Here is a 57,671-nt window from a genome sequence, read left to right on the forward strand (position 1 = left end):
AAGCGTTTTCATATTCATCCTTGTTTTTACCGGGTAGGCTGCGACCGGGCCCGCAGAATGCGGGCGAACTGCCGTGTGATAAACACAACAGACAGCAAAGGCAAGCCGTTCCACTCCACGTCTTCCTGAAAGTCTTTCAGGCTTTTCAAGCAAGAGTGCACGAAAAACAGCGCATTAAAGCACCAAGGCCGCTACAAGTTAGAAGCCTGGTGCCTTAATGGAACGGCCTGGCTCTTTGAAAGAGAACAGACGAAACGTCCGTTCAGACCATGGCGAAGATACGGGCCGGACCACCCGTACCACCCCTGTGTTTCGGCGCTCCGATAACCAGTGTCGCCCCCTTCGCCGGAACCTTGTCGAGATTTGCAATATTCTCGATGGCAAAACGACCTGTTGGAAGCCATGCATAATGGGTGGCGAAATTCGACGAGATCCCGTGGTCAATAGACAGGGTGTCAGAGGCCAGCGACATGGCACCTGTCTCTTCCATCAGCATCTGGGCGGCTTCCACATGGAACCCCGGATAATGCTGCTTGCCTTCCGCATCCGCATTGCGGAAACCATCACTTCCGGTTTTGCTGCCCCAGCCTGAGTACATGGCCACACAGGCATTGGCCGGAATATCACCATTCTTGCTGATCCAGGCTTTCAGGTCATCCGGTGTCACCAGCGTATCCGCATCGTCCGCCGCACGCGCGGCAATATCCACCACGCATAGCGGTGCAATAAGGCTGGACACCGGGATTTCAGCCACCGACTGGCCATCCTCAGAGAAATGCAGCGGCGCATCAATATGGGTACCGGTATGTTCGTTCAGCTTCATCTCGAGAAGATTGAACTTGTGCTCAGCCCAGTTGAACTTCTGCTCAAGCGAAATACCGGGCTTGCCGAAATAAGTGGGGAAACCTTCATGAAGTTCATGAGTAAGGTCTTCCACCCGGTCAAATCCGGACGCAGAGGCCGGAGTAGCAGTCAAGGCCGCAGCTGTGGCAACAGCAGCAGCTCCTGACGCACCAACCTTGAACAGATCACGCCGGGACAACATCCGGTCCTTGACGGCATTCATCACGCAGGCATCGCACATATCTTCCTCCCAGGTAGAAAGGATCAGTTTCCACCCGGACATCAGGAAAGGCAACACGCCACAGCCCGGAAAACAAAAAACCGCGCTAACAAATATGTCAGCGCGGTTGATCGCAAAGATCTGAAATCAGAACCTCAGAATGGAATTTCATCATCCATATCGCTGGAGAAACCACCACCCTGCTGTGGACCACCATAACCGCCATCATTGCCGCCACCGCCATAATTGGCCGGGGCACCGCCGCCACCGCCAGCACCATCACGGCCATCCAGCATCTGGAGTGTCGAGTTGAAGCCCTGGAGGACGATCTCAGTGGAATAACGATCCTGGCCGGACTGGTCCTGCCATTTCCGCGTCTGAAGCTGACCTTCGATATAGACCTTGGATCCTTTACGCAGATACTGCTCAGCCACACGGCACAGGCCATCATTGAAGATGACCACACGATGCCATTCGGTCCGCTCGCGACGCTCACCGCTCATCTTGTCACGCCAGCTTTCAGAGGTGGCAATCCGCAAATTGGCAATGGCGCGCCCATCCTGCGTTCTGCGGATCTCGGGATCAGCTCCCAGATTTCCAACCAGAATGACCTTGTTGACACTACCCGCCATATTCCTGCTCCTGCTCGCAACGCTTTTGTCGCCAACCTATACCATCACCGCCACAATCCATAGATGATTTGCAGCGGCAAGCCCCTTGTCTCTATTCTTTCCACAAATAACCAGCATGCACAAGCCCATTGTTCATGTTATGTTCCATTGTAAAATTGATTCTGTCGAGGCTTTGCTTTTCAGCGATTGAGCTCTATCTATGCCTGATGATCCGCATCGCCGGGTCAAGAGTTATAAAAGACGTAATCTGGGGATCGGCACGTGTTGACCAAAATATCCGTGCGAGGTGCGCGCGAACATAATCTGAAGAATGTCGATCTGGACCTGCCACGGGACAAGCTGGTGGTGATGACCGGCCTTTCCGGCTCGGGTAAATCGTCTCTCGCCTTCGACACGATTTATGCAGAAGGTCAGCGCCGTTACGTGGAATCGCTCTCAGCCTATGCCCGGCAGTTCCTTGAGATGATGCAGAAACCGGACGTGGATCAGATTGATGGCCTTTCCCCTGCCATTTCGATTGAGCAGAAGACCACCTCACGGAACCCGCGATCAACAGTCGGCACAGTCACCGAGATCTATGACTATATGCGCCTTCTGTTTGCGCGCGTTGGCACGCCTTATTCTCCGGTGACCGGATTGCCGATCGAAAGCCAGACTGTCAGCCAGATGGTCGATCGCGTGCTTAGCCTGCCGGAGAAGACCCGCCTGTATCTCCTGGCTCCAATCGTTCGTGGCCGTAAGGGTGAATACCGCAAGGAATTGGCCGAGCTGATGAAGCGCGGGTTTCAGCGCGTGAAGATTGACAGCGAATTTTACGAGATCGCCGATGCCCCGGCTCTGGACAAGAAATTCAAGCACAACATCGATGTGGTCGTGGACCGGCTCGTCGTTCGCCCTGACATGGCAACGCGTCTGGCAGATTCCATCGAGACTGCACTTCAGCTGGCAGAAGGCATCGCCATTGCGGAATTCGCAGACGAGAAGGATGAAAAAGGCAACCCCAAACGGATGACCTTTTCCGAGAAGTTCGCCTGCCCTGTCTCTGGTTTCACCATTCCTGAAATTGAACCCCGTCTGTTTTCCTTCAACAACCCGTTTGGCGCCTGCCCGAGCTGCGACGGCCTCGGGACCGAGCGATCTGTTTCAGAAGACCTTGTGGTTCCTGATCATTCAGAAACGCTGCGTGGTGGCGCCATTGCGCCATGGTCGAAGTCCTCAAGCCCCTATTACGCCCAGACCCTTGAAGCGCTGGGACGGCATTTCGCGTTTGCCGTAAGCGACCGATGGTCAGACATTGGCGAGAAAGCCCGGCAGGCTATCCTCTATGGCACTGGCAAGGAAGAAGTCGCCTTCCACTATGATGATGGCGTCCGGTCATACCAGACCAAAAAAACCTTCGAAGGTGTTATCCCCAACCTGGAACGGCGCTGGCGGGAAACGGAATCCAACTGGTCTCGCGAAGAGATCGAAAAATACATGACCACCACACCATGCTCCACCTGTCTTGGTTATCGCCTGAAATCAGAAGCACTCGCGGTCAAGATTGGTGACAGGCATGTGGGAGAAATTTCCGACCTGTCCATCAAAGCTGCCGGTCAGTGGTTCGATACTATTTCAGATGACCTTTCAGACAAGAAACAGGAAATTGCCGGGCGCATTCTGAAGGAAATCCGGGAGCGGTTGAAATTTCTCAATGATGTGGGGCTGGATTATCTCACCTTGTCGCGTGGATCCGGCACCCTGTCAGGTGGAGAATCCCAGCGCATCCGGCTCGCGTCCCAGATCGGTTCTGGGCTGACCGGTGTTCTCTATGTTCTTGATGAGCCATCCATCGGCCTTCATCAGCGCGATAATGAACGTCTGCTTGAGACGTTGAAGCATCTGCGTGATCTCGGCAATACGGTTATCGTGGTTGAACATGATGAAGACGCCATTCTGGCCGCTGATTTCGTTGCTGATATTGGCCCCGGTGCTGGTGTGCATGGTGGCGAGGTGATTGCAGCCGGTACGCCTCAGGATATCATGGCCAATCCGAAATCTCTTACCGGGCAATATCTGTCAGGTGCCATTCGCATTCCCCAGCCGGATAAGCGCCGCAAGATCAAGAAAAGCCGCGCCCTCAAGCTGAAGGGTGCGCGCGGGAACAATCTGCGCAATGTGTCAACGTCCATTCCTCTGGGAACCTTTACCTGTGTGACCGGCGTTTCAGGAGGCGGCAAGTCCACCCTTCTGCTGGATACAATCTACAAGGCCGTGGCACGCAGGCTGAATGGTGCGCGGGATAATCCGTCTCCGCACGATTCCCTCAATGGTCTCGAACATCTGGACAAGGTGATCGATATCGACCAATCCCCTATTGGCAGAACACCACGCTCCAACCCGGCCACCTATACAGGTGCGTTTACACCAATCCGGGAATGGTTCTCCGGGCTGCCGGAATCCAAGGCACGCGGCTATCAGCCGGGACGGTTCTCTTTCAACGTCAAGGGTGGCCGCTGTGAAGCCTGTCAGGGTGACGGGGTCATCAAGATCGAAATGCACTTCCTGCCCGACGTCTATGTGACCTGCGATGTCTGCAAAGGCAAACGCTATAACCGGGAAACTCTGGAAGTTGCTTTCAAGGGCAAGTCCATTGCCGACATCCTTGAAATGACAGTGGATGAAGGTGTTGAGTTTTTCGCGGCGGTCCCCGCTGTCCGTGACAAATTGCTGACCCTTCAGCGGGTTGGTCTTGGGTATATCAAGGTCGGCCAGCAGGCCACCACTCTGTCAGGAGGCGAGGCTCAAAGGGTGAAGCTTGCCAAGGAATTGTCAAAACGGGCAACCGGCCGGACCCTCTACATTCTCGACGAACCAACAACCGGTCTCCATTTCCACGATGTGGCAAAACTGCTCGAAGTCCTGCATGAGCTGGTGGGCCAGGGCAACACGGTAGCGGTTATCGAACATAATCTTGAAGTCATCAAAACAGCTGACTGGATTGTCGATCTGGGCCCTGAAGGCGGAGACGGCGGAGGTACGATCGTGGCCGAAGGTACACCGGAAGATGTGGCCTTATGCGAGGGTTCCTATACCGGGCGGTTCCTGAAAGAGCTGTTCGAGCGACGGCCAGAGCCAACATCAGCAAGCGCGGCCGAATAAACACGCAGGCATCCATTGCATAACACGCAGAGCGTCAATGCCATGGATGCCGTTTCTCTGTATTTCCCAAAAGTGCTGACGAAACATATTCAAAATACTATTTTTATAAAATAAAATTTTAAAACAGACACTTAGTGCATTTTCTAGCCAAAATCATACATACTGGCGACAGTCTAAATCCGACTTTTACTTGACGCAAAACGCCTCTGCAAAAAATGCATGACAGATTTGCAAAACCGGCACTCCAAATTTCCAATAATCAGGACTATGTAACGCTCAACAACATAACATCGAGCAAGAGGGTTTTGCCATGTTCACGTCGCTTTACGGTTCTTACAAGCAGTGGCGTCAGTATCGGTCAACGGTATCTCAGCTGTCACAGCTGTCCGGTCGCCAGCTTGATGATCTGGGTATTATTCCGGGCGATATTTCCAAGATCGCACACCGGAAAATGAAGTAAGCATTTAGAAACAACTGGAAGTTATCATAACTTTCAAATGGACATGGAGCAGTCCAATGCTGAATACGCTTTTTGGTACTTTGAAGAGCTGGAACACTCAGCGTAAATCTGCACGCTCACTGGCAAAACTGCCAGCTCGTGCACTGGATGATCTTGGTCTTGTTCGCGGCGATTTCCGCTAAGACCAATGAAGAGATAGCCCGGGATAATCCTCCTCCCATATCCCAGGGCTTAGCCGGAACTTCCTCCCAATTTCCGGTTGACTAAAAGGCCTGCTGGTATCTCCTCCCACCAGCAGGTTTTTTTTATGTTCGGAGTAGAGTCAATCTATTATGACGCAGTGCAAAATTCAAAAATCTGCGGAAATCAGCCTCTTTTGATCCATTCCAATTTTGCATAGCAGCCACATCAATGTTGCACTGCACATTTTGACTCAATCACCCTATATAGAATGCAACAGACACGATGTTGTAACTCAGACCGAGGTGATGACCATGTTTACATCTCTCTACGGCTCATTCAAAAAATGGCGCAAGTACCGGGACACCTATTCCGAGCTTTCTCGCCTGACACGTCACGAGTTGGACGATCTGGGCATCAGCCGCAGCGACATTGATGTGATCGCACGTCGGACTGCCATGTAAGACACCGATTTTGCAGAGCGCTCTCCTCCTCCCAACGCTCTGCAGATAAGCCGGAAGTATCCTCCTCCCGCTTTCGGCACATAAAAGGCCCGCTGGTTCCTCCCACCAGCGGGCTTTTTCTATTCTGGGGCTGTTTCATAAAACAGTACAGAAACAACGTTAAATTGATGGACGGGTCGCGAACCATTTCTCGACGGTCATAATGTCCGGTCGTTCTGCATTCGCTCTGATCCAGCTATCCACCACAAAAGCCTGTCCAGTCTCGTTCTCGACAATGGTTGCCGAGGCATGCGGGTATCGCCCATCAAGCAGAAATCCACGAGCAATCGGATGAGCAGTTCGATGATATCTCAATAAACCATCCTGTTCCGCCAAAAGCAGGAGACTGGTGGTGTTTGTTGATTCATCGATACAATCCATCTGACCGGCCACACCAGCATTGGCCATATCGAGCCCGCCGACATCACCACTTGAGCCCACACGACGCCCGACGACCGTTTCATACCATTGAACGGCTTTCGACAACGCTTGACGCTCCGCCACAGGGCTTTCTTTTCCTCTTTCGAGAATACTAGCCAGTTCTGCACGGTCAGAACGAGAGAAATTGACAACACCGCGAAGATGACAGCCGAAACCATGACATATAATAACCCTGCCCTGCTTCGGCGCGCTCAAGCCATATTTGGAATACCAGTTCCCGTGAGCGCCATTAAGTTGCCCGGCACATCCCGCCAATACAAGTGCCATTGCTATCGCTGCTGCTGTTCTCATATGCCCCATCCAGATCCAAGCCATTTTTTAGATGGGATTGATCCGCGACACAAGACACTCAAAAGGGTTTCGCTTGTTCCTGCGTACTGGATCGGCTAGAACGCACTCCTCTCTCATTGCGGCATCATCGAGGTTCGGACTTGAAACCTGTTCATGTTATTGGCGGCGGTCTCGCCGGATCAGAAGCAGCCTGGCAACTCGCTGAACGCGGCCTGAATGTGGTTCTGCACGAGATGCGCCCAGTACGCGGAACTGATGCCCACCAGACGGACGGGCTCGCTGAACTGGTCTGTTCAAACTCCTTCCGATCTGATGATGCCGAATTCAATGCGGTGGGCCTCCTGCATGAAGAGCTGAGACGGATGGGATCGCTGATCCTCCGGTCTGCTGATGCCAATCAGGTTCCTGCAGGTGGCGCGCTTGCTGTCGACAGAGACGGCTTTTCTGCAGCAGTCACAGAAGCTTTGTCGAACCATCCGCTGATTACCGTGGAACGAGGCGAAGTCGCTGGCCTGCCACCAGAGGACTGGGGCAACTGCATCATCGCAACAGGCCCGCTCACGTCCCCCGCACTGGCGGAGGCTGTACTGGCCCTGAGCGGTGAAGACCAGCTCGCCTTTTTTGATGCGATTGCGCCAATCATCCATACAGACAGTGTGGACATGAGCAAGGCCTGGTTCCAGTCGCGATACGACAAACCCGGCCCTGGCGGCACCGGTAAGGACTACCTCAACTGCCCCATGGATGAGGAGCAGTATAACCGCTTTATCGATGCCCTGATTGATGGCGAGAAAACAGATTTCAAGGAATGGGAAAGCAACACCCCATACTTTGACGGCTGCCTGCCGATTGAAGTGATGGCTGAACGCGGGCGTGAAACCCTGCGCTATGGCCCGATGAAGCCGGTCGGCCTGACCAACCCGCACAATCCGGACATCAAACCCCACGCCATCATCCAGCTCAGGCAGGATAACGCTCTGGGAACGCTCTATAATATGGTGGGTTTTCAGACCAAACTGAAATATGGCGCACAAGCCGATATCTTCCGCATGATCCCGGGTCTTGAGAACGCGGAGTTTGCCCGCCTTGGCGGCCTGCATCGCAACACGTTCCTCAATTCGCCAAAGGTTCTGGACGCTTCACTCCGCCTCAAGGCCGCTCCGCGCCTTCGGTTTGCAGGCCAGATTACCGGTTGTGAGGGCTATGTGGAATCAACAGCGATCGGCCTGTTGGCAGGTCTGTTCACTGCGGCAGAACATCTTGGTCATACTCTGACCCCGCCACCGGAAACAACGGCCTTCGGTGCCCTGCTCGGGCATATCACCGGCGGCCATCTGTCAAGCGACGATGAGCCGAAAGGAAAACGCTCCTTCCAGCCCATGAACGTCAATTTCGGCCTTTTCCCTCCCGTTGAAATCAAAAAACCGGAAGGGGTCAAGCGACTGCGCGGGCCGGAAAAAGGCAAGCTGAAGAAGAGCACAATGACCCGGCGAGCGCTTATTGATCTGGAGCAATGGCAGACCGTTGCAACACAACAAACTCGCCCCGAATAATCTCCAGCGTATTGTCATATTCACGCACTTCCACACGCGTTGGCAGCAGAGCGAGACCTGCAGCCTGCGCGCCCTCAGGCTTGATTAGCCCAAGAGTGAAACCTTTCCCGGCCTCCTTCGTCAAAGCACCAACCGGGAAGCGGAAACCCGCAGCAGGTTGGTCTGATCCTTTCCGCTGAATGATCAGATCACCCTTCTCCTTTGAGGCTTTCCAACCGTCAGGCAATGCCGATTTGAGATCGTAGTCAATTGAGACCACACCGAGAACAGTCGAATAATCAGCCAGAGACTGCTCGCCGCCTTTGAGGAAAGCTGAGGTCCAGACCATTCCATTCGGCAACAGGCCGTCTTCGACCTCCTCTCCTGGCTTTACCTTGAAAAGGGCGAGGATCCGCTGCTGTATCGTTTCGTCATTCCCAGGAAACGGACTTCCATCCTCGCCAGATTCTGCAAACAACGGCTCCAGTCGGGACAGCTGCCCCTTATGCCTGAGATACTGCACAGCGCCTGACAGCCGACCATAATCCTGCCCGGACAGAACCAGTGGCTGTTCTGACGTCAACGAGTGTGCCCGACCTGCGTCGAGTTTTCCCTGTTGCTCAAGAATACCAGCAACTGCCCTGCTCTGCTCACGCACTGGAAGCGCCTCCAGCCCCCATGGCCCCACAGATGTGAGAAGAAACAGGCCAGCCAGGCCGCCGACAATCCATCGCAGATCCCGGTTCTGGCGCTTGATCGTAAAGACCACGCCGAGAACGGCCATCCAGATAAAGACAAGCGCAAGGGCATAGCGCGCATCCGTCAGGCCATAACTCGCATAGCGCTGCCACAGGGCAATGCCCAACAGGACCGTCGGGATCAGCGTGACCGCAAACCACCAGTCAGAGAACCAGCGGACAAACCGGACATCATCCCGATCAGGATAAAGAAGCAGAACAGCGGCCGCACCGGTTACCCCGAAAGCCGGAACGATTGTTCCCAGCACGCCCTTCGGCAGGCTCAGGTCGAGCCCTATCTTTCCCGCATAGGCCAACAGGAGAACAGCATAGAGCAGGAGCAACGGCAAAAGGACCATCCGTCCCAGGAGCAGAACAGCCTTATCGAGTCCTTCAGCAGCGGTAGATACCGCCACCTCCGTACGGGTCGGCAGGAACGCCAGCCAGTATGTCGCCATCAAGCCAATCAGGAAAATCGGCGCGAGGATTTCCGAAATCTGTTCAGAAAACGATACGCCAAACAGGGCATCAAGGCTCTCATTGATGACAAACAGGCCACCAATGGAAAAGCTGGCTCCTGCCAGGGACAGAGCTGCACCCAGCACATAGGAGCGGTTAAACCGCCAATAATCCATCAGGCTCTGTCCCGGAGACATATATCCGGCAACGCTGGACAAGAGCACGAGACCGACGAGTAGACCTGGCCAGCCGATGGACCAGTCACCCGTTCCAAAGAAGGTCAGCGCAGCAAGCGGGAGGAAGCCCGCCAGCGCCACAGCAGTCGCGCTTGCTCGGGACCAGGCTCTGTCTTCACGGATCAGATCAATGGTGAGAAACCAGAAAAACCCGGCAGTCAGCAGCAGGTGACCATCGGATTCCAGAATCCTTCGATCAAAATCCAAAAGCAGAATGGCAACAACATCAAATGTCAGCCCCCAGGCGCACAAAAACGAAAGGGGAAAACGGATAACGGCCCGTTCAAGGTCCGGCAAAATAAACCGGCGTAACCGGGAAACAAAACCAGGTTTGGTCATAAAGTGAGTCCTGACCCAAATATTCAAAGTTCTATATTGGAGTCAGAGCCGAGCTTTAAGGCGAAATGACGACAGGCAGCAGATCCCGTGCCAGAGTACATCCGTTCTAGCTGAATCGGCGCAAATTCCTGAGCAGGGTCCATTGCAACCCAAGCTGAGACCGATCAGCCACAGGTCGTCCCGGATCAGACAGGATTGCCTTCAACTGCTTCAAACGTGCCGGCAGCAGAGCAATCGGCAGAAAGCTCCGTCTGTGTCCATCCGGCAGGAGCATAATGTACTCTTCAGCCAATCGGAGATGTCTCCAGGCAGCATCGTGAAGCTCTGTCAGCGCATCCGTCAGCTTCGCCTGTTCATCGCCTGCGGCAATCGTCTCAAAGGTAAGCCCATGAGCATGACAGACCTGCTCCGGGATGAAACAACGCCCGCTTTTCCTGTCCATTGCAAAACTGGCCAGAACCGATGTCAGCCCATAAGCCACCCCGCTGTGACCACTCGCATCTGCCAGGCCGGGCGTTGTTGGCGCAAGACCGGATATCAAACCAGCAAGCTTGAAAAGCATGGAAACACGCTCGCCCAGATAGCCTTCAAGTGCGTTCATATCGGCCAGAAAGCCGCCATCAAGTTCCACACTGCAGCCATTCAGAACGGCGTCAAAATCGGTGAAAGACAAGCGGTGACGCTCAATCGTGTCCAGCAGGCTTGCGGCCACCGGGTTGGATCGCACATCTCCATGTCCCTCACCAGCCAGCGCATCCCGCCACCACTGGACCCTGATTTCTCCGGCCATGGGCTCATTCACCACAAGGGGAATACGGCTCAGTTCACAGTTAAAGGCATAGAGAGCCATCAGATCATCGCGACAGGCAGCAGGCGCAAGCAAGGTCGCAAGATAGCGCGGCCGGTCATCGCGACGGACCAATGCCACACAGGCGTCAATTTCCGAGGCAGCTGTACCCACTATGGACTCTCCACAGCCAGCAGTGCAGCAGCGACGGCCCGTTTTTCCGAAAGGAGCACATTGTAGGTGCGGATAGCGGCCCCGGTCGACATGGGGTCTGCCATGATGCCCAGATCACGAAATCTCTGCCTCAGCTCCGGGTCAAGCAGCGTCAGTTCCGACCCGCACCCGATCAACAGGACTTCAATCTGGTCAGCTTCTTCAAGGATCCGGGAAAAGGCCGTCTCATCGAATTGTTCTGCCGATATCAATGGCCAGCCATAAATGCCCGACGGTATGCAGAGCAGTGATCCCTTGTGGGACATATCGGCAAAGCGAAAGCCGCCATTACCGTAGGCGTCTATCGGTGCCCGGTCAGGGAAATGGGCATCCCGTATCTCAATCCCCTGACCGCGTTTCATCTGTGTTTCTCCGGCTAGACCGAGCCTGCCCCAACGGTGTCACCATCTTCTTCATCATGCAGCTGCTGTGGCCGCAGCTTCAGGAAGATCAACAGTGGCGCTGCCATAAACACGGAGGAATAAGTGCCAACAAACACACCCCAGATCATGGCAAAGGTGAACGAGCGAATAACCTCGCCACCAAAGAAGAACAGCGAGCCCAGAGCCAGCAAGGTCGTGACAGAGGTCAGGACCGTTCTGGACAGTGTCTGGTTGATGGCAACATCAAGCAGCTCCGCCAACGGACGCTTTTTGTACTTGCGCAACGTCTCTCTGATCCGGTCATAGACCACAACGGTATCGTTCAGCGAATACCCCACAATGGTCAGGATTGCGGCGATACTGGCAAGGTTAAAGTCCAGCTGCAGGACCGCAAACATACCAATGGTCAGAATGACATCGTGCATGGTGGCCAGGACGGCGCCCACGGCGAACTGCCACTCAAACCGGAACCAGATATAGACCAGAACCGCAAACAGCGCCGAAAGGACAGCAATAATACCGGTTCGGGTCAGCTCACCACTCACGCGGGGTCCGACCACCTCAACCCGGCGGTAATTGATGTTGTCTTCACCAAGAACCTGGCGGACCTTGGCAATTACATTCTGCTGCGCGGTCTCGCCACCATCCTGCTGCTCAACGCGGATCAGAACTTCAGTGGGGGAACCAAATTCCTGAACCTCAACATCACCGAAGTTGAGGCTGCCAACCGCCTGCCTGATATTGCCAATGTCGGCCGGTCCGTCAGTGGTCTGAATTTCAATCAATGTCCCGCCCCGGAAGTCAATTCCGAGATTCAGTCCATTGATACCAAACATGACCAGAGAGCCGACCAGCAGGAGAGCTGAAAGCGGGAAGCTCCAGCGCCGATGGTGCATAAACTTGTATGCGGTATCGTCCGGAATCAAACGTATCATAATCTTGGTCTCCAGACGGTCAGATCGGCACAGCAGTCGGGCGCTTCATCCGCACCCACTGGGCAATCAGAAAACGATTGAAGGTGAAAGCGCAGAACACCGTGGTGACGATACCAATGGCAAGTGTCACCGCAAATCCGCGAATGGGGCCTGACCCGAGCGAGAACAGAATGACCGCCGCAATCAATGTGGTGATATTGGCGTCAAGAATGGTTCCCAGTGCCCGGCTGAAGCCCGCATCGATTGAGGCAATGGCTGATCGGCCAATTCTCGCTTCTTCGCGGATACGCTCATAAATCAGCACGTTGGCATCCACCGCCATACCGATGGTCAGAACGATACCGGCAATACCAGGCAGTGTCAGCGTCGCTCCAAGAACGGACAATGTGCCAACAATCAGCAGGATATTGGCCGCCAGCGCCGTATTGGCGAGAACACCAAACAGGCCATAGGAGAGGATCATGAAGACCACAACAGCCACGGCACCAATGATACCGGCCACTTTACCGGCTTCAATGGAATCGGCACCAAGGCCTGGCCCAACGGTCCGCTCTTCAATGATGGTCAACTCTGCGGGCAGTGCACCGGCACGCAGCAGGATAGCCAGATTATTGGCGGTCTCAGCAGTGAAGCTACCAGAGATCTGACCGGAGCCACCCAGGATAGGTTCCCGGATCACTGGTGCCGAAATCACAGAACCATCAAGAACAATCGCAAAAGGACGTCCGACATTTTCCTGTGTGGCACGGCCGAATTTCCGCGCACCCGATGTATTGAAGCGGAAGGTGATGATCGGCTCATTGGTACGCTGGTCAAAAGCCGGCTGGGCATCTGACAGCTCTTCACCCGAAACCAGAACCCGACGCTCCACCAGATAAGGCTGAGGCGGATCTTCTGTATCATAAAGAAGGTCTGTCCCGATCGGCGGGCGACCACCATTCAGCACATCCTGAACAGATGACGTTGCATCGACCATCTGGAAGGTCAGCTTTGCCGTTGAACCGAGAATGGCTTTCAGGCTCTCCGGATCATCAAGACCAGGCACCTGCACCAGAATACGGTCGGCCCCTTCCCGCTGAATGGTCGGCTCAGTGGTACCAAGTTCGTTGACGCGCTTGGTAATCACCTCAATCGACTGAGTGACCGCTGACCGGATCCGCTGGAGGATGCCTTCTTCAGTCAGAGCCAGTCGAAGCTGGTTACCGTCAGAAACCGTGATCTCGACCTCGTTGACAGAGCTCTGCCCGGTCACAAAGCCGAGCGAAACCGGTGTCGCGAGAGATTGCAATTTCTCGCGGGCCTGCTCCACTTTGGTCGGGTCGGTAATGCGGACCTGAACCGCCTGCTTGGCAATCGCCAGATTGGTGTAGCGCAACCGATCTTCACGAAGAAGGTTCCGCACATCACCGCGCAGGGTTTCAAGGCGCTCCTTGACCAGTCCGTCACGCTCCACCTGCAGAAGCAGGTGAGAACCGCCCTGAAGGTCAAGACCGAGAACCATCTGTTTGGATGGAACCCAGTCCGGCCAGGACTTGACGCTGTCTTCATCAAAGAAATTGGGAATGGTCAGCACGACGCCACTGATCACCGTCAGCAGAATCAGAAAGCTTTTCCAACGAGCAAAGTGTAGCATAGCCACCCTGTCAGTCGTTCAGGCAGCCCGCAAGCGGGCCAGCTGAGATATCACTCTATTCAGTCGTCTTTTGCCGGCTCGCCCTTGGAGCGAACTTCTGCAATCATTGAACGGACACAGCGGACGCGAACGCCTTCGGCCAGTTCGACCTGCAGCTCGGCCTCATCAACCACCTTGGTCACCTTGCCGATCAATCCACCATTCATGACAACGGTATCGCCACGACGGACATTCTCGATCATTTCCTTGTGGCGTTTCATCTGCTGGCGCTGTGGCCGGATGATGAGGAACCACATGATCACAAAGATCAGGATAAACGGCAGCAGCGATACAAGGAAATCTCCACCCCCGGCGCCACCGGCGGCCTGGGCATATGCTGGACTGATGAACATTCAAAACTCCCCGAAACTGGTAAAGCCCCGGAGCAGTTCCCCCCAAGGCGCGCGGACTATAGCCTTATAGCAGCCGCATGAAAACCACAACGCAGCCGACCCGCTTTCTTGTCTGTTTTTTTGACATTCCGCCGGGTTTTAGCTAACCGCAAGATCAAGCCAACAAATAGGAACGGTTTCGCAGATGGAAAAGACCGAGCTTGCGTTAATTCTCGAAAAACTTGACAGATTGTCATCCGCCGTTGAGCGCCTTGGTCCTGAAGTGGCCCCGGAACCGGACTTTGATGCAGCAGACGCATTCACCTGGGCCACACGACCATTCCGATTCATCCCCGTAGAGCGGGTCAATCGGGTTGATATGATTCTTCTTCATGGTATCGACCGGGCCAGAAACACCCTGCTCGACAACACAAGACGGTTCGCGCAAGGGCTGCCTGCCAACAATGCGCTGTTGTGGGGCGCACGCGGCATGGGCAAAAGCTCTCTGGTGAAAGCCGCTCACGCGAGCGTCAATGCAGACAGGCAGAGCGGAAGTCAGGCACTCAAGCTCGTTGAAATCCACCGGGAGGATATCGATAGCCTGCCAGACCTTCTCGACAGGCTGCGCAATGCTGCTCATCGGTTCATCCTGTTCTGTGATGATCTGTCGTTTGACAATGATGACACGTCCTACAAATCACTGAAGGCTGCCCTGGATGGCGGCATTGAAGGCCGCCCGGACAATGTTATTTTCTACGCCACATCGAACCGTCGTCACCTGATGCCTCGGGACATGATGGAAAATGAGCGGTCAACAGCAATCAATCCATCAGAAGCCGTTGAAGAGAAAGTCTCCCTTTCGGACCGCTTCGGTCTCTGGCTTGGCTTCCACAAATGTACCCAGGACGATTATCTGGCGATGATTCGTGCCTATATCGCCCATTTCAATCTTTCTGTGGAAGAAGAAACCTGGCGGCCTGATGCACTCGAGTGGTCCACAACACGCGGATCCCGTTCCGGACGTGTGGCCTGGCAGTATATTCAGGACCTTGCCGGTAGACTGGGCAGTAGATTGGCATAGACAACGAAAAACGCCCTCCGGCATGGAGGGCGTTTCTCAAATATCGGGGTGGTTGATGGAAGGTCACGCGCCGCTCAGGTGAGGCAGCGGATCAACAGGCTTGGAGCCTTTGCGCAGTTCGAAATGCAATTGCGGTGATGAAACCGAGCCACTCTGACCTGACTTGGCAATAATCTGGCCACGCCGCACATCCTGACCACGGCTGACCGTCAGTTCAGAATTGTGGGCATAGGCTGAAACCCAGCCATCTGCATGACGGACCAGAACCAGATTGCCATAACCTTTCAGCTCACTGCCTGCATAAATCACCTTGCCAGCCTCAGCGGCCTTCACAGGCGTATTCATCGGTACAGACAGGTTGATGCCGTCATTGCGCTGGCCGCCGGTCTTCGCACCATAATTCGAAATGATACGACCATTGACCGGCCAGCGGAAACCACGTGTTGCGGCCTGCCTCGGGGTCTGAACGGATGTCGCATCAGACGCGATACGCTGCTGTACGGAAGTCGGAGCCGTTGTCGGCGACAACGAAGCCGTCCGGGTCAACTCAGCCGGTTTGGATTTCGGTTGCTCAAGGCTCGGAAGAGTTGCCTGCTTCTGAACGGTGCCGTTCTGTACAGCCTTACGCACCTGCGCAACATAGGCAGGACGACGGGTTGGCGCCGGGACCAGTGCAGCTGTCCTGTTATACGGGTCTTTCGCAACCGATCCGGTGATCAGCTTGGTGCCAGAGACAGACGCAACCTGACTTGCCCGACGCGGCGCACGTTTCGGCGCGAGTACGGTCCGCGGAAATGCGCGCACCTGTGGCTGAGGCTGTGTCTGCGTTTGTGGCTCTGATACAGAGGCTACCCGTACCGGGTTCTGAACCACTGGCCTTGGGGCTTGCGGCCGCTCTGCAACCACTTGCGGATAGGATGGCTCGACAACCGGCAGACGGACACCGCCCTGATGGCGTTGCGGATTGGCCGCCGGAGCCGGCACATTCTGCCAGTCACGGTGATTGCCAGTGTTACGACTGGTATTCCGCGCAATCGTTGCCAGTTCACTGTCCGGCGAAGAAACCGGAGCAGAAGCCGAATGCACATAAGTCGGAATCAGGATCTGTTGACCAGCCTGAGCCTGAGACGCATCGACCATACCGTTGGCCTTCAGGATTGCAGAGACCGGGACCCCATAACGACGAGAAACGTTGTAGATGGTCTCACCGCGCTGCAGCGGAACGTAAGTCCCGCCGGCACGGGTCCAGCCACCCTGACCGGCGGCCTGATGGGCCGGATCAACAGCAGGACGTGTAACCTGTACAGGCTCCACCGGAGGCAGAGGCGTATTGCGAGGGCGTGGCGGATCATAGCTTGCAGTCGTCGTCTGAGGAGCCAGAGGACGATTGACATTACCCGTGATCAGCGCTGGTCGCGACGGCGCTGGCAGCGGAGCACTGACGATCTGCGTCTGATCCGGACGCCGAATACCTGCGGTCGTCACACGATCCACGCGATCCGGATTGGTCCAGTTCTGACGGGGAGCAGACGCTCTCACCTGTCGCTGTGGCTGAGGTTCATAGGTGACCGGCACGGAGGCTGACCGCGGCGGCAGCTTGGCAGGAGCAGATGTCCGCTCACCTACAATAGCCCGCTGATTTGCGGTAGATCCGGTCAGAATTGGATCACTAAATCGATCTATATCGGCACTACAGCCAGCACTAACACCAGCAAGCAATCCGATCGAAAGAAGGCGCAACAGGCTGTTTCTTCCGGCAACATCAACGCGCTTGCACATAATGAAACCCACGCAATACTCGAAACTGATATAGCGTGATTAAAAAGCAGTAACCTTTCTAAAGCATTAAAGGCTGTGCGCTTCACCATCTTCTGCAAGCCGAAAACGGATGGAACGCAATGGTTCCTCCTGAATTGAGCCATCACGTTTCCGATAGCGTATAAGCTGCTGCTCCTCTCCCGGACGGCCGATAGCTGCAATCAGCGTGCCGCCATCCTTGAGCTGAGCAAGAAGCCCGTCAGGTTTCTCAGAAAACGCCACACTGCAGAGAATGGCATCAAAAGGCCCTTTCTGCTGCAGGCCTCTTTGACCATCCCTCACCCGCAATTCCACGTTCTCGATCCGAAGCGTCGCCATGCGCCGTTCGGCCTCATCCACCAGGGTTCGATAGCGGTCAAGACTGAAGACCTGCCGCGCGATCTGGGCGAGAATGGCCGTGTGATAACCGGACCCGGTACCAATCTCCAGCACCTTTGCATTGGCCGGGATCATCAGCTTTTCTGTGAGATAGGCCACAAGGGACGGCGCGAATGTTGTCTGACCGCATTCAATCGGCAAAGGAACATCCTGCTCCGCATGTGATTGATTCTGGGCAGACAGAAACAGACGTCTTGGCACACGCTCAAGCGCAGCCAGCACCCGACGGTCGTTCACCCCGGCACTCCTCAATGACAGGATAAACCGGGCCTGTTTGATCCGATCATCGGAGATGTCATTCATGGCTTAACCGCCTAATCCGGCATTGTGGCCTTCCAACCAGACGCGATGCACTCACTCGGCCAACGCACCTGCAACTGAAGCCAGCATATCATGATCCGTCAGATCAAGCTTGACCGGGGTAACCGCGATATAATTGTTGTAGATGGCATAGAGGTCCGTACCCTCTGCCGGGTTGGACAGATGACGCCTGAAAGCCAGCCAGTAATAAGGCCGCCCTCGCCCGTCTTCACGTGCGTCCACCATCAGAAGGTTCTGGTCGCGCTTGCCCTGTCGCGTAACCTGCAGCCCCTTAATGTCATCCGGCGCACAATCCGGGAAATTGATGTTGAACAGGGTATCTCCTGGCGTTTCAACAGCCAGAAGCTTGCGGATCACCCGCGCTCCATGCGTTCGAGCGCAGTCCCAGTTCACCTGAGACGCGGCATCCCAGCCGTATGCCTGACTGAGCGCGAATGACTTTACGCCCAGCGCAACACCTTCCATGGCTCCGGCAATGGTGCCTGAATAGGTGGTGTCATCAGCAATGTTCTGGCCACGATTAACCCCGGACAGAACCAGGTCGGGCGGAGTATCCAGGAGATGCCGAAGACCCATAATCACACAGTCAGTCGGCGTCCCCGAAACGGCAAACCGCTTTGGGCCAATCTCCCGACTGCGCAACGGGTCGCTCAGCGTCAGGGAATGAGAGGCACCACTCTGATCTGTCTCCGGAGCAACGACCCAGACATCATCTGACAGGTCCCGGGCAATCGATTCGAGCACCTCCAGACCGGGCGCGTGAATGCCATCATCATTCGTCAGTAGAATACGCATTCACCGCTCCTCCCCAGAAACTATCTGGCCCAGAAACTATCTGGCCCTAAAAACTATCTGACCCTGAAAGCGATCCGGTCAGCCGATCCGCTCCAACCCATCCATATAGGGACGCAGAACTTCCGGCACCGTGATAGAACCATCTTCATTCTGGTAATTTTCAAGAACCGCAATGAGTGTACGCCCGACAGCCAGGCCGGAACCATTGAGTGTGTGCGTAAAGCGCAGGGCTTTCTCACCCTCAACCCGATAGCGGGAGTTCATCCGGCGCGCCTGAAAATCACCACAGACAGAACAGCTTGAGATCTCGCGATACATATCCTGCCCAGGCAGCCACACTTCGATGTCATAGGTCTTGCGGGCACCGAAGCCCATATCACCAGAGCAGAGCGTTACCGTACGATAATGGAGATCGAGCTTCTGCAACACCGTCTCGGCACATCCGCGCATCCGCTCCAGCTCATCCAGAGAATCCTCTTCCCGGGTAATGGACACCATCTCGACCTTGTTGAACTGATGCTGACGCAACATGCCACGGGTATCACGACCCGCTGACCCCGCCTCCGAACGGAAACAATAGGTCAGAGCTGTAAATCTGAGCGGAAGTTCCTGCTCGCTCAGGATCTGTTCCCGGGCCAGATTGGTAAGGGTAACCTCAGCGGTCGGGATCAGATAGCGCCCCTCTTCCGTACGAAACAGATCTTCGGCGAACTTTGGAAGCTGACCGGTGCCGAAAAGCACGTCATCACGCACGAGAACCGGTGTCGAAACCTCAAGATAGCCATGCTCTTTGGTATGCAGGTCAATCATGAACTGCCCAAGAGCCCGCTCAAGACGCGCCAACTGACTGCGGAGAATAACAAAGCGCGCGCCAGACAATTTCGCAGCAAGCTCGAAATCCATCATGCCCAGCGGCTCACCAAGGTCAAAGTGCTCTTTCGGCTGGAAACCCAGATCCGGCTTCTGACCCCATTTGTGCAGCTCGACATTATCGTCTTCATCCGCACCGACCGGCACATCATCGAGAGGAATATTGGGCAGGCTGGCCAGCGCTTCTTCCAGGTCTGCTGTCAGTGCGCGCTCGGTCTCTTCAGCCGTATGCAGGAAACTCTTGATCTGCGCCACTTCATCAATCAGCGCCTTGGCTTTTTCCTCATCGCCACTGCCTTTGGCCTTGCCAATTTCCTTTGATGCAGCATTCCGGCGCTCCTGGGCATCCTGAAGCGCCTGAACATGGGCACGGCGCCGTTCATCAAGCTCAAGCAGGTGAGCAGACGCGGGCGCAGCACTCCGTTTGGCGAGAGCAGCATCGAGAAGGTCGGGATTATCGCGAATCCATTTGATATCAAGCATAGCCGATTTCGATCAAAGACAGTGAGGAACCGAGCTGCTTGCAAAGCCGATGTCAGGCTGCTTCAGCTTCCGCCTCGGCCCGCTTCTTTTCAACCATGCGTACAGCGATGATGGATATTTCGTAGAGCAGCAATGTGGGAATCGCAAGGCCCAACTGGCTGATTGGATCAGGCGGTGTCAGGACAGCTGCAACGATAAAGGTAACCACCACTGCATATTTGCGTTTCTCTTTCAGACCTTGCGATCCGAGAAGACCGGCACGCGCACCGAGCGTCAGAACCACCGGCAACTGAAACACCAGACCAAACGCAAAGATCAGCGTCATGATCAGACCGAGATAATCACTGACCCGAGGCAGATGTTCGATGGTAGCCTGCTCGGCTCCATGCTGCTCAAGAGACAGGAAGAACTGCATGGCAAGTGGCATGACCACAAAGAAGACCAGAGCCGCACCGATGGTAAAGAGGATCGGTGTCGCAATCAGATAGGGCAGAAATGCGCCCCGCTCATTGCGATATAGCCCTGGGGCAACGAACATGTAGATCTGGCTGGCGATCACCGGAAAAGCCAGGAACAGAGCCCCGAAGAATGCCAGCTTCATCTGTGTGAAGAAGTATTCCTGCGGCGCGGTATAAATGAAGCGGATTTCACGCTCCACCCCGGCAGCCTTCTCATAAGGCAGGATCAGGATATTGAAGATCTGGTCCGCGAAATAGAAGCAGACGACAAACATCACCACAAGCGCAATCACGGAATAGAACAGCCGTTGCCGCAGCTCTATCAAATGCGTGATCAGCGGCGCACGGCTGTCATCAATATCCTCTTGGCTCATTCTTTGCCGTCCTTGCCAGCCACGTTTTGTGGCTCGTCCGGTTCATTCTTGACAGAAGCAGGCTCTGGAGCAGCTGCCGCAGACGGGCTTGAGACAGCTTCATCCAGACGCTTTGACCAGTCATCAGAAGCCTGCTGGTCACCGGCAGGTCCCGGGTTGGACACAGCAGGCGCCGCGGTCTCTGCAGCAGTTTCTGTCTTGTTGTCCGCAGATACATCTGAATTGAGATTCTTGTTGATGTCCGATTTGGTCTCTTCAATCGGGTCCATCAGGTCCTTTTTCAGATGTGCCAGAGGATCAATCGACTGAGCTTCCTTAAGCTCCTTCTGAAGCTGATCCAGTTCCGCCTCTTCAAGCGCACTGTTGAACTGCCTCTGAAAGTCACTTGCCATACGCTTGAAATTGCCGAATGTCCGACCGAAAGTGCGCAACATGCCAGGCAGATCCTTGGGTCCAACCACAAGGATCGCAACAGCCGCTACAACGAGAAGCTCAGTCCATCCGATATCAAACATTGCAACAAATCCAGCACAGGCTGAAAGCTGCGATCAGGTGATCTGATCAGCCAGCTTTCGTGTTATCTTCGGATTTGCTCGTAGACGCATTCTCAGCGGCATCATGATCGATGGTTTTCGGATCTTTGCCGGTATCATCCTCAGCCAGCCCCTTTTTGAAGCTGTTGATACCCTTGGCAACATCTCCCATCAGCTCGGAGATTTTACCGCGACCAAACAACAATACGACGATCACGGCAATGATCACAATTTGCCAGAATCCGAGCGACATACACCTAACTCCTTTGCCTTGTTCTATTCGAGGCGCGCCGCACTATTGCAAAAACAGCAACGCACCGCAACATATCACATTTGACGATCCCGTTTATTTTTCCATCGCCGGGAAGACCACGACGTCACGGCTGTCAAATTCCAGTCTTACATCCGTTCCGGGCTCCACCGAATGCCCGGCCCTCATATGAGCCACCAGTGATTTGTCCAAACCACTGACGGCAATATTCACATGATCAATTTCACCGGCAAACCGACGGCTGATGACCCGTCCGTAAGGGCCATTGGCAGCCGCCGAAATTTTCACGGCCTGTGGCCGGATTCCAACCGTCACCACAGCCCCTTCATCGAGATCATTTGCCGGAAAATATCCAACTGCCGTTCTCACGACACCATTCGAAACCCAGCCCTCAATCTCGTTCATCGGGCTGAAGAACCGCGCGGCAAACAGGCTCTTCGGATTTTTATACATATCCTCGGGCGTTGAGGACTGAACGATCTGACCGGATCGCATCAAAACAATCCTGTCACTGGCCAGGAGCGCCTCTTCCGGATCATGGGTCACCAGAATACAGGTCGCGCGCATCTCCCGCAGGACAGCCAGAGTCTCATCCCGCACAGAATCCCTTAATCTCTGATCAAGGCCAGAGAATGGCTCATCCATGAGCAGAATACTGGGTCTCGGAGCCACGGCGCGTGCCAGAGCAACCCGCTGCTGCTCACCACCCGAGAGCGCATGCGGATAGTCATCCTTGTGAACGGTGAGACCAACCCGCTCCAGTGCCAGCTCGCCGCGCATCTGCGCGTCATGCCTCGACAGGCCTTTCAGTCCGAAGGTCACATTCTGCAGGACGGTCAAATGGGGAAACAGCGCAAAATCCTGAAACATCAGGCCAATGCCCCGGTTTTCAGGCGGAACAAAGGTCTTGCCTCCTGCGATCTCAACACCATCCACAAGGACCCGGCCAGAGGAAGGCCGTTCAATCCCGGCGGCAATGCGCAGCAGAGTAGTCTTGCCGCAACCGGAATGACCAAGCAGGGAAACAATCTCTCCAGGCGCAATATCCAGATCAATGCCCTTCAAGGATGGTTCACCCTCGTAGGCATGCTCGACACCCTCAAATGTCAGTCCGGAGGCAAAGCTGACACCAGCCGTCCCCTTCTCGCCCCAGCTATGCTCGTGTATCGCCATGATCCATTTATGCTGTTGTTCAGATCATGACTGCGGCGAGTCTGACCCATCCTTGGCCGACATGTCGTCCTTTTCATCGGAAAGGTCAAGGAGATCGATCAAATCTTCCTCATCAAGAGGGTCTTCATCTTCTGTCAGTTCGGAATCATCAGACGGGTTGGGGATGGAAAAACTCGACGGTATTCCGGTCTCCAGCAGCCCGGCTCCCTTCAATTCATCAAGCCCTGGAAGGTCACGGATTGATTCAAGAACAAAGTGATCAAGAAACGCTTCTGTGGTCCCGTACGTGATCGGACGGCCCGGCGTCCGCCTGCGCCCCCGCATGCGAATCCATCCCGTCTCAAGCAACACGTCCAGTGTGCCCTTGGAAATGGAAACGCCGCGAATATCCTCCAGCTCGGCTCTTGTGACCGGTTGGTGATAAGCGATAATAGCCAGGGTTTCCAACGCAGCTCGTGAGAGTTTGCGCGGCTCAACCGCCTCGATCTTCATCATATAGGAGAGGTCAGACGCCGTTCGGAACGCCCACTTGTCCGCCACACGAATGAGGTTTACCCCACGCCCTGAATACGCCGTCTGCAGTTCCTGCAATAACTTCGGCACATTTGCCCCTTCCGGCAGACGGTTGATCAGAAGAATTTCACCCAGCGGCTCTTTCGAGGCAAACAGCAGCGCTTCCAGCATCCTCAAATGCTGGCGCTCTTCCTCAGGTGCAAAATGGGTTACGTTGCTCATATCCTTCGGGCCTTACTGTTTATCTTCACTATCCGTTCGCTTCTTCACATAGAGCGAAGCAAAAGGCTCCGACTGTCGTAATTCCAACTGCCCTTCCCTGACCAGTTCCAGTGAGGCGGAAAAAGAGCTGGCGAGAACAGTAGCCCGCTGTTCCGGCGTTACCAGATAATCCACAAGGAAGCGGTCAATGGGGGTCCAGTCCTTCAACCCGCCCATCAGGCGGGTCAGAATATCCCGCGCATCCTGAAGCGACCAGACTTTCCTCTGCCTCACATGCACCGTGGAAACGGACTGACGCTGACGCTGGGATGCGTACGCAATCAGAAGGTCATAGAGAGTAGCGGAAAAAACGCTGCGACTTTCAACAATAACCTGCTCCGGCATCCCTCGTCCGTGCACGTCACGCCCCAGGCGATCCCGGTTGACCAATCGCCGCGCCGCATCCCGCATAGCTTCCAGCCGTTGCAGTTTGAAGGCCAGAATAGCGGCAAGCTCCTCACCGCTCGGCTCGTCATCTTCTTCAGGTTCGGGCAGAAGCAGGCGGGATTTCAGATAAGCAAGCCATGCAGCCATAACCAGATAGTCAGCCGCCAGCTCAATTCTCATCTGTCGCAGTTCAGCAATAAATCCGAGATATTGCTCTGCGAGTTCCAGAATGGAAATTTTGCTGAGATCCACTTTCTGGGATCGTGCCAGGCTGAGCAGCAGGTCGAGCGGGCCTTCAAATCCGTCAACATCGACAACAAGAGAGGGTTCTGACGCAGCCTTGTCGGCTGTCGGCTGGTAACCGAACTCAGATTGCTCTGGCAACCCCGGTTCCTTGCTGTCTTCCGTCAAACGCCCGCTCACTTCTCATCAGACTACACGACCGAGCAGTTCATCAAATTCCGCTTCAGCCGCAGCCCGATCCAGAGGTTCAGGCCTGACAAGGCGCGCGGTAGCCGAACTGCACCGCTCAAGCGCCACCCCATCCAGATGGGGGGAAGCTTTCGCAACATCCTTCATATCACGAAAATCGCCGTTGCAGTGAAGAGCAAGATCACATCCGGCCTGAAAAACAGCTTCAGTCCGCTCAACCATGGTCCCGCTAAGGGCTTTCATGGAGAGGTCATCGCTCATAATCGCGCCGGAAAACCCGATATCCTGGCGCATCACGTCCTGAACCAGCCGGGACGATGTGGTGGCCGGAGCATCAGGGTCAATGGCTTCAAACACCACATGCGCGGTCATGGCAAGCGCTTCATCAGCAAAAGCCCTGAAGGGTGCGAAATCCCTCTCATCCAGCGTCGCGCGATCTGTGGAAACGCGCGGCAGAGCAAGATGGCTGTCCACATTCGCCCGCCCATGCCCCGGAATATGCTTGATGACCGGGCTGACACCACCGGCCCGCAATCCATCTATAGCAGCACCAGCCAGCCGGATAATCTGCTCTGGCTCAAGACCATAAGCCCGATCCCCGATAATCGGATCAGCACCTGAAACCGGAACATCCAGGACAGGCAGGCAGTCAACATTGATCCCGAGTTCATACAGATCATCCGCAATCAGCCGTGTCCCGAGCCAGGCACAGCGAAGACCCGCCTCAAAATCACGCTCATAAAGCGATGCATAGACTGAACCGGAGGGATACAATCGCCAGACAGGCGGTTTCAGACGCTGAACGCGCCCGCCTTCCTGATCGATCAGAACCGGCGCATCCGACCTGCCAACAGCAGACCGGAACGCCTGCACCAAATCAGAGATCTGCGCCTTGCTCTCACAATTTCGCTGAAAGAGAATCAGTCCCCAGGGGCATTCATCCGCAAAGAACTGCAGTTCATCGGGCGTCAGAGAATACCCCTGACACCCGGAAATAAAAGCCTTCATGCCGATCCGCCCTGCTTGTTATTGCACGCGGCGAACAAGGCAGTCAGCGCCTGCAGCTTTCAGATTTTCGCAGAACTTGATTGCTTCTGCTCTTGTCGACATAGGACCGACACCTGCACGATAGTACACACCGCGGTCACCAAGATCAGCCGGCTGGATATGAACAGGCTGCACGGCCAGCAGGCCAGGATAACGGCGTTGCAGACTGCTGTAGGCATTCCGAGCCTGATCTTCGCTACGCTGGGAAGAGACCTGAACCACATAACCGGACCTGAGGCCTGTTCCCGTGGCTGGTCGTGTCAGTTCCGGTGTTGTCGTCTCAGCCACTGGAGCCGTTGGAGCCGCGGGCGTCGTCACAGTAGACTGCGTTTCTGCCACCGGCTGCGTCTGCACAACAGGCGTGGTATCAGCAACACTTGCCGTTACAACTGGCTGCGGCGGTGTCGGACGTGCGAGCGGGATCGGCACATTGGCCGGAGTACCTTCAGCCTGTTCGACGACACCATCATCGTTCAAACGACCAAGCAACTCGTTGGCAGCAGCTGTCGTGCCATCCACCTGGGACGTCTGGCTGACAGGCGACGGCAATGTTGTTTCCGGAGTTGTCGGAGTAACGGCAGCCACAGTCGTCGTTGAGATCGGTTTTGGCGCGGAAGGCTCATTGCCGACAATCGTGCCATCCGGCTTGACGATAACTGTACGAACCTTTTTGGGGCCGATACGTTCAGAGGACGAGCCTGTTCGAATACCGGCATCACTCGTTGAAGCGACACCCGGCAGGGCTTCGCCAGTGCCAGTGTTCTGATCACCACCAAGGCTGATGACACGCGTCACTGACCGCTCACCACCAGATGTATTCAGATCAATGGGCTTTTCCTCGCTGGAGACAAGACGTTCCGCATTCGGATTATCTCCGCCAACGCGATCATAGATAGCTTTGTTCTGATGCGGGATTTCCTTGCCACCCGGATCGTCCGGAACAGCTTTGACAGGGCTCGTATCAGCTTTGATTATTGGCGGAGGTGTCGTCGCATCAACACTGGAGCTGCGATACGCAAAGACGCCACCAACACCGATAACCAGAACGGCCAGAACAGCACCAGCAGCAAAGAGCGCCTTACGACCACCATTTTCCGACACCGGGGCAGACCTCAGAACATCATCTGAATGCGGTGGCAGCACACCGGAGCGCTCTTCGTAAGCGTCGTAATCCTGATCGTCCGAATAAGCGCCTGAGGCAGAATCAAGATCAACCGGAGCATAAGAACCAAAGTTGCCGTCATCCTGGGGCGTTGAGCCACCAGCCTGCTGATCAAAATATCCGTATGTGCTGGCTTGCGGCATAATTGGTGCTTCATACGCGCCAGGCTGATCAGAGTAATACCCCTGCTCCTGCCCTGAATAAGCGTCGGCCGCATTATCTGCCTGGTAATAGGATGACTGCGCAGCATCGCCATGACCAGACTGCTGGTAGCCGCCATCATCGACAGCGTAACCCTGGTCATATCCCGCCTGGTCATACCCGCCCGGTCCGGCATCCTCGTGGGAATAATCCGCATAACTCTGGGGGGTCTGAGCGGCTGCCTGAGGGGCCGCCTGCCCGGTCGCCCGTGAATCATATGCAGCCCGAACCTCTTCAAACAGCTCAGCCTCAAGGTCAGACGTGATCTGGTCCGTCACCGAGGTAGTGGATACTGGGGCATTGGATACGGAGGCCTGCTGCAGCGGCTCGGCTGCCTGCTGAGCATACGGATCGCTCTCGCTTACAATTCTTGCCAGCTCAGCAAGAGGGTCTTCAGCGGGTTCAACCGCCTGAGCGGAGCTATCTTGATATTTACGATCTATCATTCGTCAGTGCCTGTCTGCTCCAAGCGGCCTATTGAACGTTCAACAGGCCGCGGGATGTTTAGGCGCTCAACGCATCTCGTCCGGAGCGCTGACCCCTATTATAGCGAGGCCAGATGAAATAACCAAAGCCACAGCCCGAACGAGAACGAGGCGTGCTTGTGTTAACTCTCTGTCTTTAGGGTTAATGAACCGTAATTGCGGCAACTCTTTGCCACGATTCCATTGCCCATGAAGCGCACTAGCCAGCTCATAAAGGTAAAATGACACCCTATAGGGCTCCTGTGCAAGGGCTGCCGACTCAATTAGCCGCGGATATTCTGCAAGCTTGCGGATCAAGCCCAGCTCTCCCTCATCAGTCAAACCAGACAGATCAGCTCCGGAAAGAGCTTCCTGGGAGACATCCAGATCCGGAATCTCATCGAGGGCCTGACGGAAGATCGAGGCTGTCCGCGCATGGGCATACTGTACATAGAAGACCGGATTATCGCGGGTCTGTTCCGTTACTTTCTTGAAATCGAAATCAAGCGGCGCATCCGGCTTGCGGTACATCATCATGAACCGTACGGCATCGACACCAACTTCCTCGACCACATCCCGCAGGGTTACAAAGGTTCCGGCCCGCTTCGACATTTTCAGCGGCTCGCCATCCCGAAAAAGCTTCACCAGCTGGCAGAGCTTCACATCCAGTGATGCCTTCTCTTCACTCATAGCGGCAACAGCAGCTTTCATCCGCTTGACATAACCGCCATGATCCGCGCCCCAGATATCAATCTGATAGTCAAAGCCACGTTCGAACTTGTCAAAGTGATACGCCACATCGCTGCCGAAATAGGTGTAGCTGCCGTCAGACTTGACCAGAGGCCGGTCAATGTCATCACCAAACTCTGTTGACCGGAACAGGGTCTGTTCCCGATCTTCCCAATCATCCGGCAACTGGCCTTTTGGCGGTGGCAGGGTTCCCTCATAAACCAGATCCCGGCCCTTCAGGTAAGCCATGGCATCCGCTACACGGTCGCGACTGCCAGTCACCAGAGACCGTTCGGAAAAGAACACATCATGCTTGACGTTCAGGGCGGCCAGGTCATCCTTGATCATCGCCATCATTGCATCAATGGCCCGTGGACGCACAAGCGGCAGCCATTCCACTTCCGTATGGTTCATCAGCTTGTCGCCAAACTCGGTTTTCAGCGCTTCACCAACGGAAACAAGATAATCGCCCGGATAGAGCCCTTCAGGAATACCGCCGATATCCTCGCCATTGGCCTCCCGGTAACGCAGATAGGCAGACCGCGCCAGAACATCCACCTGTGCGCCCGCATCATTGGTGTAATATTCTCTGGTGACCTTATATCCGGCAAAATCCAGAAGGTTGGCAATCGTGTCGCCGACCACGGCACCACGCGTATGCCCCACATGCATGGGACCGGTCGGATTAGCGGAAACATATTCCACATTGACCTTCCGCCCCTGCCCCAGCTCGGCCCGACCATAATCAACGCCTGACTGCAGAATGGCCTGCAGATGCACCCGCCAGAAACCTTCGTCAAGCGTCAGGTTGATAAAGCCCGGTCCCGCTACAGAAGCCGAAGCAATGTCGGCGTCTTTTTCAAGCTCAGCAACAAGCTGTTCTGCCAGGTCACGCGGCTTCGCGCCACAAAGCTTGGCAAGCACCATGGCCGCATTGGTCGCCATGTCACCATGGGCGGCATCTCGCGGCGGCTCAACAACCAGTCTGTCGAACGGCAAAGCCGATCCATCCTGTGCCTTGAGACCGGCAGCGCCAACCGCTGCGCAGACTTTTTCCTGAAAAAGCGCAAATACGTTCATGGAACCCAACATTTCGTCGAAAGAAGCAGACTGTTTGTCATCTGCCGATAGAAAGCTTGCGTTGGCCTAACCCAAATCAGGCGAAGCGTCAAACCATTGGCGATGAAGTTGAAGAGCGTAACGGTCCGTCATACCCGCAATGAAATCGCAAACCCGTCGTGCCAGCAGAGTCTCATCCATCCCTGACGCACCGCTGAACCATTCTTCAGGCATACGGTCCGGATGTTTCATATAGAGGTCAAACAGGTCTCGAACCACCTGGTCCACCTGCCTGCGCACCACCATCACATCCTCATGCCGATACATGCGGGGGAACAGGAACCCCTTGATAGCCTTGTCATGAGCCGCCATGGCGTCCGAAAACCCGACAAGCATAAAACCGCACTGACGGATATCATTGGAGGTCGCTGGCTGCAGGCTCCCAATCCGCCTGATCGCAGTGCCGATCACATCTTCCACAAGCGCAGTGATAATCCGCCGAACCAGTTCATGAATGAAGCGATGAGAATCGAGCCCTGGATAGGCACGGTCAATATCTCCAATCATATCCCTGAGAAGATCGACCTCCTTCAGATCGTTCAGGGTAAACAGCCCGGCTCTCAGACCATCATCGATATCATGGGCATTATAAGCGATATCATCTGCAATGGCGGCAGCCTGGGCCTCGGCGCTGGCAAAAGTCGTAAGCTCCAGCGCATCCAGATCCGGATAGTCCCGAAACCCGAAGGCCAGTTGCGGTCCGGCGCGCTTGCCAAGCGGTTTGCCTGAAGCATCAACCAGTGGCCCGTTGTGCTTCACCAGACCTTCCAGCGTCTCCCAGCTCAGATTAAGACCGTCAAATTCGGCATAGCGTCGCTCCAGCCTGGTCACCACCCGCAGGCTCTGGGCGTTGTGATCAAAGCCCTCATAGGGTTCCATGCATTCATCAAGCGCATCTTCACCGGTATGACCGAATGGTGTGTGACCAAGATCATGGGCAAGCGCCAGGGCCTCTGCCAGATCCTCATCAAGTCGCAGGGCGCGCGCCACAGAGCGTGCAATCTGCGCCACCTCAATAGTGTGGGTCAGTCGGGTGCGGAAGTGATCGCCCTCATGATAGACAAAAACCTGCGTCTTGTGCTTGAGGCGCCGGAAAGCCGTTGAGTGAATAATCCGGTCCCGATCTCTCTGAAACGGTGTGCGCGTCCTGCTCTCTGACTCAGGGAAAAGCCGCCCCCGGCTTTCATCCGGGAGAGAGGCATAATCTGCGCGCGGCTGCGCACCATATCCGAGCGGTTTCACGATGAGATGCGCCCCAGGTTGATTGACTTCCATAATTCTGATCTTAATTAAGAGACATAGATTTTTTATGCCAGCCTTATTAGGCGTCAAAGAATGCCAAAAGGCTGCATTGGGGAAGATGATCCGATGTCAGAGCACAATGTTCAGCTCAGCGACCGTGCCGCGCGCAGAATTGCAGCGATTCTGTCTGGAGAGAAAGATGCAACCGTTCTGCGGATCAGCGTATCTGGCGGTGGATGTTCCGGTTTCCAGTACAACTACGACCTGGTAACGGAGCGAAATGATGACGATACGGTGCTGGAGCGTGACGGCGCCGTGGTTCTTATCGACCCGGTATCTGCTGTCTACATGGATGGCTCTGAGATAGATTTTGTGGACGATCTCATCGGGCAGTCTTTCCAGATCAAGAACCCGAATGCTGTTGCATCCTGCGGCTGCGGAACCAGCTTCTCAATTTAGGGTCAAGACACGCCTTATTTGACCAGTTTCGAGAGTTCCTTCAGCCGGTCGTTGACCAGCCAGCCATAATAATTCTCTTCCGGATAAGCCCGACCACGATCCCGGAATGAGCGCGCCCGCGCCCAGGGGTCTCCGAGATTATAGAGTGTGGCCACCACACCCGGATTTCCCGAGATGTCAACTTTGCCCACCGTCCTGTAGGCGGTAATTGCATCCTTGATGATCGCGGCCATGTAATGCAGGGATCGATCCGGGTCCATGGCGGCCCGGTAAACCTCCCGCTCATTTGTTTCTTTCAGCTTCTTGAACTTGCTGATACGGCTGACCTGGTCGGACATTTTCAGAACCGTCAGCGGATGCAACTGCCCCAGACCGAAACTCTGTCCGGCAAACAGGGGCTGGAAAAATGCCTCACCAAACTTCTGACTGCTATATTTCACCCCATCAACGCGCCTACCCCGATAGACTTTGTCCCAGACCCGTTCCCGACAGGCCCAGACTGATGAACTGCGTTTCAGCTTGTTGCACCGGTGGAAAGGCGGCTGCTGAACAAAATCCTCCACATTGTGGCCAGCGTGTTTGAATTCGATGGGCAGTTTCAAATAGGACGCAGCCTTGATGTAATACCCCTGCAGCGTATCAAGATTGTCGTAATTATAGGTGTGTTCTCCGACAATCGCACCGACCATGTGGATCGGCTCAATGCCATAGGTCTTGGAAACCGACTTGATCTTCCGGACGAGCCGATGCTCGCGGGTCAATGTTCTGACAATACGGTCAAACTTCTGCTCAAAGGTCTTGTTATGAGACCGTGTCCGGTTGGACGAGATAAACGGGATCCTGGGCTGAATCTTGTTTCTGTTGCCCGGCGGCACCTTGGACAGACGCCGCCCAGTCTTGCGGGTCTCAGATGTCTTGCTCTTCTTCTGCTCTGCAGCGCTGACTGACAGTGCACCAGGCTCCCAGACGGTAAAAGCAACTGCACAAGCCAGACTCAAGCCGATGCGAACACCATAGCGGCAAATTCGCTCAGCACCCAATTTGAAACCCATCCTAAACAACTCTGAAACCCCAGCAGGCTGTCTGTTCATTATCCATATAAACCGTTTCACCCCTCGTTCACACTTCAAGTTCTCGGGATAAAACGTTACGTTGAAAAGGCATTCACCGCCGGTAGGCCAGCATCCAGTTCAGCGTCAATCTCCAGTCGGTCATGCGTATCGGTGTCCCGTGCGATCCCGTTTCAAAAAGCGTAAACCGGATCGGATACCCCGGATAAGACGACCGCACTTTCAGGAAGAACTTTTCCCGTTCTTTCCAGTCAAATACACTATCATTCGTTCCGTGGCCGATATAAATCGGCAGCCAGTTTCTCCGGCTTGCAAAGACGCTGGAGCGTAGAATGCTCGCGTCATGTCTACTGCCCATCAGCAGGATGCCGCTCATAAACGAGCGCGCAATATCATCCTTGGCAAGCTCCCAGCACAAAGCGCCACCGGCCGAACCACACGCAATGAAGATCGGAGCGCCAGAACTGCGTGCACCATAGTGGCGCAGCAGGCCACGAATATCCTGAACGCCCCCTGAGGAGAAATCACGCACATCCGGCGAAATATACAGCCCGCCATTACGGACCATGAGATTCTTGATCCGATTGAAGTTACCGCCGAATGTCCAGTCATTGACACCCTGATGGCGATTGCCGCCCTGACCATGAATGTAAAAGACAATCATCCGGGCACGATCGGTCTCACCAACCGTGTAATGTTTCACCGGGCGCCCGTTGACCTTGACAGTCTGAACACTCTGGGACCAGTTCGGCTTTTTCGAAACATAATAGGATTGTACCCGGCGCTCGGGGACCTCATCCCGCTTGTGAATGTCCCGGCGCTTGTCATATCCGACACGGACGTAATCGCCATTGTAGTAGCTTTCAACCACATGCGGATAAGCGAACAAATCGTCCTTATAGGGCTTCAGGCTTGCAGCCGATGCAACGCTCGCCCATCCGGCGACCAGTGCGAGGGCAACAGCACCCACAAAAGCAGTGAACATCTTGCTATGTCTGATCATGCGTTCTGCCTGATTTCCCCAAAACACGCGAATCCATCCCTCAAAACAGCCGGCAGAGTGCCACTAAACCGCAACCCGTTTGTGGTAGCTTGATAAACAATACAAGAAAGAGCAGACCAGCCAAGTCGAATCAGTAAATTCACCGTACTGATGAATTGCAAAGCGCGATAGCGCGGTCTCATCACATCCGGTTTATTGCCTTAAAGTAAGTCCCTCTCTTGAGGCTGACCGTCGACACCGATACAAATCTGTGGTGACGACTCATCATGCCTCTTACCTGCTCAGGATCCCGATCGATGAAAATAGCCACCTGGAATATCAACGGCATCAAGGCTCGGATCCAGAACCTGAAAAGCTGGCTGGAAGAGGCACAGCCGGACATCGCCTGCCTTCAGGAGATCAAGTCTGTGAGCGAAGGGTTCCCCTCCTCTACATTCGAAGACATGGGATACAACGTCGTTGTTCATGGCCAGAAGAGCTTCAACGGTGTTGCCATCCTCTCCAAGCTTCCGATTGAAGAGCAGCAGATCGGCCTCCCCGGCGATCCATCCGACGAACAGGCCCGCTTTATCGAGGTCCTCGTCTCAACACCATCGACGCCACTCCGGATTGGCGGGCTGTATCTGCCAAACGGCAATCCGGTCGATACGGAGAAGTATCCCTATAAGCTGGCCTGGATGGAACGTCTGTACCAGTTTGCCAAGGGGCGTCTTGAGTTGGAGGAGCCATTCCTGCTGGCCGGTGACTACAACATTATTCCCGCTGACGCGGATGTTCATGCCCCCGATGCCTGGAGAGGCGATGCCCTGTTCCGCCCGGAAAGCCATGCAGCCTATCGAAAGCTGTTGTCACTTGGCCTCACGGATGCTCTCTACGCGGTCAATGACAAGCCGGGTCAGTATACCTTCTGGGATTATCAGGCTGGCGCATGGCCGAAAAACAACGGCATTCGCATCGACCATCTCCTGCTGTCACCGGAAGCTGCAGATCGCCTGCAGACATGCCAGATCGACAAACACACCCGCGGATGGGAAAAACCATCCGATCATGTACCAGTCTGGATTAAGCTGGACGTCTGAACAGATTTACTCAGATACGCTGAATGTAATTGAGAACGGCCCATCGGATTCATCCGGCCGGTGAGCAATCAACCAGTCATCAGCAAGCTCCACAGCACGTCTGCGGATCACTTCTTCAGACAGGGAAAAGGCTTCTTCATGACGTTCCCTGATCCAGTCCTGATGACGGGATCCTTTGGCACTCTTGCGGGCGATCGTCAGCCATTTGAGGCCACGGATCGGATTGCGACGCCCGTCCACACCATGAAACAGCAGATCACCTAGCTCAGCCTGGGCCCGCAGATGCCCTTTCTTGGCTGCAAGCTTCAACCAGCGGGCGGCCATACGAAGGTCTTTCGGACGGCCATTGTCAGAATCAGACAGATAGATTCGCGCCAGGCGATATTGCGCATCCGCATCGCCGAAATAGGACGCCGCATAGGAATAGAACTTCTGAGCACGGCGTACATTGGGCTCGATAGCACTGTCCTGAATGCCCGTCATATAGTAGGAGCCAAGCTGCACAAAGGCATTGGCCACAAAGCGGGATCTGGGAGATGCTGGCGGGTCTTCCGCATAAGCATTGGCAATCCTTGAGAAGTACTCAAAGGCCTTGCCATCATCCTCATCAACACCATCGCCTTCGGCATACATTTTGCCGATTTTCCACTGAGCGATGGCATGCCCCTGCTCTGCTGCATATTGCAGGGCCTTGAAAGCTTCGTCCTTGCGGCCTGAATAATAGGCACGCGTTCCTGACATGAAAGCGTCCCGCGTTGATTCGGTTCCATCGCTCTGGTCAACGGAGCCATCAAACGCAGACGCAGGCGCGCAGAACATCAGCCCGGCCAGACCGGCTGCAAGCATCAATCGGGATCTACGCAGTGCCATTCAAATCAAGTCCTTCGGCATCAGGCAGCTGGAGCTGCCCACTCCGAACCATTCTAGAGGCTGTCGGTTAAACAAAGCCAAATCGTACGAAACATCTCACTCATGTACCGATCAGGCTTCGATCTGTCGTTGACCTACACTTACCCCACTTTGTGTCCGAATGTCGGCGCTTATGGAGAGGGAATGAGGCATCGTGCGCATTAAATTCGAAGCGTTGCAAAAATGTAACAAACACCGGTTCAAACGGGAACTTTCGATGGGGTTGATTCAAGTCATGGTCCACACATTCAAGGAAACGCAACTATCCTGACATAGACTGTTGTGATCAGGAGGGATTCACTATGGACGACAGGATCGAAGACACCCGTCAGCCTCAGACAGAAGAAACGTCTGTTGTAGAGACTGAAACAGAGGCCCCAACCGAAGCCGCCATGCCTGCGCTGGAAGAAGCCAAAGAGGTCGTGGCAGAGATCTCTGATGAGAATTCAGAGACAGTGCCACAGGATCTGTCAGTGCCCGCATCGGCTCAGGTTTTTGAGCAGGGTGTCTATCCCTACAAGACCAAGATGAAGCGGTCGCTTTACGAGCGCCGCAAGGCCGCGCTTCAGGTTGAGCTGCTCAAGGTCCAGCGCTGGGTGGAAGAAACAGGCGAACGGGTGGTTATCCTGTTCGAAGGCCGGGATGCCGCCGGTAAGGGTGGCACAATCAAACGCTTTATGGAGCATATGAACCCGCGTGCTGCCCGCGTTGTCGCTCTGACCAAACCAACGGAGCGGGAAAAGACACAATGGTATTATCAGCGCTATATCGAGCACCTTCCCTCTGCCGGTGAGATTGTGCTGTTTGACCGGTCCTGGTATAATCGCGCTGGCGTGGAGCGGGTGATGGGTTTCTGCTCTCCGAATGAGTATCTGGAATTCATGCGCCAGACGCCGGATCTGGAGCGCATGCTGGTCCGCTCAGGAATTCGCCTGTTCAAATACTGGTTCTCGGTCACCCAGGACGAACAGCTTAACCGTTTCGAATCCCGCGAGACCGACCCGCTCAAACAGTGGAAACTGTCTCCGATCGACAAGGCATCGCTGAACAAGTGGGATGACTACACCGAGGCCAAGGAAGCCATGTTCTTCTATACGGATACAGCGGATGCGCCTTGGACTATCATCAAGTCGAACGACAAGAAACGCGCGCGTCTCAACTGCATGCAGCACTTCCTGTCAAACCTGCCCTACCCGAACAAGAACAATAAAATCGTACACGATCCTGACCCACTGATCGTTGGGCACAGTGCCCATGTAATCGGTCAGAACGAGCATATTCTGGGCAAATCACTACACCCGGGCACAGCGGATTAGAGCGTGTTGCGCAAAAGTGCTACGTATCCTTCCAGTCAAGAAAAAAGGCGACGCTCACACAAGCGTCGCCCTTTTTGTTTCTGTATCCGGATCGTGATATCAGGCAGCACTGCCGAGACGCCCGAGCGCCTCTTTGACCTTAGCAAGAAGCTGAGCAGACTCATCCCGTCTGTCCCGCTGGTCCTGAATAACCTCAGCCGGTGCTTTGGACAGGAACTTCTCATTGGCCAGTTTGCCGTCAAGCTTGACGATCTCTTTCTCGATCTTGCCAATCTCTTTCTCAAGCCGGGCCTTCTCTGCGTCCAGATCGATGACCCCGGCAAGGCTCAGACAGACCGTTGTGGTTCCGACAACAATCTGCGCGGACCCCTCAGGTGCTTCCGAAGACAGGGACACGCTCTCGGTACGCGCCAGCCGGGCCAGTGCATTCTCATGCAGCCCGAGGCGGGTTTTGGTCAGCTCGTCTGCGCCAACAAAAACCAGCGGCACCTTGGCAGAAGCCGGGACGTTCATTTCCGACCGCACAGAACGAACCGACGTGATCACATCAATCAGCCAGTTGATTTCTTCGGCTGAGCCGTCATCTGTGGCCTCGACGTCTGGCCATGACTGGAAGCAGACCAGATCGCTATTGCCTGTCCGTGCCCACAATTCTTCCGTCATGAAGGGCATGAACGGGTGAAGTGCGACAAGAATCTGGTCGAGAACCCAAGCCGATGTTGCTCGCGTTTCCGCCTTTGCAACTTCGTCATCGCCATTCAGAATCGGCTTGATCAGTTCCACATACCAGTCGCAATAGATATTCCAGATAAACCGGTAGAGACCATTGGCTGCATCATTGAAGCGATAGGTCTCGATGCCCTCAGAAACAGACGCGATCATCTGCGCGGCTTCCGTGACAACCCAGCGGTTCACCGTCAGCTGAACTGAAGACGGGTCAAAATCCGCCTGACGAACACACTGGTTCATCTCGGCAAAACGGGCCGCATTCCAGAGCTTCGTACCAAAATTCCGATATCCGGCCACACGTCCTGTTGCCAGCTTGATGTCGCGGCCCTGGGCCGCCATGGCGGCAAGAGTGAACCGCACGGCATCGGCACCATATTCATCAACAAGTTCCAGAGGGTCGATCACATTCCCCTTCGACTTGGACATCTTGGCACCCTTCTCGTCACGGACAAGAGCATGCACATAGACCGTATGGAACGGTTCTTCCTTCATAAAATGAAGGCTCATCATCATCATCCGGGCAACCCAGAAGAAGATGATGTCAAAGCCCGTTACCAGAACATCGGTCTGATAGTAGCGGTCAAGCTCCGGGGTCTTTTCCGGCCAGCCAAGTGTTGAGAATGGCCACAGCGCGGACGAGAACCACGTATCCAGAACATCCTCATCCCGAACAAGTTCCACTGTCTCACCGTAATGGGCATCAGCAGCGGCCTGCGCCTCAGCCTCATTCAGCTCGACAAACACCTTGCCATCCGGGCCATACCAGGCCGGGATCTGATGCCCCCACCAGAGCTGACGGGAAATACACCAGGGCTGGATATTCTCCATCCAGTCGTAGTAGGTCTTTTCCCAGTTTTTCGGAACGAACTCTGTCCGCCCTTCTCTGACCGACGCAATGGCAGGCTTGGCAAGCTCACCGGCATTGACATACCACTGGTCTGTCAGCATCGGCTCAATCACAACGCCGGACCGGTCACCGAACGGCTGAGCAATGACCTTGTCTTCAACACCGCGGAAGAAACCCAGCTCCTCGATTTCCTGCAGCACCATCTTCCGGGCTTCGAAGCGATCAACCCCGTCATAACGCTCAGGAACATGGTTTTCCGGCGTCGAGATCATCCGCGCTTCCTTGTCCATCAGAACAATCAGCGGAATGTCATGACGTCGGGCCACCTCGAAGTCGTTGAAATCATGCGCACCAGTAATCTTCACCGCACCGGAGCCGAATTCAGGGTCCGGATACTCATCGGCAATGATCGGGATGTGGCGCTCGGCAATCGGCAGGCGGACCATCTTGCCAATCAGATTCTTGTAGCGCTCGTCCGAAGGATGAACAGCAACCGCGCCATCACCCAGCATGGTTTCAGGGCGCGTGGTCGCAATAACAATTTCCTCAATGCCATCAACCGGCCCATCGACCAGAGGATAGGCAAAGTGCCACATATGGCCGTCGACTTCCTTCTGCTCCACTTCAAGATCTGAAATAGCAGTCTGGAAGACAGGATCCCAGTTGACGAGACGCTTGTCCCGGTAGATCAGGTCATCCTTGTACAGCTCGACAAAGACCTTCAGAACGGCCTGCGACAGCCCCTCATCCATGGTGAACCGTTCACGTGACCAATCGCATGACGCTCCGAGACGACGCAGCTGGTTGATGATGGTTCCGCCCGATTCAGCCTTCCATTGCCAGACACGATCAATGAATGCATCCCGACCCATATCACGTCGACCAGGCAGGTTCTGCTGGGCCAGCTGGCGCTCAACAACCATCTGCGTTGCAATGCCGGCATGGTCCGTACCAGGCTGCCACAAGACATCCTTGCCACGCATACGCTCAAAGCGGCACATAACATCCTGAAGCGTATTGTTCAGTGCATGACCCATATGCAGAGATCCGGTCACGTTGGGCGGCGGAATCACGATGCAGAAACTGTCCTGCCCGTCTTTCTTGCCAGCACCAGCCTTGAAGGCTCCAGCCTGTTCCCACGCGTCATAAATGCGCGGCTCAACGGAGGCCGCATCAAAAGTCTTATCCAACATCATCATGTACCAGATCTGTAAGGTCCAAGTGCTGTTGTAAATAACAGCGATCGAACGCTGTCAACACGCATCCATAGGGATAACGCACAGAAGACCGTCTTTTTGAGAAAAGTCTCCGGGGAACGGATAAAGCAAAGGCCTTATCAAAGCACGATCAGCGCCGCGCCCCTCTGGAAACACGTTCGATCTCAGCCCGCACAAGCCGCTCTACGATACCAGGCAGATTATCATCCAGCCAGCCTTTCAGCATCGGACGAAGCATCTCCTGAATGAGGTCTTCAATCGTCCGTGCATTGCTGGAAATGATTGTATGCGCCAGATTGTCAAAAGCGGTAGACACAGCCGCATTGGCCTGCGGTGACAGAAGTGCTTCGGTCGCAGCGGCCTCGAGCTTCTCGTCAGACAGGCTCGCTGCAGCAGCAAGTGCAATATCCGTCATATCCGGCGCTTCGTCGACGACTTCCGGCTCGGGCTCCGGCTCTGCTTCATCAAAAGAGAAAACAACATCGTCTTCTTCAGGCGACATTTCCTCTACAAGCTCGAGAGGTTCCTCATCGATTTCAGCTTCAAGGGAGAGGTCAAGCGGCTCGTCTTCCGGCTCCTCCTCAACGGCAGGTGCAGGCTCCGGTTCAGGCGCATCGAACCCGCCATCAGCGGCAAACAGTTTCTCCAGATCATCTTCGGAGATATCTTCATCAGCCGCAGACGTCAGACCTTCAGATTCAGGTGTATCACCACCATCAGAAGCAAACAGCTTTTCGAGGTCGTCTTCGGAAATATCTTCATCAGCTGCAGATTCCAGACCTTCAGCCATATCAGCCTCCGGTTCAGTCTCTACTGCCGCAGTTTCGCCAGCTCCAGTTTCCTCATCGGATATAATACGCCGAATGGAAGCCAGAATCTCTTCCATCGACGGTTCCTGGACCGCATCCGCTTTACTCATGATCCCCCCGAAGAGGCTTGGCCGCTCTATCAGTTACGCGAATCTGCGTTGATTCGCCCCCCTCAACTATACGGGCTGGTTAAGAAAGATGAAACGGTCAGCAGAAAGAACCCGTGGATATCTTTCTGCGATCGCTGCTAGAAGTCGCACCAACCCGCATAAAGAACCACTAGATCTTGTAACTGCTAATGCGTCGCCCAGAGAGTGTTCCAGACGCGGACCATGCCTATTCCGGCACCCTCAGACCAAACCACTTGTCACGAACCTTGCCGTAATGCACTTCAGGCTCATAAACAGCAACCCGCAGATTGAGGGACCCGGCATCAAGCGTTCCCACAGATGAAAGCAGGGAAAACGCGGCGACCACACGGTCCCGCTGGGCCTGGCTCAACGCAATTTTCGCATCAATGAGCTCGCTCTGTGCATCCAGCACGTCAAGCGTGGTGCGCTGTCCGACTTTCCGCTCTTCAATCACACCTTCAAGAGCAAGCTGAGCTGCACGAACCTGAGAACGCGCCGCAATGACACTGGCACGGGCCGCATCGAAAGCTCCCCAGGAAGACAGAACCGCAGCCCTGATCTGATCACGAGCCACATCCACTTCAAGCTCGCTCTGGCCGAGTTGCTGCTTGGCCTGACGAACCCGGGAGTAAACAGAACCACCCTGATAAATCGGGACATTCAGACGCCCTACAATGCTAGCAGAGCGGATGTCATCCGGATTGGTATCGGAATCGAGGCCATATCTCTGGGAAACAGAGCCTTCCAGCGTGACTGTGGGATAAAGCTCGCCCTGGATTGTATCCACGTTGAAAGCCGCAACGTCACGATTGTGCAGAGCGGACAGAATAGCAGGATGACCACCCAAGGCCTGATCCATCGCCTGATTAAGAGACCGAGGCAGGAAACGGCTGATCGACAAACCAGGTCGCAGAGACCGCGGCTGGTGACCAACGAACTGTCTGTAGCTGGCGCGGGCTGTAATCAGATCTGACTTTGCCAGGTTATATTGTGATTCAGCAGCGCTCAGACGGGCCTGGGCCTGGGCAACATCAGTCCGGGTGCCTTCACCGACATTCAGACGCTCGCGCGCAGCTCGCAGCTGTTCTTTCAGAAAGGCAATGTTCTGATCACGCAATCCAACGACTGTTGTCGCCTGCACCACATCCATAAAGGCGGTTGCAACATTCAGGAACACGGTCTGTTCCGTATTGCGCAGGCCTTCACGTGCAGCAAGAACGGAAGATTCAGCAGCCTTTGTTGCGTTTACAGTCCGAAATCCACGGAAAATAGGCTGGATAATATTCAGAGAAACGCCAGCATCCTGACTGCGCCCGACACCACCCGGAGCATTCGTATCCGTCGCGGTCACATCACCATTGAGCGTCACAGTAGGACGATAACCTGACAATGCCTGTGGCACACCCTCATCGGTTGCCCGGACACCGGCACGCGCCGCATTCAATGTCGGGTTCTTGCTGTAAGCAGCAGCCAGAGCAGATGGCAGGGTTTCCGCAGATACTGTCCCAGGCCATGCAAGGCTGGACAGAAGAGCCGCTGTCACGATCCGAATATACACTTTGAGCCTCAAATCCTAAGGACCGCGAACGATATCAGGTCCACAGTCACCCTTACTGAACATGGTTAACCAATTCTAAATTGACCATTGAAACCTGCCCCTTCTCAACGGATAAATTGGCACCTACTCCCTTATTTCCGATAACACGTCAGTTTCTTCAAAATTCGAACCGATCTTCCGGCTCAAATCCAGTCAATGGCGGAATAGCCGTATTGAAAGCGATTCGGCCGCTTATCTGGTCACCAGAGCGAATATAAAGCATCGCCTGGGATGCCCGGCCATATCCCACAACGGCGACCAGTCGACCACCATCCTTGAGCTGCGCCTTCAAATCTTCCGGCACCTCAGAGACGGCGCCATTGATGAAGATAACATCATACGGGCCTTCAGAAGGATAGCCAGCCTTAAGATCCCCCTGCACCACAGCAACATTATCAACATCAGCTTCCGAAAGATGCTGCTCCACAGAAGACACCAGATCCTCGGTTTCTTCCAGAGCAACAACAGAATCCGCCAGACTGGCAAGCACAGCAGATGAATAACCGGAACCACAACCGATATCGAGCACCACATCTTCATTGCCAATATCAGCCAGCTGAACCAGTTTGGCAAAAGGAGACGGCTCCATAAGATATCGGTCACCGACTGGATCATCTCCAGCAGATAAACGGATATCCTCATCAATATAGGCCAGAGGATGAAGATTGGACGGAACGAAGACTTCGCGCGGGACCTGCCCCATAACTGACAGAACACGTGCATCCGTGACATCTGTGGTGCGGAGCTGGTTATCAACCATCTTGGTCCGCGCCGCTGCAAAATCAGTCATCATTGCCATTCCTGCCGAGTATGAGCAATCTACCCGCCTTGGTTTACCCTCGCTTCACGCCTGAGGCAAGGGCTCACAGTGGTGAATGTGGTATAATAAGGCGCATAACCTGGAAGTCGCATTTTCTGATCATGTCTGTGGATTAAGGGCTTGCATCCTCTGAAAGTCATGCTAATCATCTGCCCCGTGAAATGGCCTCGTGGCGGAGTGGTGACGCAGCGGATTGCAAATCCGTCAACCCCGGTTCGATTCCGGGCGAGGCCTCCATTTCCCCTTACAAGTAAAGATGTTGATGAAACGCATGTGACATGACCACGTGCGCAGGACTGTATGAAAAAGCCGCGGGATCGAACCCACGGCTTTATACTCATAAAGACTGCATCAACCCGGGAGCTATCGACCGACAGCTTCCTTTGGCAGCACAATATTGAATTGATCCCTGAGAGCATCATCAATATCGTTGGATATATGGCTCGGGAAACGTGTCGACAGAATCTCGTTCTTCATCTTTACCGCTTCCTCAATCAGATCCGGCCTGCCTTTTTCCACCCACTCCTTCGGACTGCTCCGGTCACCCAGAACCGGGTAGACATACTCCGTCTGCATCAGTGAAATAGTCTGGTCATGTCCCAGATAATGCCCGGGCCCTTCCGTGGTCACCTGCCTGATTGCTTCGATAGAGAGACTGTCCTCTGTCACCTCAATCCCGCGCACGCAGCGCAAAGCCTGCCCGAGCAGGTCGTTGTCGATGATGAGGCTTTCGAGACTGAAGCCCAGCAATGACGCATACATACCGACCGATTCATAGTTGAAGTTCAACCCGGCCAGACCGGTCATCACATTGCTGATCCCTCGCTCATAGCCAGCCTGCATGTCAGGAAGCTTGGCATCGCACATGCCGGTTGCCGCACCGCCAATCAGATCGTAATAGCGCGCCATCTGGGCACAGGCAGAAGACAGAAGTGCCTGCTCACCGGACCCGCCAGACATGGCACCCGTCCGCAGATCAGATACGAACGGCCAGGTGCCAAAGATCGCAGGCGCACCCTTCTTGATGGCATTTACATAGATAAGGCCAGCCAGCACCTCAGCCACGGCCTGCACCACCGCTCCGGCAATAGACGCAGGCGCTGTCGCTCCGGCCTGCCCCGCAGACAGCAGCAGAACGGGCATGTCCCCACGCACACAGACCTCCAGCACCGCACTGGCATCTTCGGCAAATTTCATCGGAGGCACGACAAAACAGTTGGAGTTACTGACGAATGGACGCGCACGCCATTTGTCTTCACCACCGGCGATGACATGGAGCATCTTGAGAACCTGCTCGGCGTTCTCAGGCGTCGTAATACTGGTTCCAACATGCTTTGTTGTGCCACGCAACGAGGCGTAAAGCGTGTTGATATCCATATCCAGCGGGTCAACTGTGTCGCGCGTCGTCAGCGGTCGCTGGAAGAAATGGACATTATCCAGCCCCTCCACAATCCGCGCGGCATCATAGAGGTCCTGAACGGTACTGTCGCGATAGGTGCGGTTCTCCACATCAACAGTATGAACAGCGGCCCCAGCCGTCCCGTAATAGACCTGATGGCCTTTCGGAGACATGTCATGCTTGGGATCAAAACCATGAAGGGTGAAATCACGGTTGGCACTGGCGATGATCTCCTCGACCAGACTCCGGGGGAATCTCAGCCTGCCATCATCACCATAAATGGCACCAATTGCCGTGCAGGCCTCAACGCAGCTCGGAATAGCATCGGCCATTCCGATTGTTTCCAGCACATCCATCACCGCTTCGTTGATACGGACCACATCCATTTCAGACAAGGGTTTGAATGTCCCACCTTCAAGCCCGGCCCTGACCGGACGAAGCTCCTCAGGTAGAGGAGCAGCCCGCTCGGCCCGCCGCGCATTGCGGCCTCCACGACGTGATTTCTTTTCTTCTGCCACTTCCGACATGGGCTCCCTACCTCCTCGAACCCATTGACATTGAAGCCGGTGCACACGCCCCGGCCACTATCCAGTCTAGATCAGCTTTTCATCGCACTGCCAGCGGGGTCATAAATCGGTTTTATCGATACATCCGCCGGATAACGGGTGCCAGCCACATCGATTTCATAGCGGGATGCCAGCATGTCAGTGGCGTTTTCTCCGTCACGGACAGGCACGTAACCAAGCCCGACTGCGCCTCCCAGCCAGTGTCCGTAATTGCCGGAAGCAATATAGCCAACAGCTTCACCATCCCGATAGATGATCTCATGGTGGAACAAAAGCGGTTCCGGATCCTGGAGCTTGAACTGCAGAAGGCGAAGCGAAAGCCCCTCCTCCTTCTTCTTCAGAACACCACCCCGACCGATAAACGGGCCGAAGCGTGTCTCAGCCTTATCCGTCTTCACCGCAAATCCGAGCCCGGCCTCAAGCACGTGATCTTCATCAGTAATATCGTGACCGAAGTGGCGGAAAGCCTTTTCGATACGACAGGAATCGAGAACGTGCAGACCGCATAACCTGAGGCCGAACTCATCGCCACGCTCCATAAGCGTGTCGAACACATGGCAGGCCTGGTCAGCAGAAACATAAAGCTCCCAGCCAAGCTCGCCCACATAAGAGACACGATGGGCGCGAACAACGCCCATGCCGATTTCAATCTCCTGAACCGATCCGAACGGGAAATCATCATTCGCCAATGATTGCGGCGTCAGTGGCTGGAGGAAGTCACGCGCCTTCGGTCCCATAATACAGAAGACGGATTCAAGCGCCGTCACATCCGTGACAACACAATGCGCGCCTTCCGGCATATTCCGCTCAAGCCAGCTCTTGTTACGCGGCAAGGTCGCCGCCGGAGTAATCACAAGGAACGCTGTCTCGCTCAAACGGCTGACGGTGACGTCAATTTCAATGCCGCCTTTCTGGTTCAGCCAGGTCGTATAGATCAGACGGCCAACCGGGATATCGATGTCGTTTGAGGAGATATACTGCAGCACCTCGAGAGCATCAGCCCCTTCGACCCGCAGCTTGCCAAAGGACGTCATATCGAAGAAGCCCACATGCTCACGGACGGCCTTGTGCTCAGCAGCAGAATAGTCAAACCAGTTCTGACGCCTCCAGGAATACTCGTATTCCGCTGTCTTGCCCTCGGCCTTCTCCTCCGGCGGCAGGAACCAGTTGGCACGTTCCCAACCGGCAACTTCACCCATGCAAGCCCCGCGCTCCACAAGGCGATCGTGAATAGGCGACCGACGCACCCCGCGGGCTGTGGCAAACTGGCGATACGGGAAGTGATCCGCATACAAAAGCCCGAGAACTTCCGTCGCCCGATTGTAGAGATAGGTCTTGTTGTTCTGAATGTTGTGGAACCGGCGGATATCAACGGCAGACAGATCAAACGGCGCCTCTCCGGCATCCATCCATTCAGCAAGGGCGCGCCCTGCACCACCGGATGACACGATACCGACCGAGTTAAACCCGCACATATTGTAGAAATTCTTCAGCTCCGGAGCTTCACCCATGATCCATTGATCGTCCGGTGTAAAGCTTTCCGGCCCATTGAAGAAGGTGTGAATACCGGCAGTTTCAAGGATTGGCAGACGGTTGACCGCAGCTGACAGGATCGGTTCGAAATGATCAAAATCCTCGGGAAGCTGGTCAAAACAGAAATCTTCGGAAATCCCGTCCATACCCCACGGCTTGGCCACCGGTTCAAACGCACCGAGCAGGATCTTTCCAGCATCTTCCTTGTAGTATGCGCATTCGTCCGGCACACGCAGAACCGGCAGATTGGACGGCAGATCAGGGATGGGTTCAGTCACAATATAGAAGTGCTCACAGGCGTGGAGCGGCACTTTCACCCCGGCCATCTTGCCCACATGATGGCCCCACATTCCCGCGCAGTTCACCACGTATTCAGCTTCGATGTCACCCTGATCGGTGGAAACACCGGTCACCCGGCCATCTTTCTGATGGATCGCTGTTACCTTGATATTCTCAAAGACCTGGGCTCCCATCTGGCGGGCTCCCTTGGCCATGGCAAGGGTCACGTTCGCCGGGTCGGCCTGACCATCCGCACCAATCCAGAGACCGCAATGGACATCATCCGCATTCAACAGAGGGTATCTTGCCTTGGTTTCTGCCGGTGAGACGATTTCACATTCGAGACCATAAAAGGATGCCGCGGCAGCCAGGCGCTTTGCCTCCTCGGCCCGGTGTTCGGACAAGGCCGGCAGAATGGAACCGTTACGTTTGAAGCCAGTGGAAATATCCGTCTCGGCTTCAATCGTCTCATAGAGATGTGCCGAGTATTGCGTGATCTTCTGGATGCTCGGGCTTGGGCGGGACTGACCAATAAGGCCCGCAGCATGCCAGGTGGTCCCCGATGTCAGCTGCTTCCGCTCAAGCAGAACGATATCGGTCCAGCCAAGCTTGGCAAGATGATAAGCCACTGATGATCCGGCAACACCACCGCCAATAATCACCGCTTTCGCCTGTTTCGGCAGAGTTTTCTCAGACATTGTTTTTCCCCGCAATCCAGTTCATGGCATTCGATTAATCAAACGCGTGAAGGCAGGAGCAGAGCCCCTGCCTTGCTGCATCAGGCTCTCAAACGCTCATTGTTCGGATCGTAAAGATCATTGGCGGAAACCGTTGCTTTGCGACGAACCCCGAGAATCTCGATTTCGAGTTCTGTACCCGGTACGGCAAGATCAGCCTCAAGGGCACAGAGTGCAATGGACTGCCCGGTTCTGTGTCCATAACCACCAGCCAGCACCAGGCCGACACGCTCGTCACCCTTGAAGATGGTAGAGAGATAGACAGAGTCCGCAGGCCCATCCTCAACAACCATGGTCGCAAAGCCTGTCCTTGCCCCATTGTCCCGCGAGGCCTCAAGCGCTTCCTTACCGATAAAGTCAGGCTTATCAAACTTGATCCAGCGATCCAGACCGGATTCAGTCATCAGGTAATCAGAGGTCAGATCGCCTTTCCAGGACCGATAGCCTTTCTCAAGCCGCATGGAATCAAGAGCAAACATACCGAAGTCGCGAATGTTGTGCTCTTTGCCGGCTTCAAGAATGCGCTGGTAGGTCTGGATGGCATTTTCCATCGGGACATGGATTTCCCATCCCAGTTCCCCAACATAAGACACCCGGATGGCATGCCCCCGAGCCATACCGATTTCCATCGGCTGGTGGGTCAACCAGGGGAAAGCCTCGTTCGAGAAGTCCTGATGGCTGTAATAGGCCAGATTGTCCATGACACCACGGGCCCTGGCACCGGTCACCACAAAAGCTGTCCAGCGGCTGGTGATGTCTTCAACCTTCACAGACCCGTCGTCCGGCAGGTTCTGCATCAGCCAGTCCCTGTCATGCCAATGGGCACCTGCGCCTGTCAGCAGCCAGAAATGGTTGTCAGAGAACCGTGTCAGAGACATCTCGGTCAGAACCTTGCCCTTCGGCGTGGCGAAATAGACAAGACCAATACGGCCCGACTTGACCAGACCGCCAGTCACCATCTTGCGCAGCCAGTCCGCAGCTCCTTCACCGGTAACTTCAAAGCGGCTGAAACCCGGCAGTTCCAGAACACCGACATTCTCAGCCACATGGCGACATTCATCACCAACCCGATCAAACCAGTGCTGGCGATCATAAGAGGTCGCCGTGCCTCTGGTGTCGCCGTCCATCGGGAACCAGTTCGGCCGCTCCCAGCCGCCATATGGGCCAAACTCTGCCCCTTTTGCTTCCAGGAGAGGATAAGTCGGAGACGTTTTGGCTGGACGACCAGCGGGCCATGTCATCTGCGGAAAATGCATGGCGTATTCATGGCTGTAGACCTGAATGGCTGTCTTGACCGCATATTCCTGGGTCACGTGATCCGTGAAACGCCGCGGGTCGACTGCCCAGCTGTCAAATTCAGTTTCACCTTCCACAATCCATTCGGCAACCGTCTTGCCAGCACCACCTGACTGAACAATCCCGAAGGTAAAGACACAGGCTTCATAAGCATTGGGAACGCCCGGCATCGGACCGATTAGCGGATTGCCATCAGGCGCGTAAGGAATGGGTCCGTTGACCACGCGGGTGATACCGCCAGTACCGAGCAGTGGCACGCGGGCGCAGGCATCCTCAATATGCCATTCGATGCGCTCCAGATCATCCGGCCAGAGCTGGAAGGAGAAGTCAGCCGGCATCGGATCATCTTTTGATACCCAGTGCGCCTTACAATTTGGCTCATATGGCCCAAGCAGAAGGCCGTTCTTCTCCTGACGGAGATAATAGGAACTGTCCGGGTCGCGCAGAAGCGGCAGGAGTTTGCCATACTCTTCCAGCTCAGGCAGTTCTTCGGTGATCAGATATTGGTGCGCGAGCGAGACGCACGGCACATTGCGGCCAAAGAAACGGCCAATCTCATGGGCTCGATATCCGGCTGCATTGACGATCTTCTCACAACGGATCGTGCCCTTTTCGGTTTTCACCACCCATTCATCATTCTCACGATAGACATTGGTGACAGGGCAGAAGCGAACGATCTTACAGCCAAGATCACGGGCACCTTTCGCATAGGCCTGGGTCAACTGCGCCGGATCGATATCACCATCAAGCGGATCCCAGCACCCACCTTCCAGATCATGGGTCTCGAGGAACGGATAGACCTCTTTCATCTCCGCATTGGTCATCATGTCGAACTCAAGTCCCATGCTACGGGCCATGGAACAGACATGCTTGAACTCATCCATACGTTCTTTGGTATGCGCCAGTCGGATCGCACCCGTGACGTGATAGTTCATCGGATAGTCGACTTCCTCGCCAAGCGTTCTGTAGAGCTTGTTCGAATAACTCTGCAGCTTCATCATCGACCATGAACCGACAAAGTTAGGGCAGTTCCCCGCCGCATGCCAGCTTGAGCCTGATGTCAGCTCATTCTTTTCAATGAGAACCGCATCCGTGCATCCCATTTTGCCCAGATGATACAGAGTTGAACAGCCGACGGCACCGCCGCCAATGATGACAACCTGCGCATGAGATGGAAGATCTGCCATATCACCCCTCCCGAGGGTTATTAGGGTCCTGACCCTAGGGTCAGGACCTAGTAAACTGGTGGCGCAATGACCCAGATGACAACGGCGGCTTCATCCCCGGAGTTACGCCATCTGTGCGGTTCATTGCGAAAACGGAAACTGTCGCCGGGACCAACCTGAAAAAACCGGTCTCCGACCCAAAGATCCAGATTGCCGGACACCACATACCCGGCTTCCTCTGTCTCTCTCTGATTAAACTCTTCAAGTTCCGCACCCGCCGAGAAAACGGAGCGGAAAATCTCGAATTCTCCGCCAAGGTCAGGCGACAGAAGCTCTTCGGTCAGCCCTTGCGAGTTCTCCCCTAGAACCCGGCGACTTTCAGCCCGAACAACATAGCCGCGCTCATCATCCGGAGCACCATCATGCACAAAGAAGAAGCCACGCGGGACCTCAAAGACTTCTGCGAGACGTCCAAGGTCACTCATGGAAATGTCAGACTTCCCACGCTCCACCTGGCTGAGCCACCCAACAGAGCGGCCAAGACGCAGAGCCAGCTCGCTCAACGTCAACCCCCTCGACTTCCGAAGCGCCCTGAGATCATCTCCCAGTGATCGACGTCCTGCTTCCGATATCTGCTGTGCGTGTCCCATATGATGATCGACTGCGCCTTTAGTGAAAATTTCTCGTATAATTTCACATAACTATAAAATGTCTAGGGAAATTCAATTCAAGCCAGGAATCTAGCGATAGGAGAAAGCTTAAAAAAAACAAAAACTTACAAATCAACCAAGCTAATTTCAGCAAATTCTATCGATTGGAAAGGCTTTTTCGATTGAAAGAACCGCCAGAAACTCTGGCGTCAAAAAACCCAAAACCCGGGATCGCAAAATACGAATTGACCCGTGACAGAAAAGAGCGCGAGATCAGATCCTTGAGAACAGGATCAGGCACACTGGAAGCCGGGAGGGTTATGGATGAACATGTCAGCCGATTTGTGTCGAGAACTCAAAGTCATCGCATCTGTGCCGGAAGACGAAGCGCTCTCCCTCAGTGGCCATCATTATTCCAACTCGGCCTATTTCGAGTACGAACGACAGACCGTGCTGCGAAAATCCTGGCATGTGCTTGGGCGCGTTGATGAACTTCCGGAAGCTGGCGATTACTTCACCACTCAGGTTCTTGATGAGCCACTGCTTATCGTCCGCGGTGACGATGGCAGGATCAGGGTGCTGTCAAATGTCTGCCGCCACCGGTTCATGCCTGTTGCCGAAGGGGCCGGCAATCGCAAACGCTTTACCTGTCGCTATCATGCCTGGAGCTACAAGCGCGACGGGTCACTGTTCGCTGCCCCGCGCATTCCCAAAGAACGCCTCAATCCGGAGAAATGTGGCCTCCCGGAATTCCGCTCGGAAATCTGGCAGGGCTTTATCTATGTAACTCTCGACCCGGACGCTGAATCCCTCAGTGCACAGCTCGGCGATCTCGACAAGTTCATTGGTCATTTCGAACCAGAGCGCATGCAGCTGATCCATATGGCGGAAGAGGTCTGGAACTGTAACTGGAAATGCCTGATTGAGAACTTCATGGAGGCCTATCACCTCTCTGTGGTGCACAAGGCCACACTGCTTCCCTATACCCCAACCGAGCTGAGCCGAAAGGCCGGACGGGCCCGAGCCTTTACGAGCTATATCGCCCACTATCCAGAAACTGCAGAACGACGCTTTAAAGGCGCAGATGGCCTCAGTGAAGAAGACAAGCACCAGTCAAGGCTGTTCTGTGTTTTCCCGACCCACCTGGCCAGTCATTCAGCAGGCTTACTCGTTTCCTTGTCCCTGAAACCTGAAGCCGTTGACAAGGTTCGGGTTCGTTGGACAATGTCCATGCACCCGAACGACATTGCCAACGGCTCTGTCGACCGGCATATTGCTCTTTGGACCGAGGTAAACCGGGAAGACCGCGAGAAACTGGAAGCCATGCAGAGTGGTCTTGCCTCAAGCACAGCCCATTCAGGGCCCCTCGCCCCGGCAGACCTTGAAGGAACGATCTGGGATTTCTACCAGTATCTCTCCGAACATGTGGAAGACGTGGAATCCTCGGGGTCCTAGAGTCAAGACTCAGCCATTCCCCCAACGGGCATGGAACAGGATACGTGCTGCCGATCCTCAGGGATCGGCCAGACCACCAAATCGAGCGGCTCAGGCAATCCTGCAACACTGGCCCGCTCCCTCACCTGGTGCGGAAGTGTGGACACATACCCCGTACGCTGAGCTTTCAGAAAACAGGCCTGGCTGGTCACAAACCGTGACCCGAGGGTTTTATTGGCATCTTCAAGCTTTGCCGTTCTGTTGACCGGATCACCAATCACCGTGAATTCCAACCTTTCCGCAACACCAACGATGCCGACCATCACCTGTCCATGATCAACGGCCAGGCCGATCGAAAAGGCTCCCGGCCAGCCCAGCTCCATGAACGAGCATTCCTCCTGCTCCATGACCTGGATAATACGCTCTGCGCAGGTGAGCGCGGCAGAAGCGCAGTGCTCCAGCTCTCCGACAGCGCCAAATGTCGCCAGAATCCCGTCACCAAGAAACTTGTCAACGCTCCCGCCCGCTTCCTCAATGATGGGCACGACCAGTCCCTGATAACGGGCCAGAATGCGAATGGCTGTCTCTGGGGGCAAATCTGCTGAAATGCCAGTAAACCCTCGCACATCGACCAGAAGGACCGACACGTCACGCGTTTCACCTTCACCAGCACTCAAGCCGTTTTCTGACGTGGTGATTGATCGGGCCACATCAGCTGAGAAAAACCGCTGCAGATCCCGGGCCGCTGTCTGACTACTGACAGAATTGAACAGAAGCGCCTTACCGCGTTTCAGCATCAGAGCAAGAATGATCGTGACAGCCACAATCACGGTAAGCTTGTCGATCTCCGCCCCGATCAGAATGGCATCGCTGGTGATATAATCCACATAATTCCGGGTCACCCGCATCCGGTCCATATCCGACAGGACCGCAAAGCCAAGCATGCCAACCCAGCCAATCACCGCAACCAGTCCGGTGAACAACACATAACGCGCGTCAAAGCGCAAAGACCGCAATGCGATGAACAGGAACAAATAGAGGAATGTAGGCGCTTTCAGATAGAAGGCCGGATGCTGGCCATACTGGATATGAAAGCTGAAGATAATCCCGAGGAGCAGCGAGACATCGATAAAAATCGACAGAATAACCAGCCAATTCGGCATCAGCCGCTGATGCGCCAGAACCACTCGAACCACGGTGAACAGGAAATAGCTTCCAAGTGCGATTGGAACAAAGTTGGCCCCAAAGTCACCGCCTTCCGCGCGCGGGGCGAACAGATAAAGTGTTCCGAAAAGGGAAATGATAAGGAGTTGAATCCAGCCGATAAGAATCTCGGCAGAATCCTGCTGGTTCCTGATTTCGTTGACGACGCGCTGCGGAACATCCAGCCTCGATTGCCCCACATCAAATCCGGTCAGCGTTCTAAGTCGCTCAAGAAATGCCATAAATCAGATTACGCCCATGCCTCGCTGCGCACTACATCAACTGTCATGCGGCACCCAATATATTCATGTCATACAATGTGGCTGCTGGTTCGATGCCTGCCAATCAACAGACCTCACGCCTCGGTGATCGACAACACCACTTCAAGACCATCATAACCAACCATGGCCCCGGGGAATCGTGCCGAGACTTCAGTTTCAAGCTTTTCCAGTGACGCATCAGAACGATACGGCGCATGGTGGAACAGGACAGGAATGCCCACGCCGCTTTCCTCTGCGAGGGACAGACAGAAGTCATCTGTCGAATGCCCCCATCCCACATGGCTCGGATAATCCGCAGACGTATACATGGCGTCATAGACCATCACATCCGCGCCCCGGACGAAATCCTTCAAGCCCTGATCAAGGCCGGTAGAGGCATGTTCAAAATCCGTAATGATCGCAACAGAACGCCCATGCCAGTCAATGCGATATCCACATCCACCACCCGGGTGATTAAGTGGAATAGAATGCACAACGGCACTATTACTCAATGTCGTGGACGCACCCGCCTCAAAGTCGTTGAAATGCACACCCTTGAGCAGCGCTGATGTAATCGGGAACAGAGGCGGTTCCATCAGCTTGCTGACAGCGTCTTTCATGGTGACGCCATTATCCAGAACCGGCCCGTAGGCATTGACCGTTGTTTCCGGATTGAAACCGATGCAGAAAAAAGGCAGACCGCAGAGATGGTCAAAATGATAGTGAGTGACGAAAAGGTCCATTGTCTTGAGACCCCGTCGTTCGAGGTCATGACCGAGATGCATCATTCCCGAACCGCAATCGATGATGATTACATCATCACCGCAACTCACTTCAATACAGGCCGTATCACCACCAAACCTGCTGGTTTTTTCAGTACAGCACGGAATCGATCCTCGCACCCCCCAGAAGCGGACCTTTACCTGATCACTCAAACCACATCCTCCATGGAACGGGTGCCGTTCCTCTGGGGCCTTAAACCCACCTTACTCTGCCCGTTGTGATCGCAAGGCCACCAGTTCACGGTTCATACGGTCAAGCCGCTGTCCGAGAACCCGCATGACTTCCAGCGACATATCCGGGAACTCACGGAGCAATTTAAGGAAATTGTCTTTAGAAATTGCCAATGTTTCCATATCGGACGCAGCCACCACAGTGGCAGTCCTCGGCACATCACACAGGATGGCAATCTCACCAACCACATCATTGACCGAGGCTTCGGCCACCTTAGCGGGTCCGTTCGGTGTCTCCACGACGACGTCCGCAGCACCATCCATAATGATATAGGCGGAATCACCATCCTCGCCCTGATCACACAGATGCTCGCCCTCGCTGAAATAAAGACGATCACTTATGAAGGCCAAAAGCTTCAGCTTTGCCGCGTCGATGCCATTGAACAACGGCACACGCTTGAGGGTTTCCACCTCACTATTCAACGTCATGTCTAGACCCTCCAAAGCCTTGGCGTGATATCCCTGTTTTTGTTACATTATGAAGACAGGACATCAGCGGGCACACCAGACGCCTTGATGCGACCGCCCTCCATTACAAATATGGTATCGACGCCCTGAGTCAACTCCGGACGGTTCACCCCGAAGATAATCGTCTTGCCCTTCATCGCACCTGAAACGGTGTTGAGAACGGCTTCATCATCCCGACCGCCCTGCAGAACTTCGTCCGCGACAATGATATCAGGCGCCTTCAGCAACGCGCGGACAAGCGCAATCTTGCGTTTCTGTCCAACCGACAATGCTCCACCCATCACACCAACATCAAAATCAAGACCAGCCTGCATGACATACGGCTTCAGGTCATCACGCTCAATGGCTTCCGCCACAAGCTTGTTGACCGTTTCCTGACTGCCTCGGCGGTCTGCACGCGGCATCCCGAAAATGAGATTTTCGGCAATTGAAAACGATGGGTGCACCCCGTCACGATCGAAGAAGGCAAAATCCGTCTTCTCTTCATCCGACAGGCTGTCTCGGAAAGCCTGCCTCAGGGCGACAATCCGTTCCGCGCGCTCTTCATTCATCACACCGAGACGATGACGTGCCGGGATAAGGCGGAAAGCGAGTGAAACAAACCGACGACTGTCATCCCGCGGCATCTTCTCAACACCATCGGTTTCAGCGCGTGTCAGCAGCTGCTTGTATTCCTGCAGTTCTTCCGCCGTAACCAGATTCAGCGAATCAAGCAGGGAGCTCTCCGCATCCAGTTCCGCAAACAGTTCTGTTAGAGCTTCGGCCACCGCCATCCCGATTTCCACCAGGAAAGGCCGCGTGCCACTGGCATTCAGAAACTCACGGATCCGGGTGTTTTCAGACAGCATGCCGATGCTCATGCTGCGATCGGACGATGTGGCAAAAAACAGGTTTTCCGCCAACGTTGCCATGGGATTGAAGGCATCCGGAACCCAGAACGCAATCTTCGAAGCAAGAACCTTGTCAGCACTGACATGATCATAGAGTCGCTGCCGGGCGGATACGATCTTTGCCCGAATGTCATCATCCAGATCTTCCGGGAACCGTGAGCGCAGGCCCATCTGGTAGATGTCATCGCCCAGCCCCACCTGATCCAGAAGCTCGACGGCACGAAGGTCGAGCTCACCTGATGTTTCGACACCAGCTGCGGGATAATCTTCCCAAAGCGCCTCCACCACATACTGGGTGTTCCCGGTAAGCGATGCTTCCCTGAGCCGTTCCGCAAGATCATCCAGATCATTTGGGTCAGCAACCGGCCTGTGACGCAGGCCATATCTCAGATTGGAGCGGATGGTGCCGGAGAAAATCTGTGGCGCAACACCAATATAGGCCAGCCGCTGCCCGATAAGACTTTCCGGCATATCATCCAGCGCCAGCCCGCCAAGTGTTACTTTGCCCGAATCCGGTGACAGAAGCCCGGACAGCATGGCCATCAGTTCTGTCCGGCCTGTGCCATCCTCACCGGAAAACGAAACCGTGCTGCCAGGTTCAATCGCAAACGAGAGCCCGTTCAGCTCCTGTCCGGCCGCATCACCCGTGTAAGAAATACTCTCGGCCTTGATCTCGCCCTTGACCGCATCGCGCATCTCGTCCGTCGGCAGATCAGTAATCCGCTTCAGATCATAGAGGTCAGGAACATCAAAGTTCTCGATCACAGCCTGGTATTTAACCCGGACATCGGCCTGCTGCTGATAATAGGTCAGAAGCTCTTTCCAGGGGCCTGCCAGATCCTTGTAGGCTGCCAGAACGGCAACAAGCGCACCAAAACTCACATCGCCCTTGATCACCAGATAACCACCGATGGAATAGAAGAAAAACGGTGTCAGCTGGTTGATGAAATTATTGATGAACTTGATCAGATATTTCCGGCGGAATACCGCGAACCGGATCTTGAAGTTGGCGTGCAGGCGATCAGCCAGTTCTGCCAGGTGCCACTGGGTCGTGTCATTGGCATGGATCTCGGTGATTCCCTGAACACTTTCGCCCACTCGATCTGCAATCCGGCGCACATTTTTGACACGCTCCTTGTTGAGCATGTTGACGCGCTTCTGCAGCTTCGGAATAATATAGCCCTGGATCGGATAGAAAGTGATGGCTGCAGCGCCCAGGAACGGATCCTGGACAAATATGAAGGTCAGATAGACCAGAAGCTGCCCGCCCTGAAAGGCCGGCAGAGCAACCGCATCACCGATAAAACCGCCGAGAGGTTCCACCTCTGCCGTGATCATCGGAATGATTTCACCAGAACTCAGCTTGCGGAAGCGCGGCAGACGAAACAGCAGAACACGCCGATAAAGTTCAAACCGCAAACGGCGGAGCATACGCTCGCCCACCAGCCCCCGATAGACATTCAGGACATATTTGACAGCATTGTTGAGGACAACGAGCCCCAGAAAGGAGAAACAGAGCGCAAGCAGATAGTCTATCTGCCCCAGCTCAAGACCAAAGAAATCACGCGGGAAATTCTCACCGGAGATCGCGTCGTTGACAATAAGCTTAGGCAGCTCAAGCGTCACATAGAGAATCGGGAAAGACAGAAGTGTAATAAGAAAAAGCGTGAGCTGTTGTCGCCTGCTGTAGCGCCAGACAAATCTGAAAAGACTCTTTTCCATAAAACCCCGATCAGTGTACGGGATGCCGTAAAACATCCCCTGCTCCGCAGATCACACTCCATCGGTAACATGGCATCTCTGGTCAAGAACTGCAATGTCGAGCTTGCCGGACAGGCCGCCCTGCCAGTAACAGATTTTCACAAGCGTTCCGGTTCTCTAGAGGAACATTTACATTTCGTGTCCAACGTCTTACCAATAGCCAGACGTCGCGTCATTTAATGCTCTGCCTTTTGGATGAAGCGCTTCTGGTCCAAAGCAGGGCCAACCATAATAAACCTGTGCAAAGGACAGTTTACCTTACGCCTGAATAACGGTGAGCTGCCTGAGGAACGGATATTAATGTCCACCAAACCGCGCATCCTGATCTACAGTCATGACACGTTCGGGCTCGGCCATTTGAGACGATGCCGCACCATTGCCCATGCGATGGTTGAGAATGATCCGGATCTTTCTGTCCTGATCCTGTCAGGTTCTCCGATTATCGGCAGTTTCGAGTTCCGCTCACGTGTGGATTTTGTGCGCATTCCCGGTGTAATCAAGCTCCGCAACGGCGACTATACATCTCTCAATCTCTCCCTTGATATTGAGCATACACTGGCGATCCGCAGCTCGATCATTGAA

General features: G+C 54.7%; 50 protein-coding genes and 1 tRNA gene (2 of these 51 running past the window's edge). 12 read left to right on the top strand and 39 right to left on the bottom strand.

The genetic code is table 11. The features are described 5' to 3' along the window. The 3 genes from queC to RA157_RS16105 all read right to left on the bottom strand — a co-directional run. Positions 1-12 carry the 5' end (the start) of a 7-cyano-7-deazaguanine synthase QueC gene (gene queC / locus RA157_RS16095; RefSeq protein WP_350334138.1) on the bottom strand. It extends 690 nt beyond the left edge of the window, so only the first 12 of its 702 coding nucleotides appear in the window; its start codon is at positions 10-12; its stop codon lies beyond the left edge, outside the window. Between the two features lie 250 nt (positions 13-262). Next, complete coding sequence (locus RA157_RS16100) at positions 263-1,084, bottom strand: cyclase family protein (RefSeq protein ID WP_350334139.1); 822 nt, start codon at positions 1,082-1,084, stop codon at positions 263-265. A gap of 134 nt (positions 1,085-1,218) precedes the next feature. Then, positions 1,219-1,695, bottom strand: coding sequence for a single-stranded DNA-binding protein (locus RA157_RS16105; protein WP_350334140.1), 477 nt, complete (start codon positions 1,693-1,695; stop codon positions 1,219-1,221). A gap of 261 nt (positions 1,696-1,956) precedes the next feature. Here RA157_RS16105 and uvrA point away from each other — a divergent pair, with 261 nt between their 5' ends. From uvrA to RA157_RS16125, 4 genes are all read left to right on the top strand, one after another. Then, positions 1,957-4,836 carry an excinuclease ABC subunit UvrA gene (uvrA, locus tag RA157_RS16110; RefSeq protein WP_350334141.1) on the top strand — a complete coding sequence of 960 codons (2,880 nt, stop codon included), beginning with the start codon at positions 1,957-1,959 and terminating at the stop codon, positions 4,834-4,836. Between the two features lie 310 nt (positions 4,837-5,146). Further along, positions 5,147-5,296 (top strand): DUF1127 domain-containing protein, encoded by a 150-nt coding sequence (locus tag RA157_RS16115; protein WP_350334142.1) that lies wholly within the window; start codon positions 5,147-5,149, stop codon positions 5,294-5,296. A gap of 56 nt (positions 5,297-5,352) precedes the next feature. Further along, the gene (locus RA157_RS16120) at positions 5,353-5,478 is read left to right on the top strand and encodes a DUF1127 domain-containing protein (RefSeq protein WP_350334143.1); all 126 of its coding nucleotides are present in this window, start codon (positions 5,353-5,355) and stop codon (positions 5,476-5,478) included. A 306-nt stretch (positions 5,479-5,784) separates the two neighbouring features. Next, entirely contained in the window at positions 5,785-5,940 is a 156-nt protein-coding gene (locus RA157_RS16125) for a DUF1127 domain-containing protein (protein WP_350334144.1), read from the top strand. A gap of 159 nt (positions 5,941-6,099) precedes the next feature. On the opposite strand, the gene RA157_RS16130 is transcribed toward RA157_RS16125, so the two are convergent. Further along, positions 6,100-6,711 carry a hypothetical protein gene (locus tag RA157_RS16130; protein ID WP_350334145.1) on the bottom strand — a complete coding sequence of 204 codons (612 nt, stop codon included), beginning with the start codon at positions 6,709-6,711 and terminating at the stop codon, positions 6,100-6,102. Between the two features lie 140 nt (positions 6,712-6,851). Between RA157_RS16130 and trmFO the strand changes: the two genes are divergently transcribed. Continuing rightward, positions 6,852-8,264 (top strand): methylenetetrahydrofolate--tRNA-(uracil(54)-C(5))-methyltransferase (FADH(2)-oxidizing) TrmFO, encoded by a 1,413-nt coding sequence (gene trmFO, locus RA157_RS16135; protein WP_350334146.1) that lies wholly within the window; start codon positions 6,852-6,854, stop codon positions 8,262-8,264. Here trmFO and RA157_RS16140 read toward each other — a convergent pair. From RA157_RS16140 to yajC, 6 genes are all read right to left on the bottom strand, one after another. Continuing rightward, positions 8,209-10,014 (bottom strand): DUF4153 domain-containing protein, encoded by a 1,806-nt coding sequence (locus RA157_RS16140; protein ID WP_350334147.1) that lies wholly within the window; start codon positions 10,012-10,014, stop codon positions 8,209-8,211. The genes trmFO and RA157_RS16140 overlap by 56 nt on opposite strands. Positions 10,015-10,120: 106 nt before the next feature. Then, on the bottom strand, positions 10,121-10,975 hold the full coding sequence (locus RA157_RS16145; RefSeq protein WP_350334148.1) for a phytoene/squalene synthase family protein: 855 nt from the start codon (positions 10,973-10,975) through the stop codon (positions 10,121-10,123). Next, a complete protein-coding gene (locus tag RA157_RS16150; protein WP_350334149.1) occupies positions 10,975-11,376 on the bottom strand; it encodes an Mth938-like domain-containing protein in 402 nt (133 codons plus the stop codon). Before RA157_RS16150 ends, RA157_RS16145 begins: the two co-directional genes overlap by 1 nt. Before the next feature lie 14 nt (positions 11,377-11,390). Further along, entirely contained in the window at positions 11,391-12,332 is a 942-nt protein-coding gene (gene secF / locus RA157_RS16155) for a protein translocase subunit SecF (RefSeq protein WP_350334150.1), read from the bottom strand. A 19-nt stretch (positions 12,333-12,351) separates the two neighbouring features. After that, positions 12,352-13,965: a protein translocase subunit SecD gene (secD, locus tag RA157_RS16160; RefSeq protein ID WP_350334151.1), complete on the bottom strand. Its 1,614-nt coding sequence runs from the start codon at positions 13,963-13,965 to the stop codon at positions 12,352-12,354. 59 nt (positions 13,966-14,024) lie between these two features. Beyond that, a complete protein-coding gene (yajC, locus tag RA157_RS16165) occupies positions 14,025-14,357 on the bottom strand; it encodes a preprotein translocase subunit YajC (protein ID WP_350334152.1) in 333 nt (110 codons plus the stop codon). 184 nt (positions 14,358-14,541) lie between these two features. Here yajC and RA157_RS16170 point away from each other — a divergent pair, with 184 nt between their 5' ends. Continuing rightward, positions 14,542-15,417 (top strand): ATP-binding protein, encoded by an 876-nt coding sequence (locus RA157_RS16170; protein ID WP_350334153.1) that lies wholly within the window; start codon positions 14,542-14,544, stop codon positions 15,415-15,417. 63 nt (positions 15,418-15,480) lie between these two features. On the opposite strand, the gene RA157_RS16175 is transcribed toward RA157_RS16170, so the two are convergent. From RA157_RS16175 to RA157_RS16240, 14 genes are all read right to left on the bottom strand, one after another. Further along, positions 15,481-17,196 carry a peptidoglycan DD-metalloendopeptidase family protein gene (locus RA157_RS16175; RefSeq protein WP_350334154.1) on the bottom strand — a complete coding sequence of 572 codons (1,716 nt, stop codon included), beginning with the start codon at positions 17,194-17,196 and terminating at the stop codon, positions 15,481-15,483. Between the two features lie 66 nt (positions 17,197-17,262). Next, complete coding sequence (locus RA157_RS16180) at positions 17,263-17,916, bottom strand: protein-L-isoaspartate(D-aspartate) O-methyltransferase (RefSeq protein WP_350334155.1); 654 nt, start codon at positions 17,914-17,916, stop codon at positions 17,263-17,265. A gap of 51 nt (positions 17,917-17,967) precedes the next feature. Next, on the bottom strand, positions 17,968-18,729 hold the full coding sequence (gene surE / locus RA157_RS16185; RefSeq protein ID WP_350334156.1) for a 5'/3'-nucleotidase SurE: 762 nt from the start codon (positions 18,727-18,729) through the stop codon (positions 17,968-17,970). A 78-nt stretch (positions 18,730-18,807) separates the two neighbouring features. Beyond that, positions 18,808-20,082 (bottom strand): serine--tRNA ligase, encoded by a 1,275-nt coding sequence (gene serS, locus RA157_RS16190; RefSeq protein ID WP_350334157.1) that lies wholly within the window; start codon positions 20,080-20,082, stop codon positions 18,808-18,810. Between the two features lie 52 nt (positions 20,083-20,134). Next, positions 20,135-20,914 carry a twin-arginine translocase subunit TatC gene (gene tatC / locus RA157_RS16195; protein ID WP_350334158.1) on the bottom strand — a complete coding sequence of 260 codons (780 nt, stop codon included), beginning with the start codon at positions 20,912-20,914 and terminating at the stop codon, positions 20,135-20,137. Further along, the gene (gene tatB / locus RA157_RS16200) at positions 20,911-21,429 is read right to left on the bottom strand and encodes a Sec-independent protein translocase protein TatB (RefSeq protein WP_350334159.1); all 519 of its coding nucleotides are present in this window, start codon (positions 21,427-21,429) and stop codon (positions 20,911-20,913) included. The genes tatC and tatB overlap by 4 nt, the downstream gene beginning before the upstream one ends. Before the next feature lie 46 nt (positions 21,430-21,475). Continuing rightward, positions 21,476-21,700: a twin-arginine translocase TatA/TatE family subunit gene (locus tag RA157_RS16205; protein WP_350334160.1), complete on the bottom strand. Its 225-nt coding sequence runs from the start codon at positions 21,698-21,700 to the stop codon at positions 21,476-21,478. Positions 21,701-21,793: 93 nt separating this feature from the next. Then, positions 21,794-22,891, bottom strand: coding sequence for an ABC transporter ATP-binding protein (locus RA157_RS16210; protein WP_350334161.1), 1,098 nt, complete (start codon positions 22,889-22,891; stop codon positions 21,794-21,796). A gap of 24 nt (positions 22,892-22,915) precedes the next feature. After that, complete coding sequence (gene scpB, locus RA157_RS16215) at positions 22,916-23,626, bottom strand: SMC-Scp complex subunit ScpB (protein ID WP_350334162.1); 711 nt, start codon at positions 23,624-23,626, stop codon at positions 22,916-22,918. Between the two features lie 12 nt (positions 23,627-23,638). Beyond that, positions 23,639-24,436 carry a segregation and condensation protein A gene (locus RA157_RS16220; protein ID WP_350334163.1) on the bottom strand — a complete coding sequence of 266 codons (798 nt, stop codon included), beginning with the start codon at positions 24,434-24,436 and terminating at the stop codon, positions 23,639-23,641. 45 nt (positions 24,437-24,481) lie between these two features. Continuing rightward, on the bottom strand, positions 24,482-25,498 hold the full coding sequence (gene nagZ / locus RA157_RS16225) for a beta-N-acetylhexosaminidase (protein WP_350336229.1): 1,017 nt from the start codon (positions 25,496-25,498) through the stop codon (positions 24,482-24,484). A gap of 12 nt (positions 25,499-25,510) precedes the next feature. Next, positions 25,511-27,340, bottom strand: coding sequence for an SPOR domain-containing protein (locus RA157_RS16230; RefSeq protein ID WP_350334164.1), 1,830 nt, complete (start codon positions 27,338-27,340; stop codon positions 25,511-25,513). A gap of 66 nt (positions 27,341-27,406) precedes the next feature. After that, the gene (gene argS / locus RA157_RS16235) at positions 27,407-29,167 is read right to left on the bottom strand and encodes an arginine--tRNA ligase (protein WP_350334165.1); all 1,761 of its coding nucleotides are present in this window, start codon (positions 29,165-29,167) and stop codon (positions 27,407-27,409) included. 66 nt (positions 29,168-29,233) lie between these two features. Beyond that, positions 29,234-30,481, bottom strand: coding sequence for a deoxyguanosinetriphosphate triphosphohydrolase (locus tag RA157_RS16240; RefSeq protein WP_350334166.1), 1,248 nt, complete (start codon positions 30,479-30,481; stop codon positions 29,234-29,236). A gap of 93 nt (positions 30,482-30,574) precedes the next feature. Here RA157_RS16240 and erpA point away from each other — a divergent pair, with 93 nt between their 5' ends. Further along, positions 30,575-30,907 carry an iron-sulfur cluster insertion protein ErpA gene (gene erpA, locus RA157_RS16245; RefSeq protein ID WP_350334167.1) on the top strand — a complete coding sequence of 111 codons (333 nt, stop codon included), beginning with the start codon at positions 30,575-30,577 and terminating at the stop codon, positions 30,905-30,907. Positions 30,908-30,921: 14 nt separating this feature from the next. On the opposite strand, the gene RA157_RS16250 is transcribed toward erpA, so the two are convergent. Both RA157_RS16250 and RA157_RS16255 read right to left on the bottom strand, forming a co-directional pair. Continuing rightward, on the bottom strand, positions 30,922-31,959 hold the full coding sequence (locus RA157_RS16250) for a DUF1402 family protein (protein WP_350334168.1): 1,038 nt from the start codon (positions 31,957-31,959) through the stop codon (positions 30,922-30,924). Positions 31,960-32,071: 112 nt separating this feature from the next. After that, positions 32,072-32,980 carry an alpha/beta hydrolase gene (locus RA157_RS16255; RefSeq protein ID WP_350334169.1) on the bottom strand — a complete coding sequence of 303 codons (909 nt, stop codon included), beginning with the start codon at positions 32,978-32,980 and terminating at the stop codon, positions 32,072-32,074. A 296-nt stretch (positions 32,981-33,276) separates the two neighbouring features. On the opposite strand from RA157_RS16255, the gene xth reads away from it, so the two are divergent. Next, entirely contained in the window at positions 33,277-34,059 is a 783-nt protein-coding gene (gene xth / locus RA157_RS16260; protein ID WP_350334170.1) for an exodeoxyribonuclease III, read from the top strand. A 6-nt stretch (positions 34,060-34,065) separates the two neighbouring features. Here xth and RA157_RS16265 read toward each other — a convergent pair whose 3' ends face one another. After that, complete coding sequence (locus tag RA157_RS16265) at positions 34,066-34,929, bottom strand: tetratricopeptide repeat protein (protein WP_350334171.1); 864 nt, start codon at positions 34,927-34,929, stop codon at positions 34,066-34,068. Between the two features lie 341 nt (positions 34,930-35,270). On the opposite strand from RA157_RS16265, the gene ppk2 reads away from it, so the two are divergent. After that, complete coding sequence (ppk2, locus tag RA157_RS16270) at positions 35,271-36,284, top strand: polyphosphate kinase 2 (RefSeq protein ID WP_350334172.1); 1,014 nt, start codon at positions 35,271-35,273, stop codon at positions 36,282-36,284. Positions 36,285-36,383: 99 nt separating this feature from the next. On the opposite strand, the gene RA157_RS16275 is transcribed toward ppk2, so the two are convergent. The 4 genes from RA157_RS16275 to RA157_RS16290 form a co-directional block, all read right to left on the bottom strand. Next, complete coding sequence (locus RA157_RS16275; protein WP_350336230.1) at positions 36,384-39,053, bottom strand: valine--tRNA ligase; 2,670 nt, start codon at positions 39,051-39,053, stop codon at positions 36,384-36,386. A 154-nt stretch (positions 39,054-39,207) separates the two neighbouring features. Further along, positions 39,208-39,996 (bottom strand): PopZ family protein, encoded by a 789-nt coding sequence (locus RA157_RS16280; protein WP_350334173.1) that lies wholly within the window; start codon positions 39,994-39,996, stop codon positions 39,208-39,210. Positions 39,997-40,222: 226 nt separating this feature from the next. Beyond that, the gene (locus RA157_RS16285; RefSeq protein WP_350334174.1) at positions 40,223-41,575 is read right to left on the bottom strand and encodes a TolC family outer membrane protein; all 1,353 of its coding nucleotides are present in this window, start codon (positions 41,573-41,575) and stop codon (positions 40,223-40,225) included. A gap of 157 nt (positions 41,576-41,732) precedes the next feature. Next, a complete protein-coding gene (locus RA157_RS16290) occupies positions 41,733-42,407 on the bottom strand; it encodes a protein-L-isoaspartate O-methyltransferase family protein (RefSeq protein ID WP_350334175.1) in 675 nt (224 codons plus the stop codon). A gap of 190 nt (positions 42,408-42,597) precedes the next feature. On the opposite strand from RA157_RS16290, the gene RA157_RS16295 reads away from it, so the two are divergent. Then, positions 42,598-42,671, top strand: a tRNA-Cys gene (locus RA157_RS16295). 126 nt (positions 42,672-42,797) lie between these two features. On the opposite strand, the gene RA157_RS16300 is transcribed toward RA157_RS16295, so the two are convergent. The 4 genes from RA157_RS16300 to RA157_RS16315 form a co-directional block, all read right to left on the bottom strand. After that, positions 42,798-44,360, bottom strand: coding sequence for a trimethylamine methyltransferase family protein (locus RA157_RS16300; RefSeq protein ID WP_350334176.1), 1,563 nt, complete (start codon positions 44,358-44,360; stop codon positions 42,798-42,800). Between the two features lie 71 nt (positions 44,361-44,431). Then, positions 44,432-46,909: a GcvT family protein gene (locus RA157_RS16305; RefSeq protein WP_350334177.1), complete on the bottom strand. Its 2,478-nt coding sequence runs from the start codon at positions 46,907-46,909 to the stop codon at positions 44,432-44,434. 80 nt (positions 46,910-46,989) lie between these two features. Next, positions 46,990-49,431: a GcvT family protein gene (locus tag RA157_RS16310; RefSeq protein WP_350334178.1), complete on the bottom strand. Its 2,442-nt coding sequence runs from the start codon at positions 49,429-49,431 to the stop codon at positions 46,990-46,992. Positions 49,432-49,478: 47 nt separating this feature from the next. Further along, entirely contained in the window at positions 49,479-50,060 is a 582-nt protein-coding gene (locus tag RA157_RS16315; protein ID WP_350334179.1) for a helix-turn-helix domain-containing protein, read from the bottom strand. Between the two features lie 324 nt (positions 50,061-50,384). Here RA157_RS16315 and RA157_RS16320 point away from each other — a divergent pair, with 324 nt between their 5' ends. Continuing rightward, on the top strand, positions 50,385-51,515 hold the full coding sequence (locus RA157_RS16320) for an aromatic ring-hydroxylating oxygenase subunit alpha (RefSeq protein ID WP_350334180.1): 1,131 nt from the start codon (positions 50,385-50,387) through the stop codon (positions 51,513-51,515). A 2-nt stretch (positions 51,516-51,517) separates the two neighbouring features. Here RA157_RS16320 and RA157_RS16325 read toward each other — a convergent pair whose 3' ends face one another. The 4 genes from RA157_RS16325 to RA157_RS16340 all read right to left on the bottom strand — a co-directional run bounded on the left by RA157_RS16325 (position 51,518) and on the right by RA157_RS16340 (position 57,050). Continuing rightward, positions 51,518-52,939 carry an adenylate/guanylate cyclase domain-containing protein gene (locus tag RA157_RS16325; protein ID WP_350334181.1) on the bottom strand — a complete coding sequence of 474 codons (1,422 nt, stop codon included), beginning with the start codon at positions 52,937-52,939 and terminating at the stop codon, positions 51,518-51,520. 113 nt (positions 52,940-53,052) lie between these two features. Continuing rightward, the gene (locus RA157_RS16330) at positions 53,053-53,892 is read right to left on the bottom strand and encodes an MBL fold metallo-hydrolase (protein ID WP_350334182.1); all 840 of its coding nucleotides are present in this window, start codon (positions 53,890-53,892) and stop codon (positions 53,053-53,055) included. Positions 53,893-53,943: 51 nt separating this feature from the next. Beyond that, on the bottom strand, positions 53,944-54,399 hold the full coding sequence (locus tag RA157_RS16335; RefSeq protein ID WP_350334183.1) for a Crp/Fnr family transcriptional regulator: 456 nt from the start codon (positions 54,397-54,399) through the stop codon (positions 53,944-53,946). 47 nt (positions 54,400-54,446) lie between these two features. Beyond that, entirely contained in the window at positions 54,447-57,050 is a 2,604-nt protein-coding gene (locus RA157_RS16340; protein WP_350334184.1) for an ATP-binding cassette domain-containing protein, read from the bottom strand. Between the two features lie 339 nt (positions 57,051-57,389). Here RA157_RS16340 and RA157_RS16345 point away from each other — a divergent pair, with 339 nt between their 5' ends. After that, positions 57,390-57,671, top strand: the start of a protein-coding gene (locus tag RA157_RS16345) for a glycosyltransferase family protein (RefSeq protein WP_350334185.1). Its footprint extends 912 nt past the window's final position; 282 of the gene's 1,194 nt are visible here — the first part of the coding sequence; the start codon lies at positions 57,390-57,392; its stop codon lies beyond the right edge, outside the window.

The sequence above is a fragment of the Coralliovum pocilloporae genome, from assembly GCF_030845175.1.
Taxonomy (GTDB): Bacteria; Pseudomonadota; Alphaproteobacteria; order Rhizobiales; family Cohaesibacteraceae; genus Coralliovum; species Coralliovum pocilloporae.

Bases quoted from the DNA above. Each gene is read 5' to 3' on its own strand.
- RA157_RS16100 (WP_350334139.1), bottom strand. From the start codon at position 1,084: ATGTGCGATGCCTGCGTGATGAATGCCGTCAAGGACCGGATGTTGTCC.
- RA157_RS16105 (WP_350334140.1), bottom strand. From the start codon at position 1,695: ATGGCGGGTAGTGTCAACAAGGTCATTCTGGTTGGAAATCTGGGAGCT.
- RA157_RS16115 (WP_350334142.1), top strand. From the start codon at position 5,147: ATGTTCACGTCGCTTTACGGTTCTTACAAGCAGTGGCGTCAGTATCGG.
- RA157_RS16120 (WP_350334143.1), top strand. From the start codon at position 5,353: ATGCTGAATACGCTTTTTGGTACTTTGAAGAGCTGGAACACTCAGCGT.
- RA157_RS16125 (WP_350334144.1), top strand. From the start codon at position 5,785: ATGACCATGTTTACATCTCTCTACGGCTCATTCAAAAAATGGCGCAAG.
- RA157_RS16130 (WP_350334145.1), bottom strand. From the start codon at position 6,711: ATGAGAACAGCAGCAGCGATAGCAATGGCACTTGTATTGGCGGGATGT.
- RA157_RS16140 (WP_350334147.1), bottom strand. From the start codon at position 10,014: ATGACCAAACCTGGTTTTGTTTCCCGGTTACGCCGGTTTATTTTGCCG.
- RA157_RS16150 (WP_350334149.1), bottom strand. From the start codon at position 11,376: ATGAAACGCGGTCAGGGGATTGAGATACGGGATGCCCATTTCCCTGAC.
- secF (WP_350334150.1), bottom strand. From the start codon at position 12,332: ATGATACGTTTGATTCCGGACGATACCGCATACAAGTTTATGCACCAT.
- secD (WP_350334151.1), bottom strand. From the start codon at position 13,965: ATGCTACACTTTGCTCGTTGGAAAAGCTTTCTGATTCTGCTGACGGTG.
- yajC (WP_350334152.1), bottom strand. From the start codon at position 14,357: ATGTTCATCAGTCCAGCATATGCCCAGGCCGCCGGTGGCGCCGGGGGT.
- RA157_RS16170 (WP_350334153.1), top strand. From the start codon at position 14,542: ATGGAAAAGACCGAGCTTGCGTTAATTCTCGAAAAACTTGACAGATTG.
- RA157_RS16175 (WP_350334154.1), bottom strand. From the start codon at position 17,196: ATGTGCAAGCGCGTTGATGTTGCCGGAAGAAACAGCCTGTTGCGCCTT.
- RA157_RS16180 (WP_350334155.1), bottom strand. From the start codon at position 17,916: ATGAATGACATCTCCGATGATCGGATCAAACAGGCCCGGTTTATCCTG.
- surE (WP_350334156.1), bottom strand. From the start codon at position 18,729: ATGCGTATTCTACTGACGAATGATGATGGCATTCACGCGCCCGGTCTG.
- serS (WP_350334157.1), bottom strand. From the start codon at position 20,082: ATGCTTGATATCAAATGGATTCGCGATAATCCCGACCTTCTCGATGCT.
- tatC (WP_350334158.1), bottom strand. From the start codon at position 20,914: ATGAGCCAAGAGGATATTGATGACAGCCGTGCGCCGCTGATCACGCAT.
- tatB (WP_350334159.1), bottom strand. From the start codon at position 21,429: ATGTTTGATATCGGATGGACTGAGCTTCTCGTTGTAGCGGCTGTTGCG.
- RA157_RS16205 (WP_350334160.1), bottom strand. From the start codon at position 21,700: ATGTCGCTCGGATTCTGGCAAATTGTGATCATTGCCGTGATCGTCGTA.
- RA157_RS16210 (WP_350334161.1), bottom strand. From the start codon at position 22,891: ATGGCGATACACGAGCATAGCTGGGGCGAGAAGGGGACGGCTGGTGTC.
- scpB (WP_350334162.1), bottom strand. From the start codon at position 23,626: ATGAGCAACGTAACCCATTTTGCACCTGAGGAAGAGCGCCAGCATTTG.
- RA157_RS16230 (WP_350334164.1), bottom strand. From the start codon at position 27,340: ATGATAGATCGTAAATATCAAGATAGCTCCGCTCAGGCGGTTGAACCC.
- argS (WP_350334165.1), bottom strand. From the start codon at position 29,167: ATGAACGTATTTGCGCTTTTTCAGGAAAAAGTCTGCGCAGCGGTTGGC.
- RA157_RS16240 (WP_350334166.1), bottom strand. From the start codon at position 30,481: ATGGAAGTCAATCAACCTGGGGCGCATCTCATCGTGAAACCGCTCGGA.
- erpA (WP_350334167.1), top strand. From the start codon at position 30,575: ATGTCAGAGCACAATGTTCAGCTCAGCGACCGTGCCGCGCGCAGAATT.
- RA157_RS16250 (WP_350334168.1), bottom strand. From the start codon at position 31,959: ATGGGTTTCAAATTGGGTGCTGAGCGAATTTGCCGCTATGGTGTTCGC.
- RA157_RS16255 (WP_350334169.1), bottom strand. From the start codon at position 32,980: ATGATCAGACATAGCAAGATGTTCACTGCTTTTGTGGGTGCTGTTGCC.
- xth (WP_350334170.1), top strand. From the start codon at position 33,277: ATGAAAATAGCCACCTGGAATATCAACGGCATCAAGGCTCGGATCCAG.
- RA157_RS16265 (WP_350334171.1), bottom strand. From the start codon at position 34,929: ATGGCACTGCGTAGATCCCGATTGATGCTTGCAGCCGGTCTGGCCGGG.
- ppk2 (WP_350334172.1), top strand. From the start codon at position 35,271: ATGGACGACAGGATCGAAGACACCCGTCAGCCTCAGACAGAAGAAACG.
- RA157_RS16275 (WP_350336230.1), bottom strand. From the start codon at position 39,053: ATGTTGGATAAGACTTTTGATGCGGCCTCCGTTGAGCCGCGCATTTAT.
- RA157_RS16280 (WP_350334173.1), bottom strand. From the start codon at position 39,996: ATGAGTAAAGCGGATGCGGTCCAGGAACCGTCGATGGAAGAGATTCTG.
- RA157_RS16290 (WP_350334175.1), bottom strand. From the start codon at position 42,407: ATGATGACTGATTTTGCAGCGGCGCGGACCAAGATGGTTGATAACCAG.
- RA157_RS16300 (WP_350334176.1), bottom strand. From the start codon at position 44,360: ATGTCGGAAGTGGCAGAAGAAAAGAAATCACGTCGTGGAGGCCGCAAT.
- RA157_RS16305 (WP_350334177.1), bottom strand. From the start codon at position 46,909: ATGTCTGAGAAAACTCTGCCGAAACAGGCGAAAGCGGTGATTATTGGC.
- RA157_RS16310 (WP_350334178.1), bottom strand. From the start codon at position 49,431: ATGGCAGATCTTCCATCTCATGCGCAGGTTGTCATCATTGGCGGCGGT.
- RA157_RS16315 (WP_350334179.1), bottom strand. From the start codon at position 50,060: ATGGGACACGCACAGCAGATATCGGAAGCAGGACGTCGATCACTGGGA.
- RA157_RS16320 (WP_350334180.1), top strand. From the start codon at position 50,385: ATGAACATGTCAGCCGATTTGTGTCGAGAACTCAAAGTCATCGCATCT.
- RA157_RS16325 (WP_350334181.1), bottom strand. From the start codon at position 52,939: ATGGCATTTCTTGAGCGACTTAGAACGCTGACCGGATTTGATGTGGGG.
- RA157_RS16335 (WP_350334183.1), bottom strand. From the start codon at position 54,399: ATGACGTTGAATAGTGAGGTGGAAACCCTCAAGCGTGTGCCGTTGTTC.
- RA157_RS16340 (WP_350334184.1), bottom strand. From the start codon at position 57,050: ATGGAAAAGAGTCTTTTCAGATTTGTCTGGCGCTACAGCAGGCGACAA.